Here is a 55,936-nt window from a genome sequence, read left to right as displayed (position 1 = left end):
CTATCGCAGTACGCGCCAGCCGACTTCGTTATCAAAGCCAGCGGCGGACAGCGACCGCTAAACACCACCGAGACACCTTGGATCGGATTCTTCGACCCAGACGAGTCTTCAAGCCCCCAAGAGGGACTCTATGTCGTTTGGCTCCTACGGGCCGACCAGTCGGCCTGGACCCTGTCGGTGAACATGGGTACCGAACGGCTATCCAGGACGCTAAAAGACCAGGACGAAGAGACTGGCAACACGAGTGCCCGCGAGCCAAGAGTGCGGGCGAAGCTTAGAGCCGAGGCTTCCGCAATTAGAGCCAGCATGGACGCCAAGTCACTAGAGCCATGGGACACGTCCATAGATCTCAAGAGCAAGTCACGCCGGCAACTCCGCTACGAGGCCGCCACGATCGCGGCCCACACCTACGACCTGGCGTCCTTTCCGAGCGAGCAGCAACTCCGAGAGGACCTCACGAACATCTGTCAACTCTTGGAAGAGGCCATCCTCGCCAAGCGGGCCGTCGCGATCGTTGACCCCGGAAGCATCACTACCGCCAGTGCGACCACCGGGACTCCGGACGGTCGGGAGTACAGCTTCGCGCCTTTTGCCGACAAGGAGTCGAAGGTGCGACCTCCGCGTCGCCCCATCAAGCGGACTCCGCGCCACCAAAGCGGCTTGACGCGGTACGGGCACTGGCTGATCGCGCGAGGATTCCAGCCGGCCAGCAATGTGCATCCTCGTGACTTCATCCTCGTCGGAACCCCCGAGTGGATCGGCGAGTACAAAGTTGTCTACGGCAAGGATGTAGCGCGGGCGACTCGCGAAGCGCACAGCCAACTGAAGGAGTATCGCCACTTCCTCTACCCAGCACAGCAGCAAGTGCCGCTACTGGCTGTCTTCAGCGCACCGGTTACAGAGGCGCGCGTCGCGTGGCTGAACGCTGAGGGCATCGCGGTGGTTTGGGACGACGGGACAACCTGGCGCGGATGCCCGCTAGCCCAGGCGGCCGGCCTAGGGACCTAGGCTGACGACCTGGCCTAGAGAGGCTTCAGGACGTGGGGTCATCCGTCTTGTCCTGCACTAGACGCATAGTGACGCGAGCCTGAGCCTTTAGCCTATCCGCCAACTTCTGAAAAGGAAGTCTCAGGTTTGTTTGACCCACCTCAGGCGGCCAGGATTCAGCCTGGATGTCAAGTCGATGACGAAGGATAATGCGCACCGCTGTCTCGAGTGCATAGAAACCTTCACTGAGGAGTTCCGGCTGCTCCTGCCCGTGGTGCACGATGTCAGCGCGAATACCAGCACAGCGACCAATTGAGGGAACCCAAGTCGTAGGGTCGGCGCCAGCTTGAGTGAGCGCATCCTCCACGCCCTTAACATCACTCGATTTGCCGCGCCCCTTCGCAGGGATCAAAGCTTCAAGCGCAATCCACAGATAGACAATGGCGTCAGGGGTTGGACCCGCCTGCGTCGCCTTTAAGTACCATCGCGCTGCGACATGCGTAGACGTCTGCGCCGAACTGTCCCAGTTGGCCAACTTCTGCAGCCCTTGGGCCTGAGCTCTGGTGACTGCCTTAGTCGGTGCGAAGTCTCGGATGCGGACTGCGGTATCCAACATCCCCATAGGAGTCTGCCCCGAGGCATCGAAGACCATGAGATCTTCGAATACTTCCTGCTGCGCGACCCTGTCATCAAGCATGGCAGCGACGACAGCTATTGCCGCCAGCGCCTCATCCCTCCACAGCTCTAGCGATAGGCCCACGTGCTCCTCAGCCGGAACGATGACCTTTAAGTGGCAAATGGTTAGATGCAGACCCTCGCCGAGGATGACGGGGCCACGATGCATAGTTTTGTCGAATACTGGCACCCAGCCCGGCCGCTGGACGATGTATGTGGTTTGGCTATTCACCGGACCAACCGCCTGCGCGACGATGACCCGTCCCGACTGAAAGTAGTCAGGCAAGCCCTTGATCTGCATTCCGGCGAAGCCGAGGCGATAGACGGCCGGACGCCCATCAAAGGATCTTGCGAAATCAGTACGGGCTTCGGCCAACTCGGCAGCCTGCTGCTGCTGCGCCCGGCGATCGGAGGGAACCGAACCGTAGTCGCCGCCTATGTTTGCTGGAATAGCTGCAGTTGGATCAATCAAAGGGTCCGAGTCTGACGGACGCGCCATACTCCATGACTACCAGCTTCAAGCTGTCACTGCCGTGGCAGCGTCTTACCGACTCGTGAGGTTGCCCGCCTGCGTCCCGCCGGAGACGAGCACGTTGAGGCCCGAGGCGACGGCGGCCTCGAGGAAGCGGGCGGCCTGCGCGGTCAGCGTCCCGGTGGCCACCAGTTCGTCCAGCGAGTGGGCCTGCAGCACGAACTTGCGGATGTTGACCGCCATGTGGCGCCGCGTGATGTCGGGGATGACCACGTGCAGCCGCGACCCGTCGGGCAGCATCGCGTCGACGAACGGCTGGCTCATGTCGATCCGCCGGCCCGAGGTGCGCAGCATCCGCTCGACCAGGTCGGCCAGCTCCCCGGCGCCGAGGATCGTCGTCGTCAGCTCCGACCGCCCGCGGCGGGCCACGAACACCCGGCCCGGCTCGTTGACCCAGATCTCCTCGACCTCGGGGTCGTCGAGCCAGCGCTGCAGCGGCCCGTAGCCGGCCACCCGGTCGAGCACGTCGCGCACCACCGCGTCGGCGTCGCCGATCGGGGGCAGCGCCGAGGTGAGCGACCGCTCGGAGTAGTCGGCCACCACGTCGCGCACCAGCACCCGCACCGGCCCCGGGTCGGTGAACGGGTCGAGGCCGCGGCGGCGGATCAGCTCGCGCACCTCGCCGTCGACGACGTCGAGCGCGCTCGTCGCAGTCGGCACGCACACCCCCGTTCCGGTCCGCCCCCGTGCGGACGCCGGGACCATAGGGAGACGCCGCCGTTCCGCGGCAGGTCGCTCAGCCGATCTGTGGACAGCGCGTGACCCCCGCAGGCGGGAGCGCCACCCACCCGGGTGACCGGCGTGCGCCGACCGCGTCCGGAGGAGCACGATCGCGGACGCGCCTGCTGGGGGAACAGCGCTCCGACGAGCGCGGACGCCCGTATCGGGTGGTGCGGCAGCCTCTGGTCACGAGCCCGTCTCGATGGCACGATCGTCTGGCCGCACCCCGCAACACCTGTTGCGGGCAAGGCCAGTTGCATCCCGACACACGGTCGGTCGACCGGGAGGAACACGCATGTCCGGACCACGGGGGACGGCCGACGCCGTCGAGGCGGCCGACGCGGAGACGCGCGTCCAGGCCTACTGGGAGCGGGTCGTCGGCTCGGGCCGGCCGCTCCACTACCTCGTCCGCCACCCGCGCGAGCTGCTCGACGCCGCCCGCGACACCCGCCGGCTCCCCCGCGTCGACGCCGTCCTCACCGGGGCCCCGGCCGGCGCGCTGATGCGCGGGGAGCTCGAGCGGCGCACCAAGCTCGGGCTGCCCCTCGGCGCCACCGGCGTCTGCCACCTCGACGTGCCCGCCGTCCCCGCCGACTACAGCCTCGGCCGGTCGAAGCAGACGCTGCGCCGCAAGGCCCGCGCCGCCACCAAGCTCGGCGTCACCTGGCGCGAGGTCACCGACACCGCCGAGCAGGCCGAACTCACCCGCCGGCTCGACGCCCACCTGCCGCACAAGAAGGACAGCCGCTACCGCCAGGTCGGCTCCGACCACAGCTACATGGTCGGCTCGGGCCTGTGGGCCGTGGCCGAGGACGCCGATGGCGTCCCGCTGGTCGTCGCGGTCACCCCGCACGACGGCGAGTGGGCCATCCTGCGGCTGTTCATCGCCCTCGGCGACGAGCAGGAGCACAGCGACGCCCGCTACCTGCTCACCCAGGGCGTGGTGGAGACGCTGTCCGCGCGCGGCGTGCGGCACCTGTTCGACAACCGGGCGCCGCACGAGCTCACCAACGGCCTGCGCCACTTCCAGCGCATGCTCGGCTTCGGCCTCGTCCGGGTCCGCCCGGTCGACGCCGCACCGGCGCCGGTGCGGTCGCTGCCGGCGCCGGCCGCCCGCACCGACGCCGACCTCGAGCGCGTCGGCTGAGCGGGTGCGCCCGGCCGGTCAGGCCGGGCGCACCGACTCCCCCACCCGCGGCCGCGGGGCCAGCACCCGCGGCCGGCGCACCGCTGCCGCCTGCTCCAGCAGCAGCGCCTCGGCGTCGGTGCGCTCCAGCGGCTTCGCGAACAGGTAGCCCTGCGCGGTGTCGCAGCAGCCCTCGGCCAGCAGCCGGGCCTGGTGCTCGTGCTCCACGCCCTCGGCCAGCACCTCCAGGCCCAGGGTGCGGCCCAGGTCGATGGTGCCGCGCACGATCGCCGGCAGCGGCTCGCCCTCGGCCATGCCGCGCACGAACGAGCGGTCGATCTTGAGCACGTCCACGGTGAACTGCCGCAGGTGCGCCAGCGACGAGTAGCCGGTGCCGAAGTCGTCCAGCGCCAGCCGCACGCCCAGCGCGCGCAGCGCCGCCAGACACGCCGCCGCCCGCTCGGGGTCGCCGACCAGGGCCGTCTCGGTCACCTCGAGCACCAGGCAGCGCGCGGGCAGCCCGCTCTCGGCCAGCGCCGCGGCGATCGAGGACACCAGGTCCGGCGATCCCAGCTGCGTGGCCGACACGTTGACCGCCATCGACAGCTCGCCCGCGCCGGCGTGCGAGCGCAGCCACGCGGCCGCCGTCGCGCACGCCTGCCGAAGCACCCAGGAGCCGATCCCGTCCATCAGCCCGGCCGCCTCGGCCACCGGCACGAACCGGTCGGGACCGACCGGGCCGAGCCGCGGGCTGTCCCAGCGCAGCAGGGCCTCGAAGCCGGTCACCCGGCGGTCGCGCAGGCCGACGACGGGCTGGTAGACCAGCCGGAACTCGCCGCCGTCCAGGGCGCCCCGCAGCTCCCGCTCCAGCTCCCGCGCCTCGCGGGCCTGCGCCCGCATGCACGGGGTGAAGGTCTTCATCCGGTCGCGGCCGTCGAGCTTGGCCGCGTACAGCGCCAGGTCGGCGTCGCCGATCAGGGACTCCGCGTCCACGTCGCCGCGGCCCACGGCCACGCCGACGCTCACCGTCACCGTCACCGGGCTGCCGGCGAGGGTCATCGGAGCGGCGAGGACCTCGCGCACCCGGGCCGCCGTCGCCACGGCCTCGTCGTCGCCGGTCTGCTCGACGAGCACGGCGAACTCGTCGCCGCCGATGCGGGCCACGGTGTCGTCGGCGCGCACGGTGGCGCGCAGCCGGACCGCCACCTCGCGCAGCAGCGCGTCGCCGGCCGCGTGGCCGAGGCCGTCGTTGACCGCCTTGAAGCCGTCGACGTCGACCGAGACGACCGCGGCCGAGCCCCCGCCGCGGACGGTGCGCAGCAGCGCCTGGCCGACGCGGTCGGCGAACAGGGTGCGGTTGGCCAGGCCGGTGAGCACGTCGTGCAGCACGGAGTGGGCCAGCGCGTCCTCGGCCCGGCGGCGGCCGGTCACGTCGGTGACGTGCACGACGACGCCGCCGACGTCGGGGTCGCGGGAGAGGTCGGTGAGCCGGACGCTGATCCAGCGGTCCTCGCCGCGGTGCCGCACGGGGATCTCCGCGTCGACCACGGCCCCCTCGGCGACCAGTGCCTGCGCGAACAGGTCAGCGGCCACCTGCGGGTCCACGCCGGCCAGCCGGACGGCGTCGGCGGTGGTGTCCAGCCCCGAGGCCGGGGTGCCCATCAGCTGCGCGAGCGGTGAGGCGTCGTTGAGCAGCCGCCCGTCACGCGCCACCACGAGGACGGCGTCGGAGGAGTGCGCCGTCAGCTTGGCGGCGTAGCGCTCGCGGGAGCGCAGCAGCGTCCGCGCCGCGGCCTCACCGCGCAGCAACAGGGAGGCACGGACGAAGACCAGCGCGGTCAGCACCAGCATGCTGGTGAACACGGCGCCCGACGCGTCCTCGGCGCCCGTCAGGTCCAGGTACAGCTCCATGCTGGGCGGGACCATGAGCGCACCCAGGCAGACCACCAGCCGGGCGAGGCCGGACCGCGATGCGTCGTCCTGGTCCCCGACCGGCTGTGCCGGCGAGGCGAGCGGCCAGGCCGCGACGGCGAGCAGCAGGCTGCCCAGGAGCCAGCCCGAGTCCAGCCACGAACCGAAGCTGCCCTCGTCGGCGTGCAGCAGGTACCCCATGTCGGAGACCAGCCAGCACGCGCAGGCCGCGGCGACTGCCAGGGAGGTCCGCTCGCCCTGGCGGCGGGTGGCCAGCAGGCGCACGACCAGGCCGATCAGGGCTGCGTCGATCGCCGGGTACAGGGCGAACACGGCCCGGCTGAGCGGGGTCAGCGAGGAGTCCCCGACCGTGGCGGCGATCGACACCTCCCACACCACCAGCAGGGCGGCCACGAACACGACCACCGCGTCGATCCAGCCGGCCAGCCGCTGGTCGCGGTCGTGGGCCCGGCTGCGCGCCAGCAGCGACAGGCCGACCCCGAGCGCGGCGTAGCTGAGCAGGTAGAAGACGTCGGCGGCGCCGACGTCTTCACCCGAGCCCGTGAGGGACGCCTGCACCTGCCAGATGACGTCGCCGATCGCGCACAGGCTGACGCCCAGGGCCACACAGACCGCGGCCGGGCGCCCGCCCCCGCTCCGCACGCCCACCCACGCGATGACGACGCTCAGCCCGACCACGACGAAGTACAGCGTGGTGCCCATGCCCGTGCCGGCGGACAGGGACTGACCGGACAAGAGCAGGACGGCCACGGCGGCGGACACCGACGCGGCCGTCCGGGACAGGACCGCACGGGGGACGGCGACATTGCCGAAGCGCAGGCTGGTCGAGATCACGGGTGCTGCATCGGCCCGGAACGGAACTGTCTGGAACGCATCCCACCCGGAGTCCCCCGCCGGGGTGAGACCGCGTTTCAGGCGCCGGGCCGCAGCACCGCCTGCACCAGGTGCGGACCGGGCTCGCGCAGCGCCGTGCGCAGCTGGTCGGCCAGCTCTCCCGTCGTCTCCGCGCGGGTGGCCGGCACGCCCATGCCGGTGGCCAGTGCGACGAAGTCGAGCGCCGGTCCGCCGAGGTCGAGCAGCTGCCCGGCCCGCTCACCGCCGCCGGTGGCGCCCACCCGCGACAGCTCGCCCTGCAGGATCGCGTAGGACGCGTTGTCGTAGAGCAGCACCGTGACGTCGAGCTGCTCGCGGGCCATCGTCCACAGCGCCTGCAGCGTGTACATCGCGCTGCCGTCGGCCTGCAGCACGAGCACCGGCCGGTCGGGGCAGGCCACCGCCGCGCCGACCGCCATGGGCAGCCCGTCGCCGATCGCCCCGCCGGTGAGCGCCAGCCAGTCGTGCCGCGGCGCCCCGGAGGTCAGCTCGGCGATGCCGATGCCCGAGGTGATCGCCTCGTCGACGACGATCGCCCGCTCGGGCAGCACCGCGCCGACCACGGCGGAGATCCCGCGCGGCGTCAGCCGGCCCTCGGGCACCTCCGGGCGGGAGGCCTCCAGCAGCGGCGGCTCGGCGCCGCCGGCCACCTGCCCGGCCAGCTCCTCGAGCGCGGCCACGCCGTCCTCCCCCGGTGCCGACAGCACGTGCACGGTGCAGTCGTCGGGCACCGGGGTGGCCGGCACGCCGGGGTAGGCGAAGAAGTGCACCGGCGACGTCGCCCCGGCGAGCACCAGGTGCCGGGTGCCGGCCAGCGCCTTGATCGCCACCTCCGGCGGGTAGGGCAGCTTGCCGAGGTCGGGCAGCCCGGCGCCCCGCACCATCCGCGCGGGGAAGGTCTCGGCCAGCAGCCGCGCGCCGGTGCCGGCGGCCACCCGCGCGGCGGCCAGCAGCCCGGCCTCGCTCGCGACGACGTCGCCACCGAGGAGCAGCACCGTCGGCTCGCCGGCGCCCACGACCCCCGCCACCTCCCCGACCACCGACGGGGCGACCCGCGGCCGCGGCCGGGCCGGCACCGGGGCGGCGACCTCGGCACCCTCGGACCACGAGACGTCGGCCGGCAGCACCAGCGTGGTTATCTGCCCGCGGGCGGCCGCGGCGACGGCGTCCGCCGCGTCGGCGGCGAGGTCGGCCGGCGACAGCGAGCGGCGCACCCAGCCGGACACGGTGCCGGCCAGCGCGTCGATGTCGCTCTCCAGCGGCGCGTCGAGGCGCTTGTGCGAGGTGCCGTGGTCGCCGACGACGTTGACCATCGGCGTCCGCCCGCGCCGGGCGTTGTGCAGGTTGGCCAGCCCGTTGCCCATGCCGGGGCCCAGGTGCAGCAGCGTCGCGGCCGGGCGGCCGGTCATCCGCGCCCACCCGTCGGCCGCGCCGGTGGCCACCCCCTCGAACAGGGTGAGGACGCCGCGCATCTGCGGGACGTCGTCGAGGGCGGCGACGAAGTGCATCTCCGAGGTGCCGGGGTTGGCGAAGCAGACGTCGACCCCGGCGTCGACGAGCGTGCGGATGAGTGCCTGGGCGCCGTTCACCGGGAGACGTGGACCTCGGTGACCTCGAAGTGGGTCATCGTGGCGCCACCGCTGGCGAACTTCGGCACGTCCTTCGCCGTCGCCTTGCCCTCCTCGGAGGCGAAGGCGGCGCCCATGGCCTGCTCGGAGTCGAAGTCGAGCTCGGCGACGAGGTAGGGCGCGGGCTGCGACGGGTCCATCGACGTCGGCTTGCCGGTGGTGAGCCGGACCAGGCCCGGCATCTGCACCGCGAGCGGGGTGTGGGTCTCCCGGTAGTAGGCGTCGAACGCCGCCGGGTCCTCCGGCTGCCCGTAGCTGACGACGAGCCTGTGCACCATCTGCGCCACCTCCGCGGTCGGCCCGGGGCACCGCTGCCCCGGGACTCCCCCACCCTGGCAGGGCGGGGCCGGTCCGCGCGACCTCAGAAGGTGATCACCAGGCGGCCGCGCACGCCGCCGCGGGCGAGCGCCTCGTGGGCCTCGGGCGCCTGCTCCGGGGTGTAGGTGCGCGCGACGCGGAGGCTGAGCGCGCCGGACTCCACCTGCTCGCGCAGCCGGTCGAGCGCGGCGCCGTTCTCGGCGTAGTCGCGCACGCGCGTCGGGAACACCTCGACGCGGCCGGACCCGTCGCCGCGGTAGCCGCGCACGGTGGCCACCTTCCCGCCGTCGCGGACCGCGGGCAGCACGGCGGCGTCCTGCACCGATCCGTCGGCCAGGCCGTCGACGCCCTCGGGGAACTCCGCGCGGATCCGCTCGGCGACGTCGTCCCCGCGGCGGACGACGACGTCGGCGCCGAGGTCGCGCACCAGCTGCTCGTCGGCCTCGGAGGCGTCGGCGACGACGGTGTGCCCGTCGGCCTTCGCCAGCTGGACGACGTAGCCGCCGAAGGCGCCGGCCGCGCCGGTCACCGCCACCACCGACCCCGGCGGCAGCGCCATGTGGTCGAGCGCCAGCCGCGCGGTCAGCGCGTTCATGGGCAGTGTGCAGGCGGCGACGGCGTCGGCCCCGGCGGGCACCCGGGACACCGACCCCTGCGGCAGCACGAGGTCCTCGCGGTAGCCGCCGTGCGCGCCGGTGGGGACGACGATCGCCATCACCGCGTCGCCCACGGCCATCCGGTCGACGCCGTCGCCCACCTCGACCACCTCGCCGGCGGCGTCCATGCCCGGCACCCACGGCGGCGTCTTCACCGGGTCGCGGCCGGCGTACGCGCCCTCCCGCAGGTGGGTGTCGGTGGGGCTGACCGCCGTGGCCCGCACGCGCAGCCGCACCTGCCCGGGGCCCAGCGGCTCGTCCGGGACGTCGACGACGGTGAGGGCAGCGGGCCCTCCGAACTCGAGGACACCGACGGCACGCATGACCGCGAACCTACGACCGGCCCCGGTCCTCCGCTGACCACGGGAGGTCGTGACGTCACGGTGGTTGCGTGTGACGTCATGATGGTGTCACGATGGCGCCATGGACCTCACGCCGTTCGTCGAGCAGCTCCGCCGGGAGCTCGCGCTGGCCGCCGCCCCGGGGGGCGAGGAGGCGCAGGCCCTCGCCGAGCGCCTCGCCGCGCCGCTGGAGTCGTCGGTCCGGCTCGCACTGCTCAGCGCGCTGTCGGTCGCGGCCGAGGAGGTCACCGCCCAGCTCGCCCCCGGGTCGGTCGACGTGCGGCTGCGCGGCAGCGACATCGGCTTCGCCGTCACCCCTCCCCCGGCTCCCGAGACGCACGAGCCCGCCCCGGCGGCGGAGCCCGCGCCCGAGGTGGAGGAGGGCGAGACCGTCCGCATCACCCTGCGCCTGCCCGAGCAGCTCAAGGCCCGCGTCGACGAGGCGGCCGCCCGGCTCGGCGTCTCGGTGAACACCTGGCTGGTCCGGGCCGTCGCCAACGCGGTCGAGCCCGCCCCGCGTTCCTCCCCCGACCCCCGCCGCGGCCGCCGCTCCGCCGGCTCGCAGTTCACCGGCTGGGCCCGCTAGCCCCGCCGGCACCACAGCGCACCACCGCACAGCGACCCCGGCCGACCGGTCCGGGGGCGATCCCCCCTGCCCCGAGGAGGGCGCAGCCATGCCCACGTTCGACACCCCCGGGCCGATCTCGGCCCGCGTCGAGGTCGTGTACGGAGCCGTGCACGTCCGCGCCGACGACCGGCACGACACCACCGTCACCGTCCGGCCGCACAACGCGGCCAGCTCCGCCGACGTCGCCGCCGCCGAGGCCACCCAGGTCACCTTCCGCGACGGCGAGCTGCTCGTCCGCTCGACCGCCCGGCCCCGGCTGCTGTTCTTCGGGTCCGGCCCGGAGGTCGAGGTCGACGTCGTCCTGCCCGCCGGCTCCTCGCTCGACGTCCGGGTGACCGCCGGGGACGTCACCTGCACCGGCCGGCTGGGCACCGCCGACCTCGAGTGCAGGCACGGCAGCGTGCGCATCGACCAGGCCGGCCGGCTGCGCGCCCGCAGCTCCAGCGGGAACATCTCCGCCGGCGCGGTCGACGGCGAGTTCGAGGCGACCACCTCCTACGGCGACGTGCGCGTCGGCGAGGCCGGCGGCCCGGCGCGGCTGGAGACCGGGTACGGCAACGTCACCGTCGACCGGGTCCTCGGGTCGCTCACCGGCACCACGAAGTACGGGCAGGTGCGCGTCGGCCAGGCCGTCCGCGGGTCCCTGGTGCTCGAGACCGCCTACGGCGAGGTCGAGGCCGGCGTCCCGGAGGGGACGGCCGCCTGGCTCGACGTCTCCTCCGGCGCCGGCCGCGTCCGCAACCTGCTCACCGAGACCGAGGGACCGGAGGGCGCCGTCGAGACCGTCGAGATCCACGCCCGCACCTCGTACGGCGACGTCCTGGTCCGCCGGGCCTGAGGGAGCACGACGTGACCGACGCGATCACCGTCCGCGGGCTGCGCAAGTCCTTCGGCCCGAAGGTCGTCCTCGACGGCCTCGACCTCACCGTGCCCGAGGGCACCGTCTACGCCCTGCTCGGCCCCAACGGGGCCGGCAAGACCACCACCGTCGACATCCTGTCCACGCTCACCCCCGCCGACGGCGGGGAGGTGCGGGTGGCCGGGCACGACCTGGCCCGCGAGCCCCGCGCGGTGCGGGCCGCCATCGCCCTGACCGGCCAGTTCTCCGCCGTCGACGCCCTGCTCACCGGCGCGGAGAACCTGCGGCTCATGGCCGACCTGCAGCACCTCGGCCGGCAGGAGGGCCGCCGGCGGGCCGCCGAGCTCCTCGAGCGCTTCGACCTCGTCGACGCCGCCGGGCAGGTGCCGTCCACGTACTCCGGGGGCATGCGGCGGCGCCTGGACCTCGCCATGGGGCTCATGGGCTCCCCCCGGGTGGTCTTCCTCGACGAGCCGACCACCGGCCTCGACCCGCGCAGCCGCCGGGCCATGTGGGACGCCGTCCGCGGCCTGGTCGCCGACGGCGTGACGATCCTGCTCACCACCCAGTACCTCGAGGAGGCCGACCAGCTCGCCGACCGGATCGGCGTCCTCGACTCCGGCCGGCTGGTCGCCGAGGGCACCGCCGACGAGCTCAAGCGGCTGGTCCCCGGCGCGCACGTGCGGCTGCAGTTCGGCGACCCGGCCGCCCTGCACGCGGCCGCCCGCGTGCTCGGCGTCCCGGCCGCCGACGGCCTGGTGCTCGAGGTCCCCGGCGACGGCGGCGTCGCCGAGCTGCGCTCCCTGCTGGCCCGCCTGGACGACGCGCGCGTCGACGTCGCCGGCCTGACCGTGCACACCCCCGACCTGGACGACGTCTTCCTGGCCCTGACCGGCCGGCCCGCTGCCGAGGAGGTGCCCGCGTGACCACGCTGGCCCTGACCGTGAACGACTCCGCGACGATGCTGCGACGCAACCTCGTGCGGGCCCTGCGCTACCCGGGGCTCACGGTGATCGTCGCCGCGATGCCGATCGTCTTCCTGCTGCTGTTCGTCTACGTCTTCGGCGGCACGCTCGGCGCCGGGCTGGGCGGCCCCTCGGGCGGCCGGGCGGAGTACGTCGCCTACGTCGTGCCCGGGATCCTCGTGCTGGCCATCACCGGCGGGGCGCAGGGAACGGCGATCGCGATCGCCATGGACATGACCGAGGGCATCATCGCCCGGTTCCGCACCATGTCGATCGCGCGGGCCGCCGTGCTCACCGGGCACGTCGTGGGAGCGGTGCTGCAGACCCTGGTCGGGCTCGCCGTCGTCGTCGCCGTCGCCCTGCTCGTCGGGTTCCGGCCGGACGCGAACCCGGTGGAGTGGCTCGCGGCGGCCGGCCTGCTGACGCTGGTCAGCTTCGCGCTGTCCTGGCTGTCGGTCGCCATGGGCCTGTGGACGAAGACGGTCGAGGCGGCCAGCAACGTCCCGATGCCGCTGATGCTGCTGCCCTTCTTCGGCAGCGGCTTCGTGCCGGTCGAGTCGATGCCGGGGGCGCTGCGCTGGTTCGCCGAGAACCAGCCGTTCACCCCGGTGATCGAGACGGTGCGCGGCCTGCTCACCGGCACCGCGATCGGCTCGAGCGGGTGGGTGTCGGTCGCCTGGTGCGCCGGGATCGCGCTGGTCGGCTACCTGTGGGCGGTCCGGAACTACGAGCGGCGCCCGGCCCGCTGAACGCGCGAGATCTGCACACTCGGGGCATCCCGCGTCGGGAGAGCCCCGAGTGTGCAGATCTCGTGGATGGCTCCGTCAGCGCCTGAGGCCGTACTCCTTGAGCAGGCCGCGGCTGATGATCGTCTTCTGGATCTCGCTGGTGCCCTCGCCGATGAGCAGGAACGGCGCCTCGCGCATGAGCCGCTCGATCTCGTACTCCTTGGAGTAGCCGTAGCCGCCGTGGATGCGGAAGGACTGCGTGGTCACCTCGGCGCAGTACTCGCTGGCGATCAGCTTGGCCATGCCGGCCTCGACGTCGTTGCGCTGGCCGGCGTCCTTGAGCCGGGCGGCGTTGACCATCATCAGGTGGGCGGCCTCGACCTTCGTGGCCATCTCGGCGAGCTGGAACGCGATCGCCTGGTGCTGCACGATCGGCTTGCCGAAGGTCTCCCGCTGCTGGGCGTACTCGACGGCCAACTCGAAGGCGCGGATGGAGATGCCGCAGGCGCGGGCGGCGACGTTCACCCGGCCGACCTCGACGCCGTCCATCATCTGCGCGAAGCCGCGCCCGGGCTGCCCGCCGAGGATCATGTCCGCGCCGATGCGGTAGCCGTCGAACACCAGCTCGGTGGTGTCGACGCCCTTGTAGCCCATCTTGTCGATCTTGCCGGGGATGGTCAGGCCCGGGGCGACGGTGCCGAAGCCGGCCGGCTTCTCCACCAGGAACGTCGTCAGGTTCTGGTGCGGCTTCTCCGCACCCAGGTCGGTGCGCACCAGCGCGGCGACCAGCGTGGACGAGCCGCCGTTGGTCAGCCACATCTTCTGGCCGTCGATGACGTAGGAGTCGCCGTCCTGCACCGCCTTGGTGCGGATACCGGCGACGTCGGAGCCCAGGCCCGGCTCGGACATGGAGAACGCGCCGCGGACCTCGCCGGTGGCCATGCGCGGGAGGAAGTGCTCCTTCTGCTCCTGCGTGCCGTGCTGGCGGATCATGTAGGCGACGATGAAGTGCGTGTTGATGACGCCGGAGACGCTCATCCAGCCGCGGGCGATCTCCTCGACCACCAGCGCGTAGGTCAGCAGCGACTCACCGAGGCCGCCGTACTCCTCGGGGATCATCAGCCCGAAGATGCCGAGCTCCTTGAGGCCGTCGACGATCTCCTGCGGGTAGACGTCGCCGTGCTCGAGCTCCTGCGCGTGCGGGATGATCTCCTTGTCGACGAAGCTGCGGACCGTCGACAGGATCTCGCGCTGGATGTCGGTCAGGTCGGCGGTCTGCGCCAGTCGGGCCACGATTGCTCCTCCGGGACTCCGGTGTCCGTTTGCTACCGGGGAGTATGGGCGACCTCCCGGCACCCGTCGCCGTGTCACCGGTCACTCGTGCCGGGACGACGACGGCCCGTCCGGAGATCCCGGACGGGCCGCCTGCGAGCGCGGTGCTCAGCCCTCGGGCGGGGTGAACGACGATGTCCGGGACATCCCCGCGGCACGGCCCTTGCCCGCGATGACCAGCGCCATCTTGCGGCTGGCCTCGTCGATCATCTCGTCGCCGAGCATCGCCGAGCCCTTCTTGCCGCCGGCCTCGGAGGTGTACCAGTCGTAGGCGTCGAGGATCAGCTCGGCGTGGTCGTAGTCCTCCTGCGACGGCGCGTAGATCTCGTTGGCGGCGTCGATCTGCCCCGGGTGCAGCACCCACTTGCCGTCGAAGCCGAGCACCGCCGAGCGCTTGGCGACCTCGCGGAAGGCGTCGACGTCGCGCACCTGCAGGAACGGCCCGTCGATGGCCTGCACGCCGCGGGCGCGGGCGGCCATGAGGATCTGCATGAGGATGTAGTGGAACGGGTCGCCCGGGTAGTCGGGGTGCAGGGCGCCCACGACCAGGGACTTCATGTTGATGCTGGCCATGAAGTCGGCCGGGCCGAAGATGATCGTCTCGATCCGCGGGCTGGCGAAGGCGATGTCGTTGACGTTGATCAGGCCCTGCGCGGTCTCGATCTGCGCCTCGATGCCGATCCGCCCGACCTCCAGGCCGTTGGCCTTCTCGATCTGGGTCAGCAGGAAGTCCAGCGCCGCGACCTGATGGGCGTCGACGACCTTCGGCAGCATGATGCAGTCGAGGTTCGCGCCCGCGCCCTCGACCACCTCGATGACGTCGCGGTAGGTCCACTCCGTCGTCCAGTCGTTGACCCGGACCGTGCGGATCTTCTCGCCCCAGCCGCCCTCGTTCAGCGCCGCGACGATGTTCTTGCGGGCGCCCGGCTTGGCCAGCGGCGCGCAGGCGTCCTCGAGGTCGAGGAAGACCTGGTCGGCCGGCAGGCCCTTGGCCTTCTCGAGGAAGCGCGGGTTGCTGCCCGGCACGGCGAGGTTGGAACGACGGGATCGGAGCTCGGCCACGGTGCCTCCGCTGGTGCGTGTCGATGATCGGTTACCGGAGGGTAGCCAGCGCCCTCCGGACGGCTCAGGTGACCGGCTCCACCGGCGTCTGCGGCCGCCCGGCCCGGACGACCAGGGCCACCCCCGCCACGACGGCGACCATGCCCGGCAGCGCGAGCAGCGGCGGGGTCTGGCCGAGCAGCACCAGCGCGACCAGCAGCGCTCCGGGCACCTCCAGCAGCACCGCCAGCCCGACGACGGTCGGGCCGACGCTGGAGAGCACCAGGTTGAGCAGCGTGTGCCCGAGGATCTGCGCGCACACGGTGATCGCGGCGATCAACCACCAGTCGCGGGCGCTGAAGCCGGCGAGCGGGGTCGTGGTGACCAGCGCCGCCACGGCGAGCACGGCCGCGCAGGTGGAGTAGCAGACGACGGAGTACGCCGAGGTGGCCAGCCGGGTGCGGGCCCGGGCGCCGGCGAGCATGTAGCCGCCCGCGCAGATCGCGCCGAGCAGCGCCAACCCGTCGCCGGCCAGCGCCTCCAGGCTCACCGCGACGTCGACCCCGGCGATCAGCGCCGCCCCGACGACGGCCAGCGCGAGCCCCGCCCACACCTGCGCGGGCAGCCGCACCCCGGACACCCGGGCGGCCAGCGCCGTCCAGATCGGCGTCGTCGTCACCAGCGCCGTGGACGCGGCCACCGTGGTCATCGACAGGCTCGGCAGCCAGGCGGCGAAGTGCGCGGCGAGGAAGAGCCCGGCCACCACCGACGTCGTGAGGTCCCGCGGGCGCAGCCCGGTCAGGGTGGCGCGCTCGCGGCCGAGCAGCACCGGCACCAGCAGCGCGGCGCCGGCGGCGTTGCGCCAGAACGCGATGGCCAGGAACGACGCCGTCACCAGCGCGGTCAGCGGGCCGGAGAAGGAGACGCCGACGACGGCGACCGCCATCAGCCCGACGTCGCGGGTGCCGGGGCGGTGCACCGCCCACGGCGAGGGGGCCGCGGTGGCCTGGCCGGAGCTCACGGGACGCGGATGCGGCCGGCCGCCACCGGCACCACCGCGCCCCACACGGTGGCCGACGTCGCCCGCCCGCCCGCGGCGGTGACCGTGCAGTCGAGCACCGACGGCCGGCCCATCGCCTCGCCCTGGCGCACGCGGTAGGACGACGTCCCCTCCGGCGCGACCAGCCCCGCAGCCGCCAGCCACACGCCGAGGCCGAGGGCCGCCGAGCCGGTGGCCGGGTCCTCGCCCCAGCGCAGGTCGCGGGCGAAGACGCGGGCGTACGCGGTGGCGCCGTCCCACGACAGGACCGAGACACCCTCCCCCGTGCCCAGCCGGTCGAGCCGGGCGTGGTCGGGCACGGCGCGGTCGACGACGCCGGGGTGCACGGCGAGGTAGGCGAAGGGCAGGCCGCAGCCGGCGACCGACGCGGGCGGCCCGGCGACGTCGGCGGCGGACAGGCCCAGCGCCTCGGCGAGCGCGCCGGCGTCGGGGCCGTCCTCCAGCGTGGGGCGGCCGCCGGTCAGCGTGGCGCCGTCGCCGGTGACCTCGATCGGCAGCACGCCGGCGCCGCACTCCTGGTGCAGCGTCCCGGCCGCCAGCCGGCCCAGGCGCACCAGGGTGTGCGCCGCGCCGACGCTCGGGTGCCCGGCGAAGGGCAGCTCGGCGTACGGCGTGAAGATCCGCACCCGGTAGCTGGCGCCGGGCTCGGTGGGCCGGCAGAGGAACGACGTCTCCGACAGCGCGAACTCGTTCGCCAGTGCCTGGCACTGCTCCGTGGTCAGGTCGTCGGCGTCCAGGACGACGGCCAGCGGGTTGCCCGCGAACGCCCGCGGGGCGAACACGTCGACGACCTCGTACTCGACGGACGCGGGACCGACACCAGGGCTCGCCACGGGCCCGACGGTAGCCTCGGCAGCCGTGACCACGGTGACCAGGGCGTACGTCTCCCGGCTCGCCGGACTCCCCGTCTTCGACCCCAACGGCGACCGCGTGGGGCGGCTGCGCGACGTCGTCGTGGCCCTGCGCGTGGGCACCGCCTGCCCCCGCGCGCTGGGCCTGGTCGTCGAGGTCGTCGCCCGCCGGCGGATCTTCGTGCCGATGGGCCGGGTGACCAGCATCGACCCCGGCGCGGTCGTGCTGGCGTCGGGCACGCTGAACCTCAAGCGCTTCGAGCAGCGGCGCGGCGAGACGCTGGTGCTCGGCGAGCTGCTCGACCGCACCGTCACCATCCGCGAGTCGCAGCGCCGCGCCACCGTCGTCGACGCCGCGGTCGAGCAGACCCGCACCGGCGAGTGGCAGGTGACCCGGCTCGCCGTCCAGGAGCCGGGCCGGCTCGGCCGGCGCGGGCAGCTGCACCAGCTGGCCTGGGCGGAGGTCGCGGGGCTCGCGCTCCCGGAGAGCGGGCAGGGCGCGGAGACGCTCATCGCCACCTACCGCGAGCTCAACGCCGCCGACCTCGCGCACGCCCTGCAGGACCTGCCCGAGAAGCGGCGGCACGAGGTGGCCGAGGCGCTCGACGACCAGCGGCTGGCCGACGTCCTCGGCGAGCTGCCCGAGGGCGCCCAGATGGGCATCCTCGCCTCGCTCGCCGAGACCCGCGCCGCCGACGTCCTCGAGGAGATGGACCCCGACGACGCCGCCGACCTGCTGTCGGAGCTGTCCAACGTCGACCGCAACCGGCTGCTGGAGCTGATGGAGCCCGACGAGGCCGAGCCGGTCCGCCAGCTGCTGCAGTACTCCGAGGACACCGCCGGCGGGATCATGACCAGCGAGCCGGTGATCCTGGCGCCCGACGCCACGATCGCCGAGGCGCTGGCGCGGGTGCGCGAGCCGGAGCTGACGCCGTCGCTGGCCAGCCAGGTGTACGTGTGCCGGCCGCCGTCGGCCACCCCCACGGGGCGCTACCTCGGGCTGGCGCACATCCAGCGGCTGCTGCGCGAGCCGCCGTCGACCCTGGTCAGCGGCGTGCTCGACGACCTCGAGCCGCTGCGGCCGGAGGCGCCGCTGGCCGAGGTGACCCGCTACTTCGCCACCTACAACCTGGTCGCCGCCCCCGTGGTCGACGACCGCGGCCGGCTCGTGGGCGCGGTGAGCGTCGACGACGTCCTGGACCACCTGCTGCCCGAGGACTGGCGCGAGCGGGCCCGCCGTGGCTGACGGCCGCCGGCTCGACGTCCCCCGCGGCTCCGCGCGTGGGCTCAGCGGCTACCTGCGGCTGGACCCCGACGCCGTCGGCCGGTTCGCCGAGGGCATCGCCCGGTTCCTCGGCACCGGCCGCTTCCTCGCCGTCCAGACGATCATCGTGGTCCTCTGGATCACCCTGAACGTGGCCGCCGTGAACCTGCGGTGGGACCCCTACCCCTTCATCCTGCTCAACCTGGCCTTCTCCACCCAGGCCGCCTACGCCGCGCCGCTGATCCTGCTGGCGCAGAACCGGCAGGCCGACCGCGACCGCGTGCAGGCCGAGGAGGACCGCGCCCGCGCCGCACAGACCCGCGCCGACACCGAGTACGTGGCCCGGGAGCTGGCCGCGCTGCGCGTCGCGATCGGCGAGGTGGCCACCCGCGACTTCATCCGCGGGGAGCTGTCGCGGCTGCTCCCCGACGAGTCCGACGAGGCGGAGCGCAAGGAGAAGAAGCGCCGCAAGCAGGCCGAGCGGGCCGAGCGGGAGCGGCGCGAGTCGGTCGGCTGAGCGCCCGGGCCGTCGTACCCCCGCGGCAGACTGCCGGCATGCGCGCGCACGCGGTGCTGCCCTCACCGGTCGGGCCGCTGACCGTCGTCGCCGACGACGGGGTCCTCGTCCGGCTGCACCTCTCCCCGCCCGGGCCGGAGGCCGACCTGGGCGGGCGGGACGACGCCGCCCTCGCCGCGGTGACCGGCCAGCTCGGCGAGTACCTCGCGGGCGAGCGGGAGGCGTTCGACCTGCCGCTGCGGCCCCTCGGCAGCGGCTTCGAGCTGGCCGTCTGGGACGAGCTCACCCGCATCCCCTACGGGCGGACCACCACCTACGGCGCGGTGGCGCGCGCCGTCGGCCAGCCCGGCGGCGCGCAGGCGGTCGGGCTCGCCTGCGGGCGCAACCCGCTGGCGATCGTGGTGCCCTGCCACCGGGTGGTCGGCGCCGACGGCGGCCTGGTCGGCTTCGGCGGCGGGCTGGCCCGCAAGCGGTTCCTGCTCGACCTCGAGCAGCGGGAGGACCGGCTGTTCTGAGCCGGCACCGGGGGCGGGACGGCCGACGGCTCAACCCAGCACCGCGCGCAACACGTGCAGCCCGGCGGCGGCCGCCGCCGTCGCCGGGACGACCAGCGCGAGCGCCCACGCCCGGGTACCGGGGCACCGCGGCAGCGCCGCGGTGAGCAGCACGGCGGTGGCGACGTCGACGGCGACCTGCACCGGACGCGGGTCCGCCCCACCCGGCCACAGCGCGGGTGCGTCCCCGCCGGCGAGGGCGATCCCCGCGATCCCGGCTACCAGCGCCCCGGGCACGGGCCCGTCGGCGCGGGTCCCCAGCCAGGCGGCCGCGGCGGTCGCGGGCACCGCGGTGGCCGACAGGACCAGCCAGGCGGCGAGCAGCCCCGGCGTCCAGGCGAGCCCGAGCACGGCCGCGGCCCAGGTGTAGTAGGCGACGGTCATGGCGGCGAAGAAGACGGCAGCGCGGGCCGCCGCGGCCCGCGCCGACGGCGCCCAGCGGCCGAGCGCGGCGACGGCCAGCACCCACGCCGCGGGCTGACTGCCCAGCGCGGCGGCCCAGGCCACCCCCGACTCGTCGGCCGCCTTCGCGGCGACCCCGGCCAGCAGCCCCAGCAGCGCGGCCCGCAGCGGGGTCACGTGGTGAGGACGTGGACCAGCGCGCCGGTGGCCCCGGCGAGCACCAGGACAACCACGAACGGCGCGCGCAGCGCCAGTGCCACCGCGGCGACCGCCAGCCCGGCCAGGCGCCCGTCGACCACCAGCTCCCGCCCGGAGGTCAGCGCCTGTACGGCGACCAGCGCCGCCAGCAGCGCGGCCGGCACGAAGGTGACCATCCGCGTGACCCAGGGCCGCTCCACCCAGGCCGCCGGCACCGACAGCCCGGCCAGCTTGAGCAGGTAGCAGCCGAGCGACCCGACGACGACGACCGTCCACAGCGCCCCGCCGCTCACGCCGCCGCCTCCCGCCGGGGCCGGCCGGCGAGGGCCACCGCGACGACGGCGGTCACCACCTGCACGCCCGCCGGCACGAACGGGGTGAGCGCCAGCGCGACCGCCGCGCCGCCCAGCGCCACCCGCCGCGCGACGGCCGGCTCCTCGGCGCCGGCGCGCAGCCGCGGCCACAGCAGCGCGAGGAAGGCGGCCGGCACGACGGCGTCGAGCGCGGCCTGCGCGGTCTCCCCCAGCGCCGCGGCGCCGAGCGCGCCGACCAGCGTCGTCGCGTTCCAGACGACGTAGATCGACGCCCCGCCTGCGAGGAACGCCAGCCGCGCCAGCCCGCGGTCGGGCGCGGCCACCGCCAGCGCCGTCGTCTCGTCGATCACCCAGTGCGCGGTGCCGAGCCGGCGCAGCGGACCGCGCGGGGCGAGCAGCGGGGCCAGGCGCACGCCGTAGACGGTGTTGCGGGTGCCGAGCAGCAGCGCGCTGCCGATCGCCGCGGCGCCGCTGCCGCCCGCGCCGAGCACGCCGACGAGGGCGAACTGCGAGGCGCCGGTGAACATCAGCAGCGACATGACCAGCGCCTGCCAGGGGTCGAGCCCGGCCGCGTCGGCGGCCGCCCCGAAGGCCACGCCGTAGAGCCCGACGGCGACGCCGAGCCCGACCGCGTCGCGGAGGACGGCTGCGCGGGCGGTTCCGGACACAGGACCGGAGGCTAGTGACCCGCCCCGGACGGGGAAGGGACCCGCCCGGCACGGCGTTGACCAGGGCAGGGCCGCGCGCCGCGAGTGCGCAGCACATCACCCCCGCGCCGGGCGGCACCCGGTGCCGATCGCCGTACAGTGACTGTGACCTGCAGTGCCGGTCGCCGCCGCGTACGGCAGACCGCGAACGGGTCCCCCCGTCGAAGGAGACACACGCACCCATGTCCGACACGCTGACCGGCTCGCCGGCGCTCGACGCCGTCAATGCCGCTCTGGCCACCGTCCAGGACCCGGAGATCAACCGTCCGCTGACCGACCTCGGCATGGTCAAGGACGTGCAGATCGGCGTCGGCGGCGACCCGGGCGCCGTACGCGTCGAGGTCTACCTCACCGTGGCCGGCTGCCCGATGCGCGAGACGATCACCAACCGGGTCACCACCGCGGTGTCCGCCGTCCCCGGCGTGACCTCGGTGCAGGTGGGCCTCGACGTGATGAGCGACGAGCAGCGCGCCGAGCTGCGCAAGACCGTGCGCGGCACCGACACCGCCGAGCCGGTCATCCCCTTCGCCCAGCCGAACTCGCTGACCCGCGTCTACGCGGTCGCGTCCGGCAAGGGCGGCGTCGGCAAGTCCAGCGTCACGGTGAACCTGGCCGCCGCGCTGGCCAAGAAGGGCCTGTCGGTCGGCGTCGTGGACGCCGACATCTACGGCCACTCGGTGCCGCGCATGCTCGGCGTCGACGACAAGCCGACGCAGGTCGACAACATGATCATGCCGCCGCAGTCCTACGGCGTGAAGGTCATCTCGATCGGCATGTTCACCCCGGGCAACACCCCGGTCGTGTGGCGTGGCCCGATGCTGCACCGCGCGCTGCAGCAGTTCCTCGCCGACGTCTGGTGGGGCGACCTCGACGTCCTGCTCCTCGACCTCCCGCCGGGCACCGGCGACGTGGCGATCTCCATCGCCCAGCTGCTGCCGAACGCGGAGATCCTCGTGGTGACCACGCCGCAGCTCGCCGCCGCCGAGGTGGCCGAGCGCGCCGGTGCGATCGCCACCCAGACCCACCAGCAGGTGGTCGGGGTCATCGAGAACATGTCGTGGATGGAGCTGCCCGACGGCTCCCGCATGGAGGTCTTCGGCTCCGGCGGCGGCCAGACGGTGTCCGACGCGCTGACCCGCACGCTCGGCGCCCGGGTGCCGCTGCTCGGCCAGGTGCCGCTGGACACCCGGCTGCGCGAGGCCGGCGACGCCGGTGCCCCGATCGTGCTGGCCGAGCCGGAGGCGCCCGCCGCCAAGGCGCTCGGCGCGATCGCCGAGTCGCTCGCCGTCCGCTCGCGCGGGCTGTCGGGCCGGTCGCTGGGGCTCACCCCCGTCCGCCGCTGACGCGCTGACCCGCACCGGAGGCCCGGTCCCCACCAGGGGGCCGGGCCTCCGGCGTCTGCGGGCTCAGGTCAGGGGCGGCTCGTGCGGCGGGCCCTTGAGCTCGTGGAAACCGGCGGTGCCGCCGACGAGCACGACGCCGTCCCACAGCCGCCCGGCCTCCTCCCCGCGCGGCACCCGCGACAGCACCGGCCCGAACACCGCCGCGCGGGGCCGTCCCGGCTCCCGGACGGCGAGGACCGGCGTCCCGACGTGCGTGCCGACCAGCCCGATGCCCTCCGCGTGCGAGGCACGGACGAGGTCGTCGTGCGCGTCGGTGGCCATGACCTCCGCCAGGTGCGGCGGCAGCCCGGCCCGCTCGAGCAGGTCGCCGACGTCCGGCCACGCACCGCGCGTGTGCACCGCCTCGCCCCACGCGCGGTGGAGCCGGACCAGCGCCTCCTGGCCGTGGCGGTCGGCGACGACGGCGAAGAGCCGCACCGGCTGCCAGAGCCAGCCCTCCGGATCGCCCTCCGGGTCGTCGTCGCGGCCCTCGTTGAGCACCGCCAGGCTCATGACGTGCCAGCGCAGGCGCACGTCGCGGACCCGCTCGACCTCCGCCAGCCAGCAGGCGGTCACCCAGGTGTAGGGGCAGCTCGGGTCGAACCAGACGTCGGCCTCCACGGGCGACCCCGCTGACTACGTCGCGTCGACGTCGAAGGGCGGCGGGACGCTGCGGTCCCGCTCGACCACGGCCGGCTTCACCAGGCTCGCCGCGGTCGCACCCGCCGCGCCGGCCACCTGGCCGGGCACGCCGGCACTCCCCCGCCGCACCGGCGGGGCCAGGTGGTCGTCGGCGTCGTCCTCGAACAGCTGCGCCCGGATGAAGGTCTTCGGGTGGTACTTGCGCAGGTCGAGGTCGCGCAGGCCGGCGAGGTCCTCGCCCAGGGACTCGTCGACCTGGGCGCGGACCCCCGTGAGCGCGGTGCGGGCCCTCTTCAGGCCGGCGGCGGCGTCACGGGCGAGGGTGGGCAGCCGTTCGGGACCGAAGATGAAGAGCGCCGCGAGCGCCAGGACGACGATCTCGCCCCAGCCGATCGAGTCGAACACCGGCGCTCCCGTCGCTCCTGCGGTCTTCCGGTCCCAGGGTAGCCAGCCGCGGTCTCAGGCCTGGTCGAGCGTCGCCTGCACGGTGGTCGAGGAGTCGTCGCGGACGAGCTCGACGGTCACGACGTCGCCGGGCTCGTGCGAGTCGATCGCGACGACGAGCTCCTCGGAGCTGCCGACCGGCTGGTCGTCGACGGCGATGATCACGTCCTGCTCGCGGATCCCGGCGTCGGCCGCGGCGCTGCCCGGCTCGACGTTGAGGACGAGGGCGCCGTCGCGGGTGCCGTCGGTGACCGACCGCGTGTTCACCCCGAGCGCGGCGTGCACGGCCGAGCCGGTGGAGATCAGCTGCTCGGCGATGTCGCTGGCGGTGTCGATCGGAATGGCGAAGCCGAGGCCGACGCTGCCGCCGCCGAGCGAGGCGATCGCGGTGTTGATGCCGATCACCGCGCCGGTGGCGTCGACGAGCGCGCCGCCGGAGTTGCCGGGGTTGATCGGGGCGTCGGTCTGCACGGCGCTGATCACCGCGTTGGTGTCGCTGCCCTCCCCCGCCAGCCGCACCGGCCGGTCGAGGGCGGAGACGATGCCGCTGGTGACCGTGCCGGCGAGGCCCAGCGGGGAGCCGATGGCCACCACCGGGTCACCGACGACGACCGCGTCGGAGCTGCCGAGCGAGGCGGTGACCAGCCCGGGCCTCTCCACCTTGACGACGGCGATGTCGCTGGCCGGGTCGCGGCCGACGATCCGCGCCGCGGAGCCGCTGCCGTCGCTGAAGACCGCGCGGATCTCCGCGCCCTCGACACCGTCGGCGCCGGAGATGACGTGGTTGTTGGTGACGATGTAGCCGTTCTCGCCGTCGATGACCACGCCGGAGCCGGTGGCGCCGGCCTCGCCGATGCGCACCTCGATGGACACGACGGCGGGCGTGACGTCGGCGGCGATGTCGGACACCGAACCGGGCTCGCGGGTGATGCCCTCGTCGGTCGGGGTGAGCGTGGTGCCGGGCGCGAGCAGCGGCGTCTCGGCGGCCTCGCGGGTGAGCAGGTAGCCCACCCCGCCGCCGATCGCGCCGGCCAGCAGGACGGCGAGCACGAGCAGCGCGGCCACCCGGACCGTCAGGTCGCGCAGCCGCAGCTTCTTGCGGCCCTTCCGGTCGACGACGACCGGGCCCTCCTGCTCGGACTCCTCCTCGAACACCGCCGGGCCGGTGAGGCCGGCCGGGGCGTGCGGGTCGCGCCAGGGGTCGCTGCGGGCGTCGGACTTCCACCACGGCCCGGCCGAGGTGCGGCGGCGGCCGGGGCGCCCGCCGGGCGGCTCCTGCAGCCCGCCCTGTCCGGCCGGCGCGCGGAAGGCGCGCAGCACGGCCTCCGGCGGCGGCGGGGGCACCGGCCGCGGGGGCGGGGTGGGCCGGTCGCCGGCGAAGCTGCCCGCGACGGCGGCCGGTCGGCCGAAGGCGGCCTGCTGCGCCGGGCTGGCCGGCGGGGGCGGGGTCACCGCCGGGCGGCGGCGCTCCGGCGGGTCGAACGGGCCCTGCGCGCCGGCCGGGCGGGCGAACGCCTCGCCGTCGGCCGGGAGTGCGGGCGCCTCGTCGGCCGAGTCGGCCCGGGAGGCGGCGGGCGGCGGCGGGAGGACGGCCTCGACGGTGCGGTCGCCGTCGCTGGACCCGGCCTGCCGGGCGTCGGGGGGCGTCACGGGTACAGCGTCCTCTCCGGACCTGGGACTCGGCTCGGAGGGTCAGGGCGTGGCGGCGGGCGCCGTCGCCTCACCGGCCGTGGAGCGGGTGAGCGTGCGCACGACCGGGGGCACCACCTCGGTGCGCTCCTCGGGCTGCGAGCCGCCGGCCACCGAGGCGGGCGGGTCGGACCGCACCGGGCCGCCGTCGGGCAGGTTGACGGTGAGCACGGCGACGCCGAGGCCGAGCCCGGCGAGCGTGCCGGCCACCCCGCGGCGCAGCCAGCGCGCGTGGTGCGCCGGCGCGGGGCGCATCGGCGGGTCGTCGAGGGAGACGGTGAACCGGCCGGAGGAGCCGGAGACGGTGAGCTGGCCGGGGCCGGCGCTCAGGGCGCCGAGGCCGCCCGCGCCGGGGACGTCGGCGGTGAACGGGATGGCGCACAGCCGGGAGAGCAGGTCGCCGGGGACGGCGACGTCGGAGGCGGCGTGCAGCGCCTCCTTGGCCTCGCGCTGGGCCTGCACGAGCATCCGGCACTCGAGGCAGCCGGCCAGGTGCCGGGCGGCGCGGGTGGCCGGCCCGCTGGCCAGCTCGCCGTCGACCAGCGCGGCGATCGCCTCCTGCGCCAGGTGGCTCTCGGGCAGGCTCATGCTCATGCGCCGGCCCCCGGTGCCGTCGCGGCCCCGCGCGGGGCCAGGTGGGCGAGCGCCTGACGCAGCTGCACGCGGCCGCGGTGGATGCGGCTGCGGACGGTGCCGAGCTTGATGCCCAGCGTCGCCGCGATCTCCTCGTAGGTGAGGCCTTCGATGTCGCAGAGGACGACGGCCACGCGGAACTCCGGCGACAGCGCGTCGAGCGCGGCCTGCACCTGCGGGTCGAGGTGGGTGTCGGCGTAGACCTGTTCGGGGCTGGGGGCGGTGCCCGGCAGCCGCTCGGTGTCCTCGGGGAGCGCGTCGAACCGGATCCGCTGGCGGCGGCGGACCATGTCGAGGAACAGGTTCGTGGTGATGCGGTGCAGCCAGCCCTCGAAGGTGCCCGGCGAGAAGTCCGCGAGCGAGCGGAACACCCGGACGAAGGTCTCCTGGGTCAGGTCCTCGGCGTCCTGCGCGTTACCCGAGAGGCGGTAGGCCAGCCGGTAGACGCGGGCGGAGTGGTCGCGGACGACCTGCTCCCACGTCGGGGCGACCCACACCTCACCGGCGCCGGACGCGGCCGGCTGCTGGTCTGCGGGAGGGGGGACGCTGGCCTCGGACACGCTCCCAGTATCGCGGACGCGCACGCTGCCGACCTCCCCCGGAGAAGGGGGAGGGACGGCGGCACGCTGGGGTGTCACGCCCGGTCTAACGGCCGGCCGCTCCCCTGGTGTTCCCAGGTGCGTTCCTCTGACAGGTTCCTCACAGGCTCGGGTCCCGGGCCGGTCGCGGCCCGGCCTCTACCCTCGCCCGGTGACGATCGCCTCGGGACCGCCCTCGCGGGGCGGCACCGGCGGCGCCGCGTGGGCCGACCGGTACGCCACCGAGGACCCCGCCCTCGCCGCCGCCCGGGCCCGCGCCACCGCGCTCGGCGGCCCGCCGCCGGTGGAGCCGGCCGTCGGCGCGACGCTCGCCGTGCTGGCCGCCGGGGGCAACGCCCGCGCGGTCGTCTCGATCGGCAGCGGTGGCGGCGTCGCCGGCCTGTGGTTGCTGCGCGGCATGCGCCCCGACGGCGTCCTGACCGTGCTCGACACCGACCCCGAGCAGCTGCGCGCCGCCCGGCGGGCGCTGGCCGACGCCGGGGTGCCGCCCGGACGCACCCGGATGATCTTCGGCACGCCCGCCGAGGTGCTGCCGCGGCTGTCCCCCGGCGCGTACGACCTCGTCGTGTGCGCCGGCCCGCCCACCGAGTACGCCGCGCACCTCGAGGCCGTCGTCGGGCTGGTGCGCCCCGGCGGCACGCTCGCCTGCCACGGCCTGCTCGACGGCGACCGGATCGGCGACCGCGCCGCCCGCGACCCGCAGACCGTCGCCTGGCGGGAGCTGGCGCGCACCGTCCGCGAGGACGAGGCGCTGACCTCGGCCGTGCTGCCCATCGGCGCCGGCCTGCTCGTGGCCGCCCGCCGCGCCTAGCCGGCGAAGGGGTGCTCCCCGAGCGGCTCCCACGGGCCGCCCAGGTAGCGCCACAGCCCCAGCCCCCGCGCGGGCACGTCGTACGGCACGAAGGACGCGGCCAGCCGGTCGCGCAGCTCGCGGGCCACCGCCGGCTCCACCTTGTTCTGCACCGTCACGTGCGGGGAGAGCCGCTGCCGGTCCTGCGGGGTCAGCCACGGCCCGAACTCCGCGGCGAGGCCCGCGTGCAGCGCGGCCAGCTCGGGTGACGCCAGCCGGTAGGCCACCCCGCGGCCGAGCAGCTGCAGCCCGGTGACGGCGACGTCGAACGGCGGGCGGCCGGCCGCGCGGGCCAGCGCCGCCTCGACGGCGGGCCGCTCCTCCCCCGGCAGCGCGTGGAACAGCGTCACGTGCGCGGCGAGGTGGTTGCGCTCGCGCGGGAAGTGCTCGGCGCGCAGCCGGTCGAACCGCGCCTGCGCCTCCTCCTCGAGCAGCAGCGTGACGACGAGCGGCTCGGTCACGGCAGCGCGCGGGCGCCCTTCCCGAGGACGGTCACGCCGCCGGCGCTGACGTGGTAGCGCGCGCGGTCGGCGTCGACGTCGACGCCGATGCGCGCCCACGGCGGGACGACGACGTTCTTGTCGAGGATCGCGCGGCGCACGTACGCGCCCTCGCCGATCTGCACGCCGTCCATGAGCACGCTGTCCTCGACCCGGGCGCCGCGGTCGACCCGCACCCCGGGCGAGACGACGGAGTTGTGCACCGAGCCGCCGCCGATGATCGCGCCGGCGCTGACCATCGACTCCTCGGCCCGCCCGCCGAGCACGAACTTCGCCGGCGGCAGCTGCGGCGGCAGCGTGTAGATCGGCCAGCGGTCGTTGTAGAGGTTGAACACCGGCGTCACCGACACCAGGTCCATGTGCGCGTCGAAGTACGCGTCGATCGTCCCGACGTCGCGCCAGTAGCCGTGGTCGCGCTCGGTGCTGCCCGGGACGATGTTGGTCGAGAAGTCGTAGACGTAGGCGTCACCGGTGGCGGCCATCATCGGCATGATCGAGCCGCCCATGTCGTGCACCGAGTCGGGGTCCTCGGCGTCGGTGCGCAGCGCCTCGAGCAGCGCGTCGGTGGTGAAGACGTAGTTGCCCATGGAGGCGAAGGACTCCTCCGGGGAGTCCGGCAGGCCCGGCGGGTCGGCGGGCTTCTCGAGGAAGCCGCGGACCTTCCCGTCGGCGTCGGCGTCGATGACGCCGAAGCCGGTGGCCTCCTGCCGCGGCACGCGCAGCCCGGCGATGGTCACACCGGCGCCGGTCTGCAGGTGCTGGTCGACCATCTGGCCCGGGTCCATCCGGTAGACGTGGTCGGCGCCGAAGACGACGACGATCTCGGGCCGCTCGTCGTAGATCAGGTTGAGGCTCTGGAAGATCGCGTCGGCGCTGCCGGTGTACCAGCGCGGGCCGAGCCGCTGCTGCGCCGGCACCGGGGTGATGAAGTTGCCCAGCAGGTTCGACATCCGCCACGTGGTGGTGATGTGCCGGTCGAGGCTGTGGCTCTTGTACTGGGTGAGCACCGCGATCTGCCGGATCTCGGCGTTCACCAGGTTCGAGAGCACGAAGTCGATGAGCCGGTAGTTGCCACCGAAGGGCACCGCCGGCTTGGCCCGGTCCTGCGTCAGGGGCGCCAGCCGCTTGCCCTCACCGCCGGCCAGGACGATGCCGAGAACCCGAGGACCGCCACGCATGCAGGGAACCTAGCCGCTGGCCGGGATCGGCGTCGCCCCGCCCGCGCCCTTCCCGCCCCCTAGGGTGACCGCCGTGCGGATCGGCATCGTGACCCGGGAGTGGCCACCAGACGTCTACGGCGGTGCCGGGGTGCACGTCGAGCACCTCGTGGCGGCGCTGCGCGCGCTGCCCGCGGGGCCCGACGTCGACGTGCACTGCTTCGGCGCCCCGCGGCCGGACGCGGTCGCCTGGCCGGTGCCCCCGGGCCTGGCGCAGGCCAACGGCGCGCTCCAGGCGCTGGGCACCGACGTCGAGATCGCGGCCGGGCTGGCCGGCGTCGACCTGGTGCACAGCCACACCTGGTACGCCAACGGCGCGGGCCTGCTCGCCGGGCTGGTGCACGGCATCCCCCACGTGGTCACCGCGCACTCCCTCGAGCCGCGCCGGCCGTGGAAGGCCGACCAGCTCGGCGGCGGCTACCGGGTGTCCTCGTGGGTGGAGCGCTCCGCCTACCTCGCCGCGGACGCCGTCGTCGCGGTCAGCCACGGCATGCGCGCCGACGTCCTCGACGCCTACCCCGACCTCGACCCCGCGCGGGTGCACGTCGTCGGCAACGGCGTCGACGCCGAGGCCTACCGGCCCACCCCCGCGCCCGACGTCGTCCGCTCCCTCGGCGTGGACCCCGACCGGCCCTACGCGCTGTTCGTCGGGCGGATCACCCGGCAGAAGGGCGTCGTCCACCTGCTGCGGGCCGCCGAGCAGCTGCCGCCCGAGGCCGGGCTGGTGCTGTGCGCCGGCGCCCCCGACACCCCGGCCGAGCGGCAGCAGGTCGCCGACGCGGTGGCCGAGCTGCAGGCGCGCCGGCCGGGCGTCGTCTGGATCGAGGCGATGGTGCCCCGCGAGCAGCTCGTGCCGCTGATCACCGGCGCGACGGTGTTCGTCGTCCCCTCGGTCTACGAGCCGCTCGGCATCGTCAACCTCGAGGCCGCCGCCTGCGGCACCGCAGTGGTGGCCAGCGCCGTCGGTGGCATCCCCGAGGTCGTGGCCGACGGCGTCACCGGGCTGCTGGTGCCCTACGACCCCGACGACGCCGCCGCCTTCGAGGCGGGGCTCGCCGCGCGGATCGCCGAGCTGCTGGCCGACCCGGCCCGCGCCGCGGCCATGGGCGCCGCCGGCCGGGAGCGGGTGCTGTCGGAGTTCGGCTGGCCGGCGATCGCCCAGCAGACGGTGCAGGTCTACTCGTCGGTCCTGGAGGCCCGCGGCTGAGCCCGGGACGGCGGGGGCGGCGCCCGGATGGGAGGCTGTCCCGTCGTGACGTCCGCGCCGCCGCCCTCCGCCGAGGACCCGATCCGGGCCCTGGTGCGCGCGTCGCACCACCTGCCCGCCGACCGGCTCGCCTCGGTGGTGACGGCGCACGCGCGCCGGCTGGGCACCCTGGCGGCGGTCGTGTACCTCGCGGACTACGCCCAGCACGAGCTGGTGCCCGTCCGCGGGGAGGACGTCCCCGACCGGCCGGAGCTCACGATCGACGGCTCGGTGGCCGGGCGCGCGTTCCGCCGCGTCGAGCCGGTCTGGTCCGCGCCGCACGACGGCCCGGGCTCGCTGTTCGTGCCCCTGCTCGACGGCGCCGAGCGGATCGGCGTGCTGGAGTTCGTCGTGGAGGCGGAGCCGCCGCCGGACCTCGAGGACGACGCCCGCTCGTTCGCCTCGCTGGTCGCCGAGCTGGTGGTCACCCGGGACGCCTACAGCGACTCCTTCGCCCGCCTCCGCCGTCGCCGGCCGCTGTCGCTCGCGGCCGAGCTGCAGTGGGACCTGCTGCCGCCGCTCACCTACGCCAGCTCGCGCGTGGTCATCACCGGCGCGCTCGAGCCCGCCTACGACATCGGCGGCGACACGTTCGACTACGCGGTCAACGGCCCGGAGGTCGACCTGCTGGTCCTCGACGCCGTGGGCCACGGGCTGCCCGCGGCGCTGCTGGCCGTGGCCGCCGTCGGGGCCTACCGGCACGCGCGGCGCGACGGGCTGGACCTGCCCGCCATCGCCGCCGCGGTCGACGCCGTGGTGGCCGCCGAGTTCAGCGGCAGCCGGTTCGCCACCGCGGCCATCGCCCGGCTCGACCTCGACTCGGGCCGGCTGCGCTGGGTGAACTGCGGGCACCCCGACCCGATCCTCGTCCGTGACGGCCGGCTGCTGCGCCCGCCCGCGTGCCGGCCGGCCCGGCCGCTCGGGCTGCTGTCCGGCGAGCCGGAGGTCTGCGAGGTGCAGCTGCGCCCGGCCGACCGGGTGCTGCTCCACACCGACGGCGTCGTGGAGGCCCGCTCGCCGGAGGGGGCGTTCTTCGGGGAGGAACGGCTGGCCGACCTCGTGGTCCGCGCCGAGCTCGCCGGCGACCCGCCGCCGGAGACGATGCGCCGGCTGATGGGCAGCGTCATGGAGCACCAGGCCGGGCAGCTGCAGGACGACGCCAGCATCGTGATGGTCGAGTGGCGCACCGGGCGCGAGGACCGGCTGAGGCTGTGAGCGCGGCGACGAGCGAGCCCGTGTCCGGGGCCGCCGCCGCCCGGCCCGACGTCGTCGTCGGGCTGGTGGCCGCGCCCGGGGCCGCGCTGGAGGTGGCCGACGAGCTCGCCGCCGACCTCGCCGGCGCGCTGCGCGAGCGGCACCCCGACGTGGCCTGGGACGTGCGCGTGGTCGAGGACGGCCTGGTGCAGCCGCCGGCCGACGACGCCGAGATCGTGGCCGCGGCCCGGGAGCGGCTGCTGGCCGAGGAGTGGGACCTCGCCGTCTGCGTCACCGACCTGCCGCTGACCGTGGGCCGGCGCACCGTCGTCGCGCACGCGAGCCCCGTGCACGGCGTCGCGGTGCTCTCGCTGCCGGCGCTGGGCGCGGTGGGCCGCCGGCGGCGGGCGCTGCAGACGTCGGCGGGCCTGGTCGCCGCGCTGCTCGGCGACGACGGCGGCGACGACCCCGAGGCACTGCGCCGGCGGGTGCGGGAGCTGGCGTCCGACACCGGCGGCGACGACGGCGTCGGCTTCACCGCCCGAGTGCTCAGCGGGAACCTACGGCTGCTGGTCGGCATGGTGCGGGCCAACCGGCCGTGGCGGCTGACGATCTCGCTGTCGCGGGCGCTGACCGCCGCCGTGGCCGCCGGGGTCTTCGCGCTCATCACCCCGGACGTCTGGCTGCTGGCCGACCGGTTCGGCCTGCCCCGGCACCTGGCCGTCGGACTCGGCTCGGTGGTGGCCATCTGCGCCACGCTCGTCGTGGGCGCGGAGCTGTGGGAGCGGGCGCGGTCGCGGCGGGTGCGCAAGCAGGTGGCGCTGTTCAACCTGGCCACGGTGGCCACCGTCGTCATCGGGGTCCTGACCCTGTACGCGGCGCTGTTCCTGCTGGCGCTGGCCGGGGCGCTGCTGCTGGTCCCCTCGGGGCTGTTCGCCGAGGGCCTGGGGCACCGGGCCTCGCTCGGCGACTACCTGGAGCTGGCGTGGCTGACGAGCTCGCTGGCCACGGTGGGCGGCGCGCTGGGCGCGGGCCTGGAGTCCGACGAGGCGGTGCGCAGCGCGGCCTACACCCACCGCGCGGGCCAGGACGGGTGACGAGACCGGCGGGTCCGGGGGAGGATGGGCTGTGACCATCGCCACACGGTTCGCCGCGGCGCTGCACGAGCAGACCGCCCGCGGGCCGGGCGGGACCGAGCTGCTGCCCGTGCGGCTGTCCCGGGCAGCGGCGGCCACGCTCGGCGTCGACGGCGCCGGGCTGTCGGTCGTCGACGCCGCCGGCGCGCGGATCCCGCTCGGGTCGAGCAGCACCGCGGCGGCGTGCGCGGAGCGGCTGCAGTTCACCGTCGGCGCCGGTCCCTGCTGGGAGGCCCAACGGACACGGCAGCCGGTGTTCGCCGTGCTGGCCGACCTGCGGCGGCGGTGGGCACCCTTCGCCGACCTGCTCACCCAGCAGACGCCGTTCCGCGCGGTGGTCGCCTTCCCGCTGCGCGAGGACCTCGCCGGCGCGGGCGCCCTGGACCTGTACTTCACCGACGACGCCGCGGTGCCCGCGCTGGACGTGTTCGCCGCGGTCGCGGTCGGCGAGCTGGTCACCGCCGCGCTCACCGAGGCGGCGGTGTGGTCGGACTGGCCGGCCGAGCGCGGGCCGGACTGGCTGCACAACCCGGAGGCCCGCCGCCGGGCCGCCGTGCTGCGCGCCGCCGGCCGCGCGGCGATGACGCTGGAGACCGACCCGGCGACGGCGCTGACGCTGCTGCGCGGCAGCGCCTGGGCGGACGGGCGGACCGTCGAGGACGTCGCCGAGGACCTCGAGAGCGGCCGGCTGCGGTTCGAGGACCTCGCCGGCGGACCGGTGCAGGGACCCGCCGCCTGACCCGGCCCGTGTGACCGTCCCCGCAGGTCAGCGGCGGAATCCACCCCGCCGCGGGGGTGCTGTAACCCGTGTGACCGCAGCGCCCTCGCCGTCGTCCGTCCCGACCGCCCCCGCGCCCGTCCCCTCCCCCACCCGCCTGCTCGACGTGCGCACCGTCTACGCCGAGCCCGCCGCCCTCGACTCCGCCCGCGGCCGCGAGGTGCTCGCCCGCTTCCCCGGCGCCGAGGTGGTCGAGGTGCCCTCGCACTGGCAGATCCCCGAGCTGAACGGCAACGAGGGCAACGTCGAGCGCTGGGTGCGCGTCAAGACCGAGACGCTGGTGCTCGGCGTCAAGAAGTCGTTGTCGGCCCGGCCGAACAGCCGGTCGTCGAACTGGATCGCGCCGTCGACGGCGAACGGCTGCGCCATGGCCTGCGCCTACTGCTACGTGCCGCGGCGCAAGGGCTTCGCCAACCCGATCACCGTGTTCACCAACATCGAGCAGATCACCGGGTACCTGCGCCGGCACGTCGCCCGGCAGGGTCCCAAGACCGAGGCCGACCAGTGCGACCCGGTGAGCTGGGTCTACGACATCGGCGAGAACAGCGACTGCTCGGTCGACGCGCTGGTCAGCGACAACGTCGCCGACCTGGTCGCCACCTTCCGCGAGCTGCCCACCGCCAAGGCGTCGTTCGCCACCAAGTACGTCAACCGGCAGCTGCTCGACCTCGACCCGCAGGGCCGCACGCGCATCCGGTTCTCGCTCATGCCCGACGCCGACTCGAGGGTGATCGACGTGCGCACCAGCCGCATCGCCGAGCGCGTCGCCGCCGTCGACGACTTCGTCGAGGCCGGTTACGAGGTGCACCTCAACCTCTCGCCGGTGGTGCTCCGCGAGGGCTGGGAGGCCGACTGGGCGCAGCTGCTGCGGCAGCTCGACGACACCCTCTCCCCCGCCGCGAAGGCGCAGGCGGCGGCCGAGGTGATCATGCTGACCCACAACCGCGACCTGCACGAGGTCAACCTCGGCTGGCACCCCAAGGCCGAGGACCTGCTGTGGCGGCCGGACCTCCAGCAGCCCAAGCGCAGTCAGAACGGCCAGTGGAACGTCCGCTACCGCAACCACGTGAAGCGGGCGGGCGTCGAGCGGCTGCAGGAGCTCATCGCCTTCCACGCGCCCTGGCTGCGCGTCCGCTACGCGTTCTGACCCGGCCGCCGGTCGGACGTGTGCGACGCTGGACGGACGCGTCCGCAACTCGCCGGGGGAGGAGTGACATGCAGCCCGAGCCCGTGTCGCCCGTCCCCGCACCCGCACTCCTCGAGGCGCTCCCCGACACCGTCGTCGTGGCCGACGGCGCCGGCCGGATCGCCTACGTCAACCCGGCGGTGCGGGTGCTGCTGGGCCACGACGCCGCTGAACTGGTCGGCCGGTCGCTGACCGTGCTCATGCCCGAGCGGTTCCGGGCCGGCCACGGGGAGGGTTTCTCGCGCTTCCGCCGGACCGGCGAGGGACCGCTGGTGGGGGCCACCACCCAGGTGCCGGCGCTGCACGCCGACGGCCACGAGGTCCCCATCGACCTGACGCTGTCCCGGCTGGGCCCGACCGAGGGCGCCGACCCGGACGGCGCGGTCGTGGTGGCCGTCCTGCGCGACGCGAGCACCACGATCCTGCTCGAGCGCCAGTTCCTGGTGAGCCGGTACCTCGCCGCGACGCTGCGCGTCACCGCCGCGCTCACCGAAGCGCCGGACGCCGAGCACGCCTTCCAGCAGCTGCTGCCCACCCTGTGCGCCGAGCTCGACTGGGACACCGCCTCCCTGTGGGAGCCGGACCAGGCCGCGGGGCACCTGGTCTACGCGGGGGCCTGGACCGCACCGGGCGGACACGTCGGCGCCATGTACTCCGGGACCGTGGGCCGGGCGTTCCCCAGCGGGTCCGGGCTCCCGGGTCTGACCTGGTCGACGCGGACACCGGTGGTGATGGAGGACCTCTGGGAGGACCCACGCTTCCTGCGGCGGGCCGAGGCCCGGGCCGACGGCCTGCGCACCGGTGTCGCGTTCCCGGTGGTCCACGACGGCGCCGTGCTCGCGGTCTGCGAGCTCTTCTCGCGGCGGCAGCGACAGGTGCCCGACGAGCTCCTCGACGTCCTCGCCCACGCCGGCCGGCAGATCGGTCAGTACCTCAGCCGACTCCGGGCCGAGTCCGAGGTGCGACACCTGGCCGACACCCTCCAGCGCAGCCTCCTCCCCTCCACCCTGCCGGAGGTCCCGGGCCTGGAGTTGGCCTCCTGCTACCGCCCGGGTAGCGCGTCCGCGCTCGTGGGCGGCGACACCTACGACGTGACGGCGCTGCCGGACGGGCGCTGGATGGTGATCATCGCCGACGTGTGCGGCACCGGCGCCGAAGCAGCGGCGGTGACCGCGCTGACCCGCCACACCGCCCGTGCGGCGGCGGCCGCCGGGGACCCGGCCGAGGTGCTCCGCGCGGTGAACACGGCCCTGCTGCACGAGCAGTCGAGCGGGCCGCTGCGGTTCGTGACCGCCTGCTGCCTGGTCCTCGAGCCCGGGGACCACGGGGTTCGGGCGGCACTCTCCGTGGCCGGGCACCCGCTGCCCGTGCTCCGTACCGGAGAGGGGTGGACGGAGGTCGGCACCCCGGGACGCCCCCTCGGCATCGACGCCGACCCGGTCTTCCCGCAGACGAGGCTCGACCTCTCCCCGGGGTCTGCCCTCGTGCTCTACACCGACGGGGTGACCGAGGCACGCGACCGAGCCGGCAGCCAGTTCGGGGAGGAGGGACTGCTCGGCGTCCTGCGCAGGCACGGGCTCGACGCCGCCGAGGGCCTGGCCGAGGGGGTGACCCGGGCCGTCGAGGACTGGGGGCTGGGCTCGCCGCACGAGGCCGACGACCTCGCCGTCCTGGCGCTGACCGTCCCCTGCCGGACCTGAGGAGCCGGTCAGCCGGCGTCCCGGCCGGTGATCACCCGATCGGGGACCCGGCCGGCGCACTACGGTGACGGTGTGGCGCGCGTCGTGGTCGTCGGCGCCGGGCTCGGCGGCCTGGCGGCGGCCGCCCGGCTCGGCGCGCTCGGGCACCGCGTGACCGTCCTGGAGCAGGCCGACGGCGTCGGCGGCAAGCTCGGCTGGTTCGAGCGCGACGGCCACGCCTTCGACACCGGCCCGAGCCTCGTGACGCTCCCCCAGGTGCTGCGCGACCTCTTCGACGCCACCGGCGGCCCGCTGGAGGACGCCGTCGACCTGGTGCGCCTGGACCCCGCGGTGGCCTACCGCTTCGCCGACGGGACGGAGCTGGCCGTCCCCGGGCACCTCGACGACGTCCCGGGAGCCCTGGACGCGGCGCTCGGCGACGGCGCCGGCGGTCAGTGGCGGGCGCTGCTCGACCGCGCCGAGGCGATGTGGGCGATCACCGAGCAGCCCTTCCTCCGCTCGCCGCTGCGCGGGGCGGCGACCCTCGCCCGGCTGGCCCGCGACCCGGCCGACGTCGGCACCGTCGCGCCGTGGCAGACACTGCGCGGGCTGGGCGCCCGCCACCTCCGCGACCCGCGGCTGCGGGTGCTGCTCGACCGCTACGCCACCTACTCCGGCTCCGACCCGCGCCGGGCGCCCGCGGTGCTGGCCACCGTGCCGTGGGTGGAGCAGGCGTTCGGCTCCTGGTACGTGCGCGGCGGGCTGCACCGGCTCGCGGAGGCGGTGGCCGACCGGGCGCGCGAGCGCGGCGCGGACGTCCGCACCGGCACGCCGGTGCGGCGGGTGCTCAGCGACGGCGGCCGGGTGTCCGGGGTGGAGCTGGCCGACGGCGGCGAGATGACCGCCGACGTCGTGGTCTCCGGGGCCGACGCCACGGCGCTCTACGCAGGGCTGCTGCCGCCGAACCGGCGCACCCGCGCGGTGCGGCGCGGGCTGACCCGGGCGACGCCGTCGCTGTCGGGGTTCGTGCTGCTGCTCGCCCTGCGGGGGCGCACGCCCGGGCTGGCGCACCACACGGTCGCCTTCCCCGCCGACTACGACGCCGAGTTCGACGCCGTCTTCGGCACCGGCCGGCACCGCGGCGTGCCGTGCCCCGTGCCCGACCCGACGATCTACGTGAGCGCGCCCGACGACCCGGCCACCCGGCCCGACGACGACAGCGAGTCGTGGTTCGTGCTGGTCAACGCGCCGCGGCACGACCCCGACGCCGGCGTCGACTGGGACGCGCCGGGCCTGGCCGACCGCTACGCCGGCCGGGTGCTCGAGGTGATGGCCGCGCGCGGGCTCGACGTGCGCGACCGGGTGCGCTGGTGCGTGGCCCGCACGCCGGCCGACCTCGCGCGGGAGACCGGCAGCGTCGGCGGCTCGATCTACGGCACGTCGAGCAACGGCGCCCGCGCGGCCTTCCTGCGCCCGGGCAACGCCGCGCCCGTCCGCGGGCTCTACCTCGTCGGCGGCTCCTCGCACCCCGGCGGCGGGCTCCCGCTGGTCACCCTGTCGGCCGAGATCGTCGCCGGGCTGGTCGGCCCCGCCTGAGCCGGGGCACGCGCTGTCGGCGGCCGGTGCGAGGCTGCCCGCGTGCGCACCGACCCGCCGGGAACCGGCGACGAGACCACCCTGCTGAGCGCCTACCTCGCCTACCAGCGCGAGACACTGCTGCGGAAGACCGACGGGCTCACGCGCGAGCAGCTGGCGCGCACCCACCCGCCGTCGTCGCTCACGCTGGCCGGGCTGCTGTACCACCTGGCGCTGGTCGAGGAGACCTGGTCGGTGGAGCGGTTCGCCGGGGAGGCGGAGCTCCCGCCGTGGGACGGGGTCGACTGGGAGGCCACCCCCGACTGGGAGTTCGACGCCGCCCTCGGTCTCGAGCCGGACGATCTGCGCGAGCGCTACCGGGAGGCCTGCCGGCGCACCGACGCCGTGGTGGCCGCCGCCGGCTCCCTCGACGCGCTCTCGGCCGTCCCGCTGCGCTCCGGCGGGCGGTTCAGCCTGCGGTGGATGCTGCTGCACCTGGTCGAGGAGACGGCGCGGCACGCCGGGCACGCCGACCTGCTGCGGGAGGCGGTCGACGGCGTCACCGGCGAGTGAGCGTCAGCGCGCGAGCCCGGTCGCCCAGGCGGCCACCTGGATCTCCCCGGTGGTGCCGGCGTCCACCCACATCGGCAGCACCTGGCCCGGGTCGCCGGGCACCGGGACCACGCGCAGCGCCTGGCCCTCGGTGAGCCCGCCGGCGGTCACCGTCGCCGACCACGACACCCCGGTCACCGCGCTCTCCCCCGGCCACAGCACCAGCGGGGCGGGGCCGGGGTCGATGACCATGTAGCTGGACTCGTGCTCCGTCGTGAACGGCATCGGCCGGCCGGCGGCGTCGAGTACCTCGACCGCCGGGTAGCCGGTCACCTCCCGCGGGGCGTCCCCGCAGTTGGTCACCGTGACGACGACGGCACGGTGACCGAGCCCGGCGTCGACCGGGCCGGCGGTGACCAGCAGGCCGAGCGGCGAGCAGGCCGGCGCCACGGGCTGCGGGACCGCCGGCGCGTCCTCCGGACCGGGCGCGGGCGGGGTCGCCGGGGACGGGGAGCGTGGGACGCCGATGCCCGCGGCGTCGGCCGCACCGCCGGGCGTGCGGACGGCCAGCGCGACCGCCGTCACCGCGACGACGGCCAGGGCCACCAGCAGCGGGACCAGCCAGGACGCGCGGGAGCGCACCTCAGCCCCGCGCGGCGCCGAGGCCCAGCACCGCGGCCAGGCCCAGCGCGCTGCGCGGCGCGTAGGCGGTCCGCCACAGCCCGCCGTGGACGGCGGCGTGCGCCTCGTCCTGCCAGGGGTGCTCGTGCCGCGGGCCGCCGCCGGTGTGCAGGTCGTGCACGAGCAGCGCGGCCATCAGCACGTTCGACGTCGCCGGCTCGAACACCTCGACGCCGAAACGGTGCGCGCCGGCGTAGGCGGCGGCCAGCGCCGGGTTCTTCACCACCGAGCGGGTGCGGGTGGGCGGGGCGACGTTCATCGACACCGTCGTCCCCGCGGCCCGCGCCACCGTGGCCCGCCAGCGCTGCAGCCGCTTGGCCAGCGCGTAGTTGGGGCCCTGCTGGGCGACCAGGCTGTCGTTGATCCCGGGGTCGGCGCCGGGCACGTAGGCGCGCTGCAGCAGCCGGCCGGCCGACAGGGTGCGCAGCGGCCGGCCGACCAGCTTGCCCACCCGCGAGCGGCCCGCGTAGGCGCGCACCGACTGCGCGACGGCCTCCCCGGGGACGGCGAACACGTCGGTGGGCGTGGCGAGGAAGGCCAGCGCCGTCTCCGGCCGGGCCGCCTGCAGGCGCAGGGTGAGCGCGTCGACGGCGGCGGAGACCCGCACGTTCGTGGCGCCGTCGGCGTAGACGTAGTTGCCGAGCACCGGCTCCCCCGGCAGCCCGGCCACCCAGTCGGCGACGGCGGGCACCTCGCGCACGAGGTCGGCGCCCGCGCCGCCGGGCAGGTCGCCGTCGGCGGGGACGAGCAGCGTGCCGGCGCCGCGGCGGGCGGTGTCGAGGACGCGGCGCCACAGGTCCGGCCGGGGCAGGTCGACCCCGGCCACGGTGGCGCCCCAGCGCAGCAGCGCGGTGAGCGGGCCCATCTCGGCCCCGGCGCCCAGGACGACGACGGTGCGGCCGGGCAGCGCCAGCCACTCCGGGTGGGCGGCCACGGTGCGCACCGCCTCGGCCGCCGACGGCTCGAGCACGCCGCACTCGGCCCAGGTGTCCAGCCGCCGGGACAGCTCGGCGCCGCGCAGCCGCGACCCGTGGAACGGCAGGCTGAACTCGTGCTCGGCCTCGCCCTCGCCGGCGACCTCCCGGGTGCCCGGAGTGCGCGTGGCCGGCGCGTCGAGCAGGGCCGACAGCGGCCGCTCGCCGTCGTCCCCGGCCACCCGCAGCCGGGCGTGCACGGCGTCGAGCCCGGCGCCGGCGACGGTGCGCGCCGCCTCCGGGGAGGCCAGGCCCGCCTCGACGAGCCGCCGGAAGTGGGTGAGGTACCCGGCGCGCCAGTTGGTCTCCTGCTCGACGGCGCGGGCGCCCACCGGGTCGACCGGCCGCAGCGCGTCGGCGACCACCGCGCGGCCCACCGCCGCGGTGCTGCGCCGCCCGTCGGGGCCGGCGGGGAAGACGACGCCGGTGTCGTCGGTGCTCATGGGCTCCTCAGTCCGTGGTGACGGGCGACGGGTCGAGCGGGGCGCCGGCCTCCAGCCAGCGCAGCAGGGTGCGGGCGCCGAAGCCGGTGCCGCCCTTGACCACCTCGGCGTCGTCGGAGCCGACGCGGGCCGGGCCCGCGACGTCGAGGTGCGCCCAGGGCAGGTCGCCGGCGAACGGCCGCAGGAACAGCGCCGCGGTGGTGCCGCCGGGGTTGCCGGGGGCGTTGTTCGCGTCGGCGACGTCGCTGGCCAGCTGGGCGGCGTACTCCTCGTCCAGCGGCATCCGCCAGACCCGCTCGCCGGCGTGCAGCGCGGCGGTGGACAGCGCGTCGGCCAGGCCGTCGGTGGTGGCGTACAGGCCCGCGGTGCGCGCGCCGAGCGCGACCTTCATGGCGCCGGTGAGCGTGGCGACGTCGACGAGCGCGGTGGCGCCGAGGCGCAGGCGGGCGTGGGCGAGGGCGTCGGCGAGGACGAGGCGGCCCTCGGCGTCGGTGTTCTGCACCTCGGTGGTGCGCCCGCCGACGTGCCGGATGACGTCAGCCGGCCGGTAGGACGCGCCCGACACCGCGTTCTCCGCGGCCGGCACGACGGCGGTCACCCGCACCGGCAGCTCCAGGCGGGCGGCGGCGTCGACCGCGGCGAGCACCGCCGCTCCCCCGGCCATGTCGGTCTTCATGTCGCGCATGCCGGGGCCGTGCTTGATCTGGAGGCCGCCGGTGTCGTAGGTGATGCCCTTGCCGACGATCACGGGGTGCGCGGGCCCGGCACCGGGCGGGTCGTAGGCGGCGACGACGAGGCGCGGTGGGGAGTCCGAACCACCGCCGACAGCGAGCACCCCGCCGAAGCCGCCCGCGGCGAGCTCCTCGGGGCCGAGCACGGTGACGGTGACGTGCGGCAGGCCCCCGAGCCGGTCGAGCGCCTGCTGCGCCAGCTCGGCCGGGTCGCCGGTTTCGGGCGGGGTGTTGACCAGGTCGCGGGCCCAGGCGACGGCGCGGGCGGCGACCTCACCGGCGCGGGCCGCGGCGACCACGGCCGGGTCGGCGGCGTCGGTGGCGACCACGGCGACGGTGCGCAGCCGCGGCGGGTGCGGGCGGGAGGACGCGCGGAACCGGTAGCCGGCCAGGAGCGCGGCCTCGACGGCGGCGCGCACCTCGTCGGCGCCGGCCGGGGCGAGCGCGGTGTCCAGGGGCAGCACGAGGCGGGCGGCGCCGTGCTCGGCAAGGGTCTGGGCGCGGCGTACCGCGGTGGCGACGTAGCCCCGCAGGTGCGGCAGCGTGCCGTCGCCGGTGCCGACGGCGACGACGCTGCGCGGGCGGCGGCCGGGGACGGGCAGGTTGGTGATGCCACCGGGCTTGCCGGTGTTGCCGGTGTCGGCGAGCGCACCGGCCAGCAGCCGGGCCGGGACCGGCGGCTGCGTGCCGAACGCCGGCGAGGCGAGCCACGGGGGCAGCGCGGCGCCGGTGCCGACCGGGACGGCGAGGACGTCGTCCTCGGCCAGGCGCGGCAGCGCGGTCAGCAGCTCCACCCGCGGCAAGGGGGCGGCCCCGGTCGCCGGCGTGCTGCCGGCGGCCGGGGCCGCGTCGTCCTGCGCGGGGCTGCCCGAGGGCAGGCTCGCGGAGACGTTCAGCTGGTCGCGCCCTTCAGGGCCTCGGAGAGCGCCGCGGCCTCGTCGGGCGACAGCTCGACGACCAGGCGACCGCCGCCCTCGAGCGGCACCCGCATGACCAGGCCGCGCCCCTCCTTGGTGACCTCCAGGGGACCTTCACCCGTGCGCGGCTTCATGGCCGCCATGCGTGCCTCCTTCGCCGGCCACCCGCGGCTCCTTGGCGGCGGCGGTGTGGCTCTTCCTCGGTGCGTAGCTCTGTCCCATGATCCCGTATCCCCGCCGCGGTTCCAACCTGAGCCCCGTCAGGGGGTCGCCCGGAAGCAGGTCGCGACGTGGTCGTCGACCATGCCGGTGGCCTGCATGAGGGCGTAGGCGGTCGTGGGACCGACGAACGCGAAGCCCCGGCGCTTGAGCTCCTTGGCCATCGCGACCGACTCGGGGCTGGTGGCCGGCACATCGGCGAGGGTGGCCGGGCGGAGCCGCGGGCCGGTCGGTGCGAACGACCACAGCAGGTCCGACAGGCCGCCGTCGACCTGCTGCGCGGCGCGGGCGTTGCGGATGGCGGCGGCGACCTTGGCGCGGTTGCGCACGATCCCGGCGTCGGCCATCAGCCGCGCCTCGTCCTCCTCGGTGAAGGCGGCCACCGCGTCGATGGAGAAGCCGGCGAAGGCGGCGCGGAAGGCGGGCCGCTTGCGCAGGATGGTGAGCCAGGACAGGCCGGACTGGAACGCCTCGAGGCAGAGCCGCTCGAACAGGGCGTCGTCGCCCCGCAGCGGCGTCCCCCACTCCTCGTCGTGGTAGCGCGCGTACTCGGGAGTGCTGTCCCCCCAGGCGCAGCGGACGCGGTCGGGTTCCACGGCGGGGACGCTAGCGGCGGGCAGGGACAGGTCGGTCGTCATGGCTCCCGTTGTCCGCCGCGTACGGTCGCTCCGCAAGCCCCTCGGCAAATCTGTGGACAGGCTCCTGACCTGGGCATACGAGTCGCTGCACCACACTCGCATCGGTAAACTCCGTACATGTGTTCGAGCGGGATCGGTGGCGGGGACGTGTTGGACGACGTCGCCGCGCTGGTCGCCGAGCGCAACCGGATCGACGCCCGGCTGGCGCGCGCTGTGCGGGCGGCGGAGCTGTCCTCCGCTCCCGAGCGCGACGGGCTGAAGTCCGTGGCGTCGTGGCTGCGCGGGCACTGCCGGCTGTCCGGGCGGGAGGCGTCCCGGCCGGCGCGCAACGCCCGCGCGCTGGAGCACCTGCCCACCCTCGCCGAGGCGCACGACGCCGGGCTCGTCACCGCCGCGCAGGTGGCCGTGGCCGCGGAGGTGACCACCCCGGTCCGGCTGGCCGCCGCCGCCGCGCAGGGCGTGGACCTGGGCGAGATCGACGCGGTGCTCACCGACGTGGCGATCGAGCAGGACCACGACGCACTGGTCGTCGTGGTGCGGCGGTACTGCAACGCCCTCGATCCCGACGGGCCCGAGCCGGACCCGACCGAGGGGCGGCGCATGTCGGTGGTCCGCCACGCCGACGGCACGGTCAGCTTCCACCTGCAGCTGGACGCCGTGGGCGCCGAGCGGTTCGCCACCGCGGTGGAGGCGCACGTGCAGGCCGACCGGCCCGCCGGCGACGAGCGCACCCGCGCCCAACGCCTGGCCGACGGCGCCGTGCAACTGGCCGACACCGCGCTGGCCACCGGCGCCACCCCTCAGCTGCGCGGGGTCAAGCCACAGGTCGTGGTGAAGGTCGACGCCGAGGACCTCGCCACCGGGCAGGGCAGCGCGCAACTCGGTTCGGGGGCGTTGGTCTCCGCCGCCCGGGCCCGCTGGCTGGCCTGCGACAGCAGCATCGCGCGGGTGGTCATGGGCCCCGACGGCGTCCCGCTCGACGTCGGCCGGGACCACCGGCTGGCCACCCGCGGCATCCGGAAGGCCGCGGAGGTGCGCGACGGCGGCTGCGTGTTCACCGGCTGCGGCGCACCGACCTGGTGGTGCGACGTCCACCACCTCGTCCACTGGCTCGACGGCGGCGAGACCTCACTGCAGAACTCGGCGCTGCTGTGCGAACGCCACCACACCAAGGTCCACTCCGGCTTCCGCGTCGAGCGGCAACCGGACGGGCGATGGCACACCTGGCGCCCCGACGGCACCGAGATCACCACACCGGCGGCGTTGCGGTCACCGCCACCGAGACAGACCCCGCCCGCCGAACCTCTCGGGCGCATCGCGGTCCCAGGCCATGCCTAGGCCTGCTCGGCGCCCCAGCGTGCCAGCGCGGCGATCGCCTCGCCCAGGGCGAGCCCGCGTTCGGTCAGCGCGTAGGCCCGGGTGTTGTGCCGGAGGGGTAGACGGGTCAGCACGCCGGCCGCTTCGAGCTCGCGCAGGCGGGTCGCGAGCACGTTCGTGGGCACTCCGAGGTCGCGCTGCAGATCGCCGTAGCGCTGCGGCCCGTCGAGCAGCCGCTCGACGACCAGGAGGGCCCACCGGGCTCCGACGACGTCGAGGGCCGCGGCGAGGTCGCTCACGCGGTCGGATCGGCGGCCGGCTTCATCCAGAACGGCGAGTAGTGGTAGCCGTCGAGGTCGTCGAACTGGCGCTGGTACATGAAGGGGTAGTCGTCGGTGTCACCGATCCGGCCGCCTGCGGCGCGGGCGCGCTCGGTGAGCTCGTCGACCGCCTCGCGGCTGCCCAGGTCGAACGAGACGGTGACCTTCGAGGGCGTGTCGGGTCCGCCGACCAGCTCCTCGACGCCGCCGACGCTCGCGTACATCTGGCGGCTGCCGAGCATGACGTACTGCTCGGGCGCGATCGCGAAGCACGACACGTTGTGATCGGACATCTCGGCGTTGAGGGTCCAGCCGAGGGCCGTGTAGAAGGCGGTCGCGCGCTCGACGTCCTCGACCGGGCAGGTGATGAAGAGGCTCATGCGGTCGACACTTGCAAAATGCAAGTGTCGACGTCAAGGCCCGGCCGCGCGCTCCCGTCGGGAACGGTCCGCCGGGAACGGCGCCCCAGGCATCCCATGTCCCCGCGTCCGTGTCCCTGGGGCCGCCTGACGGGACGCCGGGCCCTTCGTCGCAGGTCGCGCGGACGGACCGGAGATGCGCGGGCCTCAGGGGACGGGCGACTCGACCGGCGCCGCCGCCGGCGCGTTGCGGCGGGTGGCGAGCACGCAGCCGGCCAGCACCAGCGGCAGGCCGACGGCCAGGCCGAGGGTGAACGGCTCGTCGAGCAGCAGCACGCCCGCGACGACCGCGACCGCCGGGTTGACGAAGGTGATCACCAGGGCGCGCTGCGGGCCGACCTCGCGGATGAGCGCGAAGAAGAGCACCAGCGCGAGCGCCGTGCAGACCACGCCGAGCACCACCAGCGAGCCCAGGGCGGGCGCCGAGGCCGAGGTCAGCTGCCCGAGCCGCGGCACGGCGAACGGCGCGTAGACCACCGCGGTGAGCACCAGGGCGATCGCGCTGACCGCCACCCCCGGGACGTCGGCGAGCGCCCGGTTCGCGATCAGCGGCGCGGTGCCGTAGCCGATGACGACGGCCACCACCGCGAGCACCGGCAGCAGCGCGATGCCCTCGACGTCGAGCCCGAGCAGCGCGACGATGCCCACGACGCCGAGCCCCATCCCCGCCAGCCGCACGGCGGTGAGCCGCTCCTCCCCGCCGAGCAGCCGCGCGGCGACGGCGGCGACGAACGGCACCGACGCGACCAGCAGACCGGTCAGCGAGCTCGACAGCGTCACCTCGGCGTAGGACAGCAGCAGCCACGGCGCCGTCATCTCCAGCACGGTGAACGCCAGCAGCGGCCGCCAGTGCCGCAGCGCCGGGCGCACCTGCCCGCGGGCCAGCACCAGGGGCAGCAGCACGGCGGCGCCGACCACGCACCGCACGAAGACCACGACCACCGGCGACGTCTCCTCGACGGCCACCTTGATCAGCAGGTACGGCACGCCCCAGATGACCGACATCGCCAGGAACAGCACCCACCCGCGACGGCTCACCGCGCCATCCTGCCCGCCGCCCGCGACGGTTCCCGTTGCACGTCCCGCCGCGCCGCCGTGGACTGTCCCGTCATGGACCCCGACGCGCGTTTCGCCTCCCTGGTCGAGGCCCTCGCCACCCGGCCCGGCGTGGGCCCGCCCGGCGCGGGCGGGCGGCGCGGCTTCGGCTCGGCCGCCCTGACCGTGCACGGGTCGATCTTCGCGATGGTCGTCGGCGGGGCACTGGTCCTCAAGCTGCCCGCCCACCGGGTGGAGGGGCTGGTCGCGGCCGGCACCGGGCTGCCGTTCGCCGCGGCCAACGGCACGCCGATGCGCGAGTGGGTGGCCCTCGACCACGGCACGCCCGCCTCCGACCTCGCGCTCGCGGAGGAGGCCATGGCGTTCGTGGCCTCCCGGGCTACTCGGGGCGGCTGAACATCCACGCGGCGACGGCGAGCAGCACCCCGCCGACGCCGGCCACCAGGACGACGTCGAGCCACACCGGCACCGGCCAGCTGCCCCAGTGCAGGGCCACGGAGTCGCCGATCGACGGGTCGACGCGGGAGAGGACCACCCGCCGCACCGCGTCGACGCCGTAGGTGACCGGGTTGGCCAGCGCCAGCGCGTGCAGCCAGCCGGGCAGCTGGCCCGAGACGGGGAAGAACGCGCCGGAGAGGAACATCAGCGGCGCGAGCAGCAGCTGCACCCGCGGCATGACGGTCTGGATCTGGTCGACCCGGACGGCGATCACCAGGCCGAGCGCGGTGATCGCGAAGGCGACGACGAACAGCAGCCCGACCGTGCCCAGCATCATCAGCGGGTCGTAGGGGACGCCGACCAGCCCGGCCAGCGCCAGCAGCACCACCGACTGCAGGGTGGCCACCGTCGCCCCGCCCAGCGCCTTGCCGAGCACGATGCTGGTGCGGCCGACCGGTGCCACGAGCATCTCGCGCAGGAAGCCGAGCTCGCGGTCCCAGACGATCGAGATCGCCGAGAAGACGGCGGTGAACATGACCGAGGTGGCCAGCACCCCCGGGAAGAGGAACGTCGAGTAGCCGGCGTCGCCGAAGGTGCCCACCGGCAGGGTGGCGCCCAGGCCCTGTCCCAGCACGAACAGGAACAGCAGCGGCTGGGCGAACGACGACAGGATCCGCCCGCGGTCGGTGCGGAAGCGCAGCAGGTCGCGGTGCCAGACGACCCGGACGGCGCGCAGCTCGTGGCGCAGCCCGCGGCCGGCGAGCCGGACGGGCGCGGTCGTGGCCGTCACCGCCGGCCGCCCATCGGGCCGGACATCGCACCGGACACCGCGCCGGACACCGGGCCCCGCCCGGGGCCGCGCCCGCCGGCGCCCGCCTGCCGCTCGGACATCCGCGCGCCGGTGTAGGCGAGGAACACGTCGTCGAGGGTGGGCCGGGAGACGCTGACCGAGCGCACCGTCAGGCCGAGCTCGAACAGCCGCGGCACGAACTGCTCGCCGTCGGGGGTGAGCACGACCAGCACGCCGTCCTCCCGGGCGGTCTCGACGCCGAGCCGCTCGCGCACGAGGGCCTCGGCCGCGTCGTCGTCGGCGGTGCGCACCCGCACCCGGTCGGCGCCGACGCCGGCCTTGAGCGCCGACGGGGTGTCCAGCGCGCCGATCCGGCCGGCGTCGACGATCGCGATGCGGTCGCAGCGCTCGGCCTCGTCCATGTAGTGCGTGGTGAGGAAGACGGTGATGTCCTCCTCGGCGCGCAGCCGGTCGACGTAGCCCCACAGGCCCGCCCGCGACTCCGGGTCCAGGCCGATCGTGGGCTCGTCGAGGAACAGCACGCGCGGCGAGTGCAGCAGCCCGCGGGCGATCTCCAGCCGGCGCTTCATGCCGCCGGAGAACGTGCGGACCAGCGAGCGCCGCCGGTCGGCGAGGCCGACCATCTCCAGGACGGCGTCGATCCGCGGCCCGACCTCCGCCTTCGGCATCCCGTAGATGTCGGCGTGGAACCGCAGGTTCTGCTCGGCGGTGAGGTGCGCGTCCAGCGTCGTCTCCTGGAAGACCAGGCCGATGTGCCGCCGCACCTCGGTGCGGTCGCGGACGACGTCGAAGCCGGCCACCCGCGCGGCGCCCGCCGTGGGCCGCAGCAGCGTGCAGAGGATCTGGATGGTGGTGGACTTGCCCGCCCCGTTGGGGCCGAGGAAGCCGAACAGCTCCCCCGCGCGGACCGAGAGGTCGATCCCGCGGACGGCCTCGACCTCGCCGAACGTCTTGACCAGGCCGTTGACCTCGACCGCGGGCGGCCGCCCGGTGCCGGCCTCCCCCGACGGGGTCCCTAACGCCGTTAGAGTCACCCTCGCAGCGTCCTCGAACACCGTTAGAGTGTCAAGGTGCCGATCTCCCGCGACGACGTCGTCCGCGCCGCCGTCGAGCTCCTCGACGACGAGGGCCTGACGGGGCTGACCCTGCGCGGGGTGGCCGCGCGGCTCGGCGTGAGCGCCCCGACGCTCTACTGGCACGTCCGCGACAAGCGGCACCTGCTGGACCTGGTGGCCGACCGGGTGCTGGCCGACGTCCCGGAGAGCACCCGCGCGCCGCACCCCGGCGAGCCGGTGTGGGAGTGGCTGGCCGAGGCGAGCCGGGTGCGGCGGGCGCTGCTGCTGGCCCACCGCGACAGCGTCCAGGTGGTCGCCGGCAACCGGCCGACCGAGGACGCGCTGCCCGGCATCGAGCGGACCCTCGGCGTCCTCGTCGAGGCGGGGCTCGAGCCCGGCGAGGCGGTCCGGGTCATCACGGCCCTCGGCTCGTTCATCCTCGGCGACGCCCTGGAGACCCAGGCCGACCGTGACCGGCCCCTGGAGGAGCAGCCCGGCGGCGACATGGCGGGCTACCCCACGGTGGCGGCCGCCGCCCGGACCGCCGGCGGCGACGACGAGCGGTTCGAGGAGGGGCTGGCGCTGTTCGTCGGCGGGCTGCGCGCCCGGCTCGAGGAACGCGCACGGGGGGCCGCGGTCGCCGGGTCCTGACCGGGGGCTCGGTACGGTCGGCCGGTGGGGTGGTCGGGCTACGGGACCTTCGTCGTCCTCGCCGTCGTGCTGGTGCTCGTGCCCGGCCCGGACGTCGCCGTCGTCCTGCGCAACACCCTCGGCGGTGGGCGGGTCCGCGGCTCGTGGAGCGCGGTCGGCATCACCGTCTCCAACGTCCTGCAGGGCGCGGCGGCCGCCACGGGGCTCGCCGCCCTCGTCGTCCGGGTGGAGCCGCTGTTCCAGGCGATCCGCTGGGCCGGCGTCGCCTACCTGACGTTCCTCGCGCTGCAGGCCTTCGCCTCGGCGGTGCGCGGCCGGTACCCCGCCCTCGACGACGGCGGTGCCGCGACCGGCCGGGCGGCGCTGACCGGCCTGCGCCAGGGCTTCCTCAGCAACGTCACCAACCCGAAGGTGCTCGCCTTCTACCTGGCGGTGCTGCCGCAGTTCCTCGCGCCGGGCACGCCGGTGCCGGTGCTGCTGGCCTACGCGCTCACCCACGCCGCCGTCGGCCTGGTGTGGCTGCTGCTCCTCGTCGCGGGCCTGTCGCGAGCCCGCCGGGTGCTGGCGCGCCGCCCCGTCCGGCGGGCCCTCGACGCGGTCACCGGCTGCGCGCTGCTCGCCTTCGGTGCCCGGCTGGCCGTCTCACGCGGGACCTGACGCCGGCCGGGCCACCTCGACGTGCGGCTCGTCGGGGCCGGCGTCGCGCGCGCCGAGGTGGACCTCGGCGGGGCTGCCGGCCCGCTCGAGCCCCCGGGCGTCCACCCACGCGCCGCCGGCGTCGTAGGCGCGCAGGATGCCGGGGAACTCCGCCTCCCGCCGCGACAGGCAGGTGACCGCCTCCCGCCCGGCGTGCTGCAGCCGGATCCGCAGCTCGCCGGCCGGCTCGACGGAGCCGGTGAACGGCCGCACCCCCTCGACCGGGCCGTCGCCGTCCTCGGTCACCATGCCGTGGTGGACGACGCGCAGCGGGCCGGCCGGCCGCGCGCCGCAGCGCGTCAGGTGCGCGTCGATCTCCTCCCCCGCCCCGCTGATGAACGCGTCGAGCCCGTCGATGGCCAGCCGTCGCTCGGCGGTCAGCACCGTCTGCCCCGGGCACCTCGCGCAGGGTCACCTCGCGCACGTCGTCCTCCTCGGTCTCCGCGGTCAGGGCGGCCACCAGGTCCCGGCGCCGCCGCAGGTCCTCCTCGACCCCGTCCCACCAGCGGGCCACCGCCGCCCGGCGGGCACCCGGCTCGAGGTCGACGGCGTCGTGCACCCGCGCCAGCGGCATGCCCGCCCGGCGCAGCGCGGCGATCAGCCGGGCCCGGTCCCCCTGTGCGAGGGCGTAGCCGCGGTGGCCGGTCCACGGGTCGACGGCGTCGGGCACCAGCAGGCCCTGCTCGGCGTAGAGCCGCGGCGCCTTGGCCGACAGCCGGGTGCGGCGCGGGAACTCCCCGGGTCGCAGCAGGTCCCCGCTCACGCCGACGAGCGTGCGGCATGCCCCAGGGGCCGGGTCCGGTCGAGCCGCGCGGTTTCCGGCGCCGCCCGGCCGGGCAGCGCCGGAGCACCTGCGACGACGGGAGGCCCGCGTGGCCGACGCTTCCACCCGGCCGCCGGCCCGCCGCCGGCTGCTGGTCTCCGGCCTGCTGCTCGGCGCGGGGGTGGCCGGGGCGGTCGACGAGATCGTCTTCCACCAGCTCCTGCACTGGCACCACTTCTACGACCGGGCCAGCGGCGCGGCGGGCCTGGTCTCCGACGGGCTGCTGCACGCCGGCACCTTCTCCGCCGCCGTCGCCGGCATGGCGCTGCTGGCCGACGCCCGCCGCCGCGGCCGGTTCCTGCCCCCGCTGTGGTGGGGCGCGCTGCTCACCGGGGCCGGCGCCTTCCAGACCTGGGACGGCCTGGTGCACCACAAGGTGCTGCGGCTGCACCAGGTCCGCTACGGCGTCGACCTGACCGGCTACGACGTCGCCTGGGTGCTGCCCGGCGTCCTCCTGCTCGTCGCCGGGGTGGCGCTGCTGCTGCGCGCCCGGCGGGTGCCCGCCGCGTGACCGCGGCGGCGCTGGCCCTGCTCGCCGCCTGCGCCTACGTCGGCGCCACCTGGCGCTGCCGCAGCCCCTGGCCGGTGGCCCGCACCGCGTCGTGGCTGGCCGGGGTGGCGGCCGCGGCGGTCGCCGTCGCAGGCCCGATGGGTGCGCACGGCGACCTGCGCGCGCACATGGCCGGGCACCTGCTGCTGGGCATGGCCGCGCCGCTGCTGCTGGTCCTGGCCGCGCCGGTCACCCTGGCCTTGCGGGCGCTGCCACCGGCCGGGGGCCGCCGGCTCGCCCGGCTGCTGCGCACCGCCCCGCTGCGCCTGCTCACCGACCCTCTGGTCGCCGTCCCGTTCAACGCCGCCGGGCTGTGGCTGCTCTACGGCACCGGACTGCACGGCGCGCTCGCGCACTCCCCCGCCCTGTCGGCGCTGGTGTCCGCGCACGTCCTGGTCAGCGGCTACCTGGCCACCGCGTCGGTGCTGGCGGTCGACCCCGCGCCGCACCGGCGCGGCGTCGGCGTGCGCGCGCTCGCCCTGGCCGGCGGCGCCGCCGCGCACGACGTCCTCGCCAAGGTGCTCTACGCCCACCCGCCGGCGGGCACGGTGGGCGCCGAGGAGGGCGCGCGGCTGATGTACGACGGCGGGACGGTGCTCACCCTGCTCACCGCCGCCGTGCTCTGGCGGCGCTGGTACACCAGCCGGGAGGCGGTGCGCGCCGCCGCCGCTCAGCCGGCGTAGGTGGCGGCGAACCGGGCGAAGCGGCGCAGCGAGATCCGGAAGCCGAGGACGACGGCCGGCTTCACCAGCGGCCAGCCCAGTCGCCCGACGATCCCGAACGGCAGGTGCAGCCGCTCGGTCCAGACCAGGTCGGTGCCCGTCGTCGTGGGGGTCAGCTCGAAGATCCCGGGGCCGCGGACGATCCGGCCGGTGTGCTGCACGACCACCCGGCGCGGCGGGTCCCACTCGGTGACCACCATCGTGTCGAGCACGCCCAGGTGCCGGCCGCGCCGCCACGGCAGCGGGACGCCGGTGCGCGCGGCCAGCCGCACGCCGACGCCCTCCTCGGCGTCGGTGACCACCTCGACGTCGGTGGCCGGCATCCACCGGCCCTGTGCGCGCCAGTCGGTGAGCGCCGCCCACACGCGCTCCTGCGGCGCCTCCACCGACACCGGCAGCACCAGCTCAGGCACCGTTCCGCGCTCCCTCGTCCACGGACCCGTCTTCGGCCGCCGGGCCGCCCGCGGATGCGCCTGCCGCCGGGGCGCCCGCCGGGGCGCCCGCGGCCGGCAGGGTCAGCCCCGGGTCGGTGTCGGCGTCGGCCGCCCGGGCGGGCCGCTCGGCGCGCAGCGCGGCGATCTGCTCGTCGCGCTCCTCGATCACCTGGGCCAGCTGCTCGAGCAGCCAGTCCACCTCGGTCATCCGGTAGCCGCGCACGGCCACCGACACCTGCAGCCCGCGCACGTCCTCCCCCGTCACCGGGCGGTCGTCGGGCAGCTCGACCGGTGAGCGGTCCAGGTCGGCCGGGGGCTGGGTCTCGCCCCGCCCGAGCAGCAGCGAGCCGCCGAGGAACAGCAGCGCCCCGACGACGGCGACCGCCGCGAGCCCGACGAGGAAGGACAGCACGGGGCGCCCTCAGCCCTCGACCGGCTCGACCGGGGGCGGGGTCAGCGGCGCCCGCATCCCGCCGCCGCCCTCGCCGTTCTGGCGCGCGGTCTCGGCCTCGCGGATCGTCGCCAGGACGACGTCGACGTCGTCGGTGACGGTGAACAGGTCGAGGTCGCCGGCGCTGATCGTGCCCGACTCCAGCAGCGTGCCGCGGATCCAGTCGACCAGACCCGCCCAGTACTCGGTGCCGAACAGGACCACCGGGAAGCGGGTGACCTTGCGGGTCTGCACCAGCGTGAGCGCCTCGAACAGCTCGTCGAGGGTGCCGAAGCCGCCGGGCAGGATGACGAAGGCCTGCGCGTACTTCACGAACATCGTCTTGCGGACGAAGAAGTAGCGGAAGCTGATGCCGAGGTCGACCCACTCGTTGAGCTCCTGCTCGAACGGCAGCTCGATGCCCAGCCCGACCGACAGCCCGCCGGCCTCCGAGGCACCGCGGTTGGCCGCCTCCATCGCCCCCGGCCCGCCGCCGGTGATGACGGCGTAGCCGGCCTCCGCGAGCGCGGCGCCGATCTGGACGCCGGCCGCGTAGTGCGGGTGGTCGGGCTTGGTGCGGGCGCTGCCGAACACGCTGACCGCCCGCGGCAGCTCGGCGAGCAGGCCGAAGCCCTCGACGAACTCGCTCTGGATCCGCAGCACCCGCCACGGGTCCGTGTGCACCCAGTCGGTGGGCCCGCGCCGGTCGAGCAGCCGCTGGTCGGTGGTGGTGCCGGCCCGCTGCGGGTCCGGCTCGCCGCCGCGCAGCATGATCGGGCCCCGGTGCCGGGTCGGGCGGGGCTTCCGGGCGCCGTCGGGCGGCGGGATCGTCGTCATGCGCGTCCTCCGGACAGGTAGGCGGTCAGGGCGTCCTCGGCCGGCTGCAGCCGCTCGACCAGGACGGACTCCTCGCGGGTGTGCGCGAGCTGCGGGTCGCCGGGGCCGTAGTTGACCGCCGGGATGCCGAGGGCGGCGAAGCGGGCGACGTCGGTCCAGCCGAGCTTGGCGCGCGCGGGGCGGCCGACGGCGGCCACGAACGCCGCGGCGGCGGGCTCGGCCAGGCCGGGCAGCGCGCCGCCGGCGTTGTCGACGACCGTCAGCGTGGCGCCGGCGGCGAGCGCCTCGGCGAACACCTCGCGCACGTGCGCCTCGGCGGCGTCCTCGTCGCGGTCGGGGGCGTAGCGGAAGTTGACCGTCACCCGGCACTCGTCGGGGACGACGTTGCCGGCCACCCCGCCCTCGACCCGCACGGCGTTGAGGCCCTCGCGGTAGGTGCAGCCGTCGATGTCGACCTCGCGCGCCTCGTACGCCGCCAGCGTGGCGAGGATGCCGGCGGCGCCGTGGATGGCGTTGACGCCGAGCCAGCTGCGCGCGCTGTGCGCCCGCCGGCCCGTCGTCCCGATCACCGCGCGGAGCGTGCCCTGGCAGCCGGCCTCGATCTCGCCGTCGGTGGGCTCGAGGAGGACGGCGAGGTCGCCGTAGAGCCAGCCGCGCCGCTCGCGGGCCACCCGGCCCAGCCCGCTCTTCACCGACTCGACCTCCTCGTTGTCGTAGAAGACGAACGTGAGGTCGTACGCGGGCTCCGCACCCGGCACGCCGAAGCGGCCGGCCAGCCGCAGCATCACCGCGTCGCCGGACTTCATGTCGCTGGTGCCGCAGCCGTACACGCGGTCGCCCTCGAGCCGGCTCGGCACGTTGTCGGCGATCGGCACCGTGTCCAGGTGCCCGGCCAGCACCACGCGGGTGTCGCGGCCGAGGTTCGTGCGGGCCAGCACGGTGTCGCCGACCCGCTCGACCTCCAGCCCGCCGAGGCCGCGCAGCGCCGTCTCGACGGCGTCGGCGAGGGCCCGCTCGTCGCCGGACACCGACGGCGTGTCGACCAGCGCCCGGGTGAGCGCGAGGACGTCGGCGGAGAGGTCGAGGTCGGGCGCGCCGGTCACGGTGCCCGAGCCTACGGGCGGGCGCGGAGCCGGGCCTGGGTAGCGTCGGGGGGTGACCTCCCCCAGCCGCTCCGCCGTCGCCGCCGGTCTCGCGACCGTCTCCGCCTCCGGGACCGTCCTGGACACCTGGTACCCCTCGCCCGCGCTGGGTGGCGACGAGGGCCCGTCCGGGACGCACCAGCTCGGCGCGCTGGAGCTGGAGGCCCAGCTGGGGACGGAGTTCTCCGGCCTCGTGCGCACCGACGACGCCCGCGGCGTGCAGGTGGTGGGCGTCCGCACGGTGATCACCGACCTCGGCGCCCCGCCCGTGGACACCCACGACGTCTACCTGCGGCTGCACCTGCTCTCGCACCGCCTGGTCCGGCCGCGCGAGGTCAATCTGGACGGCGTCTTCGGACTGCTGGCCAACGTCGCCTGGACCAGCGCCGGGCCGGTGCTGGCCACCGAGCTCACCCCCGCCCGCCGCGCCCTCCTGCGCGCCGCGCACGGCACGCTGACCGTGCTGTCGGTGGACAAGTTCCCGCGGATGGTCGACTACGTGCTCCCCACCGGCGTGCGGGTGGCCGACGCCGACCGGGTGCGCCTGGGCGCCCACCTGGCCGAGGGGACGACGGTCATGCACGAGGGCTTCGTCAACTACAACGCCGGCACGCTCGGCCCCTCGATGGTCGAGGGCCGGATCAGCGCGGGCGTCGTCGTCGGCGCCGACAGCGACGTGGGCGGCGGCGCGTCGATCATGGGCACGCTGTCCGGGGGCGGCAAGGAGGTCGTCTCGATCGGCAGCGGCTGCCTGCTCGGCGCCAACGCCGGCATCGGGATCTCGCTCGGCGACGGCTGCGTCGTCGAGGCCGGCTGCTACGTCACCGCCGGCTCCCGGGTCACGCTGCCCGACGGCTCGGTGGTCAAGGCCCGCGAGCTCTCCGGCCGCGACGGGCTGCTGTTCCGCCGCAACAGCGTCACCGGGGCGCTGGAGGCACTGCCGCGCTCGGGCGACTGGGGCGCCCTCAACGCCGCCCTGCACGCCAACGACTGACCCGTGGGGGGGGGGGGGGGGGGGGGGGGGGGGGGGGGGGGGGGGGGGGGGGGGGGGGGGGGGGGGGGGGGGGGGGGGGGGGGGGGGGGGGGGGGGGGGGGGGGGGGGGGGGGGGGGGGGGGGGGGGG

Annotated in this window: 61 protein-coding genes and 1 pseudogene (1 of these 62 cut by a window edge); 26 read left to right on the top strand and 36 right to left on the bottom strand. The window is 75.6% G+C overall.

What is annotated here, in order from left to right; genetic code table 11:
* Positions 1-1,008: the 3' portion of an MrcB family domain-containing protein gene (locus ACI79X_RS10880; protein WP_457025411.1), read on the top strand. 102 nt of this gene lie to the left of the window's left edge; 1,008 of the gene's 1,110 nt are visible here — the last part of the coding sequence; the start codon falls outside the window, past its left edge; it ends in the stop codon at positions 1,006-1,008.
* Between the two features lie 25 nt (positions 1,009-1,033).
* On the opposite strand, the gene ACI79X_RS10875 is transcribed toward ACI79X_RS10880, so the two are convergent.
* Both ACI79X_RS10875 and ACI79X_RS10870 read right to left on the bottom strand, forming a co-directional pair.
* On the bottom strand, positions 1,034-2,134 hold the full coding sequence (locus ACI79X_RS10875; protein WP_457025410.1) for a hypothetical protein: 1,101 nt from the start codon (positions 2,132-2,134) through the stop codon (positions 1,034-1,036).
* Between the two features lie 72 nt (positions 2,135-2,206).
* A complete protein-coding gene (locus tag ACI79X_RS10870) occupies positions 2,207-2,854 on the bottom strand; it encodes an ATPase, T2SS/T4P/T4SS family (RefSeq protein ID WP_457025409.1) in 648 nt (215 codons plus the stop codon).
* Positions 2,855-3,209: 355 nt separating this feature from the next.
* Between ACI79X_RS10870 and ACI79X_RS10865 the strand changes: the two genes are divergently transcribed.
* A complete protein-coding gene (locus ACI79X_RS10865; RefSeq protein ID WP_457025408.1) occupies positions 3,210-4,061 on the top strand; it encodes a hypothetical protein in 852 nt (283 codons plus the stop codon).
* 18 nt (positions 4,062-4,079) lie between these two features.
* Here ACI79X_RS10865 and ACI79X_RS10860 read toward each other — a convergent pair whose 3' ends face one another.
* From ACI79X_RS10860 to ACI79X_RS10845, 4 genes are all read right to left on the bottom strand, one after another.
* Positions 4,080-6,806, bottom strand: a complete 2,727-nt coding sequence (locus ACI79X_RS10860; protein ID WP_457025407.1) for a putative bifunctional diguanylate cyclase/phosphodiesterase — start codon at positions 6,804-6,806, stop codon at positions 4,080-4,082.
* 77 nt (positions 6,807-6,883) lie between these two features.
* Positions 6,884-8,434, bottom strand: a complete 1,551-nt coding sequence (locus ACI79X_RS10855) for an acetolactate synthase large subunit (RefSeq protein WP_457025406.1) — start codon at positions 8,432-8,434, stop codon at positions 6,884-6,886.
* The gene (locus tag ACI79X_RS10850) at positions 8,431-8,751 is read right to left on the bottom strand and encodes an EthD family reductase (protein ID WP_457025405.1); all 321 of its coding nucleotides are present in this window, start codon (positions 8,749-8,751) and stop codon (positions 8,431-8,433) included. The genes ACI79X_RS10855 and ACI79X_RS10850 overlap by 4 nt, the downstream gene beginning before the upstream one ends.
* A gap of 83 nt (positions 8,752-8,834) precedes the next feature.
* Positions 8,835-9,770: an NADP-dependent oxidoreductase gene (locus ACI79X_RS10845; protein WP_457025404.1), complete on the bottom strand. Its 936-nt coding sequence runs from the start codon at positions 9,768-9,770 to the stop codon at positions 8,835-8,837.
* Positions 9,771-9,870: 100 nt separating this feature from the next.
* On the opposite strand from ACI79X_RS10845, the gene ACI79X_RS10840 reads away from it, so the two are divergent.
* The 4 genes from ACI79X_RS10840 (at position 9,871) to ACI79X_RS10825 (ending at position 12,989) form a co-directional block, all read left to right on the top strand.
* A complete protein-coding gene (locus tag ACI79X_RS10840; RefSeq protein ID WP_457025403.1) occupies positions 9,871-10,374 on the top strand; it encodes a toxin-antitoxin system HicB family antitoxin in 504 nt (167 codons plus the stop codon).
* Positions 10,375-10,462: 88 nt separating this feature from the next.
* A complete protein-coding gene (locus tag ACI79X_RS10835; RefSeq protein WP_457025402.1) occupies positions 10,463-11,254 on the top strand; it encodes a DUF4097 family beta strand repeat-containing protein in 792 nt (263 codons plus the stop codon).
* An 11-nt stretch (positions 11,255-11,265) separates the two neighbouring features.
* A complete protein-coding gene (locus tag ACI79X_RS10830) occupies positions 11,266-12,201 on the top strand; it encodes an ATP-binding cassette domain-containing protein (RefSeq protein ID WP_457025401.1) in 936 nt (311 codons plus the stop codon).
* Positions 12,198-12,989 (top strand): ABC transporter permease, encoded by a 792-nt coding sequence (locus tag ACI79X_RS10825; RefSeq protein WP_457025400.1) that lies wholly within the window; start codon positions 12,198-12,200, stop codon positions 12,987-12,989. The genes ACI79X_RS10830 and ACI79X_RS10825 overlap by 4 nt, the downstream gene beginning before the upstream one ends.
* Positions 12,990-13,064: 75 nt before the next feature.
* Here the strand turns inward: ACI79X_RS10825 and ACI79X_RS10820 are convergent, their stop codons facing one another.
* From ACI79X_RS10820 to ACI79X_RS10805, 4 genes are all read right to left on the bottom strand, one after another.
* Positions 13,065-14,261 (bottom strand): acyl-CoA dehydrogenase family protein, encoded by a 1,197-nt coding sequence (locus tag ACI79X_RS10820; RefSeq protein WP_457025399.1) that lies wholly within the window; start codon positions 14,259-14,261, stop codon positions 13,065-13,067.
* 147 nt (positions 14,262-14,408) lie between these two features.
* Positions 14,409-15,362, bottom strand: a complete 954-nt coding sequence (locus tag ACI79X_RS10815) for an HpcH/HpaI aldolase/citrate lyase family protein (RefSeq protein WP_457025398.1) — start codon at positions 15,360-15,362, stop codon at positions 14,409-14,411.
* A gap of 64 nt (positions 15,363-15,426) precedes the next feature.
* Positions 15,427-16,362, bottom strand: a complete 936-nt coding sequence (locus ACI79X_RS10810) for a DMT family transporter (protein ID WP_457025397.1) — start codon at positions 16,360-16,362, stop codon at positions 15,427-15,429.
* Positions 16,359-17,234, bottom strand: a complete 876-nt coding sequence (locus ACI79X_RS10805) for a PhzF family phenazine biosynthesis protein (RefSeq protein WP_457025396.1) — start codon at positions 17,232-17,234, stop codon at positions 16,359-16,361. The genes ACI79X_RS10810 and ACI79X_RS10805 overlap by 4 nt, the downstream gene beginning before the upstream one ends.
* Positions 17,235-17,259: 25 nt before the next feature.
* Between ACI79X_RS10805 and ACI79X_RS10800 the strand changes: the two genes are divergently transcribed.
* Genes ACI79X_RS10800 through ACI79X_RS10790 form a run of 3 tightly spaced genes read left to right on the top strand, consistent with a single transcriptional unit; the run spans position 17,260 to position 19,548 of the window.
* The gene (locus ACI79X_RS10800) at positions 17,260-18,498 is read left to right on the top strand and encodes a magnesium transporter MgtE N-terminal domain-containing protein (protein WP_457025395.1); all 1,239 of its coding nucleotides are present in this window, start codon (positions 17,260-17,262) and stop codon (positions 18,496-18,498) included.
* Positions 18,491-19,033, top strand: a complete 543-nt coding sequence (locus tag ACI79X_RS10795; protein WP_457025394.1) for a DUF1003 domain-containing protein — start codon at positions 18,491-18,493, stop codon at positions 19,031-19,033. Before ACI79X_RS10800 ends, ACI79X_RS10795 begins: the two co-directional genes overlap by 8 nt.
* Before the next feature lie 38 nt (positions 19,034-19,071).
* Positions 19,072-19,548 (top strand): methylated-DNA--[protein]-cysteine S-methyltransferase, encoded by a 477-nt coding sequence (locus ACI79X_RS10790; protein WP_457025393.1) that lies wholly within the window; start codon positions 19,072-19,074, stop codon positions 19,546-19,548.
* A 30-nt stretch (positions 19,549-19,578) separates the two neighbouring features.
* On the opposite strand, the gene ACI79X_RS10785 is transcribed toward ACI79X_RS10790, so the two are convergent.
* The 3 genes from ACI79X_RS10785 to ACI79X_RS10775 are packed head-to-tail and all read right to left on the bottom strand — an operon-like array spanning position 19,579 to position 21,169.
* Entirely contained in the window at positions 19,579-20,166 is a 588-nt protein-coding gene (locus tag ACI79X_RS10785) for a hypothetical protein (protein WP_457025392.1), read from the bottom strand.
* Positions 20,163-20,480 (bottom strand): AzlD domain-containing protein, encoded by a 318-nt coding sequence (locus tag ACI79X_RS10780; RefSeq protein WP_457025391.1) that lies wholly within the window; start codon positions 20,478-20,480, stop codon positions 20,163-20,165. Before ACI79X_RS10780 ends, ACI79X_RS10785 begins: the two co-directional genes overlap by 4 nt.
* Positions 20,477-21,169, bottom strand: a complete 693-nt coding sequence (locus tag ACI79X_RS10775; protein ID WP_457025390.1) for an AzlC family ABC transporter permease — start codon at positions 21,167-21,169, stop codon at positions 20,477-20,479. Before ACI79X_RS10775 ends, ACI79X_RS10780 begins: the two co-directional genes overlap by 4 nt.
* A gap of 221 nt (positions 21,170-21,390) precedes the next feature.
* Here ACI79X_RS10775 and ACI79X_RS10770 point away from each other — a divergent pair, with 221 nt between their 5' ends.
* Entirely contained in the window at positions 21,391-22,551 is a 1,161-nt protein-coding gene (locus ACI79X_RS10770; protein WP_457025389.1) for an Mrp/NBP35 family ATP-binding protein, read from the top strand.
* Positions 22,552-22,614: 63 nt separating this feature from the next.
* Here the strand turns inward: ACI79X_RS10770 and ACI79X_RS10765 are convergent, their stop codons facing one another.
* The 5 genes from ACI79X_RS10765 to sigE are packed head-to-tail and all read right to left on the bottom strand — an operon-like array spanning position 22,615 to position 26,558.
* Entirely contained in the window at positions 22,615-23,211 is a 597-nt protein-coding gene (locus ACI79X_RS10765) for a mycothiol-dependent nitroreductase Rv2466c family protein (protein WP_457025388.1), read from the bottom strand.
* A gap of 15 nt (positions 23,212-23,226) precedes the next feature.
* On the bottom strand, positions 23,227-23,637 hold the full coding sequence (locus tag ACI79X_RS10760; RefSeq protein WP_457025387.1) for a twin-arginine translocase TatA/TatE family subunit: 411 nt from the start codon (positions 23,635-23,637) through the stop codon (positions 23,227-23,229).
* 54 nt (positions 23,638-23,691) lie between these two features.
* Positions 23,692-25,326 carry a S1C family serine protease gene (locus ACI79X_RS10755; RefSeq protein ID WP_457025386.1) on the bottom strand — a complete coding sequence of 545 codons (1,635 nt, stop codon included), beginning with the start codon at positions 25,324-25,326 and terminating at the stop codon, positions 23,692-23,694.
* Positions 25,327-25,368: 42 nt separating this feature from the next.
* Complete coding sequence (locus ACI79X_RS10750) at positions 25,369-25,953, bottom strand: anti-sigma factor family protein (protein ID WP_457025385.1); 585 nt, start codon at positions 25,951-25,953, stop codon at positions 25,369-25,371.
* 2 nt (positions 25,954-25,955) lie between these two features.
* Positions 25,956-26,558 carry an RNA polymerase sigma factor SigE gene (sigE, locus tag ACI79X_RS10745; protein ID WP_457025384.1) on the bottom strand — a complete coding sequence of 201 codons (603 nt, stop codon included), beginning with the start codon at positions 26,556-26,558 and terminating at the stop codon, positions 25,956-25,958.
* 190 nt (positions 26,559-26,748) lie between these two features.
* Here sigE and ACI79X_RS10740 point away from each other — a divergent pair, with 190 nt between their 5' ends.
* Positions 26,749-27,408 carry an O-methyltransferase gene (locus tag ACI79X_RS10740; protein ID WP_457025383.1) on the top strand — a complete coding sequence of 220 codons (660 nt, stop codon included), beginning with the start codon at positions 26,749-26,751 and terminating at the stop codon, positions 27,406-27,408.
* On the opposite strand, the gene ACI79X_RS10735 is transcribed toward ACI79X_RS10740, so the two are convergent.
* Positions 27,405-27,908: a 2'-5' RNA ligase family protein gene (locus tag ACI79X_RS10735; RefSeq protein ID WP_457025382.1), complete on the bottom strand. Its 504-nt coding sequence runs from the start codon at positions 27,906-27,908 to the stop codon at positions 27,405-27,407. The genes ACI79X_RS10740 and ACI79X_RS10735 overlap by 4 nt on opposite strands.
* Entirely contained in the window at positions 27,905-29,125 is a 1,221-nt protein-coding gene (gene glgC / locus ACI79X_RS10730; protein ID WP_457025381.1) for a glucose-1-phosphate adenylyltransferase, read from the bottom strand. The genes ACI79X_RS10735 and glgC overlap by 4 nt, the downstream gene beginning before the upstream one ends.
* A gap of 73 nt (positions 29,126-29,198) precedes the next feature.
* Here glgC and glgA point away from each other — a divergent pair, with 73 nt between their 5' ends.
* The 8 genes from glgA to ACI79X_RS10690 all read left to right on the top strand — a co-directional run bounded on the left by glgA (position 29,199) and on the right by ACI79X_RS10690 (position 38,531).
* Complete coding sequence (gene glgA, locus ACI79X_RS10725; RefSeq protein WP_457025380.1) at positions 29,199-30,371, top strand: glycogen synthase; 1,173 nt, start codon at positions 29,199-29,201, stop codon at positions 30,369-30,371.
* Positions 30,372-30,416: 45 nt separating this feature from the next.
* Complete coding sequence (locus tag ACI79X_RS10720; RefSeq protein WP_457025379.1) at positions 30,417-31,625, top strand: PP2C family protein-serine/threonine phosphatase; 1,209 nt, start codon at positions 30,417-30,419, stop codon at positions 31,623-31,625.
* Between the two features lie 20 nt (positions 31,626-31,645).
* Entirely contained in the window at positions 31,646-32,701 is a 1,056-nt protein-coding gene (locus ACI79X_RS10715) for a hypothetical protein (protein WP_457025378.1), read from the top strand.
* A 31-nt stretch (positions 32,702-32,732) separates the two neighbouring features.
* Positions 32,733-33,479 (top strand): GAF domain-containing protein, encoded by a 747-nt coding sequence (locus tag ACI79X_RS10710; protein ID WP_457025377.1) that lies wholly within the window; start codon positions 32,733-32,735, stop codon positions 33,477-33,479.
* A 70-nt stretch (positions 33,480-33,549) separates the two neighbouring features.
* Entirely contained in the window at positions 33,550-34,665 is a 1,116-nt protein-coding gene (locus tag ACI79X_RS10705) for a spore photoproduct lyase family protein (protein ID WP_457025376.1), read from the top strand.
* 68 nt (positions 34,666-34,733) lie between these two features.
* Positions 34,734-36,404 (top strand): SpoIIE family protein phosphatase, encoded by a 1,671-nt coding sequence (locus tag ACI79X_RS10700; RefSeq protein ID WP_457025375.1) that lies wholly within the window; start codon positions 34,734-34,736, stop codon positions 36,402-36,404.
* A gap of 72 nt (positions 36,405-36,476) precedes the next feature.
* Positions 36,477-37,979 (top strand): phytoene desaturase family protein, encoded by a 1,503-nt coding sequence (locus ACI79X_RS10695; protein WP_457025374.1) that lies wholly within the window; start codon positions 36,477-36,479, stop codon positions 37,977-37,979.
* Positions 37,980-38,021: 42 nt separating this feature from the next.
* Entirely contained in the window at positions 38,022-38,531 is a 510-nt protein-coding gene (locus ACI79X_RS10690) for a DinB family protein (protein WP_457025373.1), read from the top strand.
* A gap of 3 nt (positions 38,532-38,534) precedes the next feature.
* Here ACI79X_RS10690 and ACI79X_RS10685 read toward each other — a convergent pair whose 3' ends face one another.
* The 5 genes from ACI79X_RS10685 to ACI79X_RS10665 form a co-directional block, all read right to left on the bottom strand.
* Entirely contained in the window at positions 38,535-39,152 is a 618-nt protein-coding gene (locus tag ACI79X_RS10685) for a DUF4232 domain-containing protein (protein ID WP_457025372.1), read from the bottom strand.
* A gap of 1 nt (position 39,153) precedes the next feature.
* Entirely contained in the window at positions 39,154-40,608 is a 1,455-nt protein-coding gene (locus ACI79X_RS10680; protein ID WP_457025371.1) for a hypothetical protein, read from the bottom strand.
* A 7-nt stretch (positions 40,609-40,615) separates the two neighbouring features.
* Positions 40,616-42,133 (bottom strand): leucyl aminopeptidase family protein, encoded by a 1,518-nt coding sequence (locus ACI79X_RS10675; protein WP_457025370.1) that lies wholly within the window; start codon positions 42,131-42,133, stop codon positions 40,616-40,618.
* 98 nt (positions 42,134-42,231) lie between these two features.
* Positions 42,232-42,399, bottom strand: a complete 168-nt coding sequence (locus ACI79X_RS10670) for a DUF3117 domain-containing protein (protein ID WP_012947303.1) — start codon at positions 42,397-42,399, stop codon at positions 42,232-42,234.
* 117 nt (positions 42,400-42,516) lie between these two features.
* Positions 42,517-43,071 carry a DNA-3-methyladenine glycosylase I gene (locus ACI79X_RS10665; RefSeq protein WP_457025369.1) on the bottom strand — a complete coding sequence of 185 codons (555 nt, stop codon included), beginning with the start codon at positions 43,069-43,071 and terminating at the stop codon, positions 42,517-42,519.
* A gap of 159 nt (positions 43,072-43,230) precedes the next feature.
* On the opposite strand from ACI79X_RS10665, the gene ACI79X_RS10660 reads away from it, so the two are divergent.
* Positions 43,231-44,451: a DUF222 domain-containing protein gene (locus ACI79X_RS10660; protein ID WP_457025368.1), complete on the top strand. Its 1,221-nt coding sequence runs from the start codon at positions 43,231-43,233 to the stop codon at positions 44,449-44,451.
* Here ACI79X_RS10660 and ACI79X_RS10655 read toward each other — a convergent pair.
* From ACI79X_RS10655 to ACI79X_RS10645, 3 genes are all read right to left on the bottom strand, one after another.
* On the bottom strand, positions 44,448-44,729 hold the full coding sequence (locus ACI79X_RS10655; RefSeq protein ID WP_457025367.1) for a winged helix-turn-helix transcriptional regulator: 282 nt from the start codon (positions 44,727-44,729) through the stop codon (positions 44,448-44,450). The genes ACI79X_RS10660 and ACI79X_RS10655 overlap by 4 nt on opposite strands.
* The gene (locus ACI79X_RS10650) at positions 44,726-45,130 is read right to left on the bottom strand and encodes a VOC family protein (protein ID WP_457025366.1); all 405 of its coding nucleotides are present in this window, start codon (positions 45,128-45,130) and stop codon (positions 44,726-44,728) included. The genes ACI79X_RS10655 and ACI79X_RS10650 overlap by 4 nt, the downstream gene beginning before the upstream one ends.
* A 186-nt stretch (positions 45,131-45,316) precedes the next feature.
* The gene (locus ACI79X_RS10645; RefSeq protein ID WP_457025365.1) at positions 45,317-46,207 is read right to left on the bottom strand and encodes a DMT family transporter; all 891 of its coding nucleotides are present in this window, start codon (positions 46,205-46,207) and stop codon (positions 45,317-45,319) included.
* Between the two features lie 72 nt (positions 46,208-46,279).
* Here ACI79X_RS10645 and ACI79X_RS10640 point away from each other — a divergent pair, with 72 nt between their 5' ends.
* A complete protein-coding gene (locus ACI79X_RS10640; protein WP_457025364.1) occupies positions 46,280-46,621 on the top strand; it encodes a TfoX/Sxy family protein in 342 nt (113 codons plus the stop codon).
* Here the strand turns inward: ACI79X_RS10640 and ACI79X_RS10635 are convergent.
* Both ACI79X_RS10635 and ACI79X_RS10630 read right to left on the bottom strand, forming a co-directional pair.
* Complete coding sequence (locus tag ACI79X_RS10635; RefSeq protein ID WP_457025363.1) at positions 46,605-47,453, bottom strand: ABC transporter permease; 849 nt, start codon at positions 47,451-47,453, stop codon at positions 46,605-46,607. The two genes, ACI79X_RS10640 and ACI79X_RS10635, sit on opposite strands and share 17 nt — an antisense overlap.
* Positions 47,450-48,508, bottom strand: coding sequence for an ATP-binding cassette domain-containing protein (locus tag ACI79X_RS10630; protein ID WP_457025362.1), 1,059 nt, complete (start codon positions 48,506-48,508; stop codon positions 47,450-47,452). Before ACI79X_RS10630 ends, ACI79X_RS10635 begins: the two co-directional genes overlap by 4 nt.
* Positions 48,509-48,544: 36 nt before the next feature.
* Between ACI79X_RS10630 and ACI79X_RS10625 the strand changes: the two genes are divergently transcribed.
* Both ACI79X_RS10625 and ACI79X_RS10620 read left to right on the top strand, forming a co-directional pair.
* Positions 48,545-49,180, top strand: a complete 636-nt coding sequence (locus tag ACI79X_RS10625; protein WP_457025361.1) for a TetR/AcrR family transcriptional regulator C-terminal domain-containing protein — start codon at positions 48,545-48,547, stop codon at positions 49,178-49,180.
* Positions 49,181-49,204: 24 nt separating this feature from the next.
* A complete protein-coding gene (locus ACI79X_RS10620; protein ID WP_457025360.1) occupies positions 49,205-49,837 on the top strand; it encodes a LysE family translocator in 633 nt (210 codons plus the stop codon).
* On the opposite strand, the gene ACI79X_RS10615 is transcribed toward ACI79X_RS10620, so the two are convergent.
* Both ACI79X_RS10615 and ACI79X_RS10610 read right to left on the bottom strand, forming a co-directional pair.
* On the bottom strand, positions 49,823-50,260 hold the full coding sequence (locus ACI79X_RS10615) for a hypothetical protein (protein WP_457025494.1): 438 nt from the start codon (positions 50,258-50,260) through the stop codon (positions 49,823-49,825). The genes ACI79X_RS10620 and ACI79X_RS10615 overlap by 15 nt on opposite strands.
* A gap of 172 nt (positions 50,261-50,432) precedes the next feature.
* Positions 50,433-50,639 (bottom strand): annotated as a pseudogene (locus tag ACI79X_RS10610) (MerR family transcriptional regulator); the annotation flags it as partial.
* 109 nt (positions 50,640-50,748) lie between these two features.
* Between ACI79X_RS10610 and ACI79X_RS10605 the strand changes: the two are divergent.
* Together ACI79X_RS10605 and ACI79X_RS10600 are read left to right on the top strand one after the other, a co-directional pair.
* Entirely contained in the window at positions 50,749-51,210 is a 462-nt protein-coding gene (locus ACI79X_RS10605; RefSeq protein ID WP_336033897.1) for a DUF2243 domain-containing protein, read from the top strand.
* The gene (locus tag ACI79X_RS10600) at positions 51,207-51,932 is read left to right on the top strand and encodes a cytochrome c oxidase assembly protein (RefSeq protein WP_457025359.1); all 726 of its coding nucleotides are present in this window, start codon (positions 51,207-51,209) and stop codon (positions 51,930-51,932) included. The genes ACI79X_RS10605 and ACI79X_RS10600 overlap by 4 nt, the downstream gene beginning before the upstream one ends.
* On the opposite strand, the gene ACI79X_RS10595 is transcribed toward ACI79X_RS10600, so the two are convergent.
* From ACI79X_RS10595 to dapE, 4 genes are read right to left on the bottom strand one after another with little or no spacing between them, the layout of a single operon-like run.
* Entirely contained in the window at positions 51,920-52,384 is a 465-nt protein-coding gene (locus ACI79X_RS10595; RefSeq protein WP_457025358.1) for an SRPBCC family protein, read from the bottom strand. The two genes, ACI79X_RS10600 and ACI79X_RS10595, sit on opposite strands and share 13 nt — an antisense overlap.
* Entirely contained in the window at positions 52,377-52,817 is a 441-nt protein-coding gene (locus tag ACI79X_RS10590) for a DivIVA domain-containing protein (protein WP_457025357.1), read from the bottom strand. The genes ACI79X_RS10595 and ACI79X_RS10590 overlap by 8 nt, the downstream gene beginning before the upstream one ends.
* Positions 52,818-52,826: 9 nt before the next feature.
* Entirely contained in the window at positions 52,827-53,672 is an 846-nt protein-coding gene (locus ACI79X_RS10585; RefSeq protein WP_457025356.1) for an LOG family protein, read from the bottom strand.
* Entirely contained in the window at positions 53,669-54,775 is a 1,107-nt protein-coding gene (gene dapE / locus ACI79X_RS10580) for a succinyl-diaminopimelate desuccinylase (RefSeq protein ID WP_457025355.1), read from the bottom strand. Before dapE ends, ACI79X_RS10585 begins: the two co-directional genes overlap by 4 nt.
* A 52-nt stretch (positions 54,776-54,827) precedes the next feature.
* On the opposite strand from dapE, the gene dapD reads away from it, so the two are divergent.
* Entirely contained in the window at positions 54,828-55,808 is a 981-nt protein-coding gene (dapD, locus tag ACI79X_RS10575) for a 2,3,4,5-tetrahydropyridine-2,6-dicarboxylate N-succinyltransferase (RefSeq protein WP_457025354.1), read from the top strand.
* Positions 55,809-55,936: the final 128 nt, after the last annotated feature.

The organism is Geodermatophilus sp. SYSU D01119 (assembly GCF_054049975.1).
The sequence above is the reverse complement of the archived record's forward strand: the minus strand, read 5'-3'. Positions and strand labels throughout refer to the sequence as shown.

Coding starts and splice junctions, on each gene's coding strand:
- ACI79X_RS10865 (WP_457025408.1), top strand. CDS start 3,210: ATGTCCGGACCACGGGGGACGGCCGACGCCGTCGAGGCGGCCGACGCG.
- ACI79X_RS10850 (WP_457025405.1), bottom strand. CDS start 8,751: ATGGTGCACAGGCTCGTCGTCAGCTACGGGCAGCCGGAGGACCCGGCG.
- ACI79X_RS10845 (WP_457025404.1), bottom strand. CDS start 9,770: ATGCGTGCCGTCGGTGTCCTCGAGTTCGGAGGGCCCGCTGCCCTCACC.
- ACI79X_RS10840 (WP_457025403.1), top strand. CDS start 9,871: ATGGACCTCACGCCGTTCGTCGAGCAGCTCCGCCGGGAGCTCGCGCTG.
- ACI79X_RS10835 (WP_457025402.1), top strand. CDS start 10,463: ATGCCCACGTTCGACACCCCCGGGCCGATCTCGGCCCGCGTCGAGGTC.
- ACI79X_RS10790 (WP_457025393.1), top strand. CDS start 19,072: ATGCGCGCGCACGCGGTGCTGCCCTCACCGGTCGGGCCGCTGACCGTC.
- ACI79X_RS10770 (WP_457025389.1), top strand. CDS start 21,391: ATGTCCGACACGCTGACCGGCTCGCCGGCGCTCGACGCCGTCAATGCC.
- ACI79X_RS10750 (WP_457025385.1), bottom strand. CDS start 25,953: ATGAGCCTGCCCGAGAGCCACCTGGCGCAGGAGGCGATCGCCGCGCTG.
- glgC (WP_457025381.1), bottom strand. CDS start 29,125: ATGCGTGGCGGTCCTCGGGTTCTCGGCATCGTCCTGGCCGGCGGTGAG.
- ACI79X_RS10700 (WP_457025375.1), top strand. CDS start 34,734: ATGCAGCCCGAGCCCGTGTCGCCCGTCCCCGCACCCGCACTCCTCGAG.
- ACI79X_RS10680 (WP_457025371.1), bottom strand. CDS start 40,608: ATGAGCACCGACGACACCGGCGTCGTCTTCCCCGCCGGCCCCGACGGG.
- ACI79X_RS10670 (WP_012947303.1), bottom strand. CDS start 42,399: ATGGCGGCCATGAAGCCGCGCACGGGTGAAGGTCCCCTGGAGGTCACC.
- ACI79X_RS10660 (WP_457025368.1), top strand. CDS start 43,231: ATGTGTTCGAGCGGGATCGGTGGCGGGGACGTGTTGGACGACGTCGCC.
- ACI79X_RS10650 (WP_457025366.1), bottom strand. CDS start 45,130: ATGAGCCTCTTCATCACCTGCCCGGTCGAGGACGTCGAGCGCGCGACC.
- ACI79X_RS10640 (WP_457025364.1), top strand. CDS start 46,280: ATGGACCCCGACGCGCGTTTCGCCTCCCTGGTCGAGGCCCTCGCCACC.
- ACI79X_RS10585 (WP_457025356.1), bottom strand. CDS start 53,672: ATGACGACGATCCCGCCGCCCGACGGCGCCCGGAAGCCCCGCCCGACC.